Here is a 57,671-nt window from a genome sequence, read left to right as displayed (position 1 = left end):
AGACTCTAGTCGAGGCCCTCGAGTGGGCTTCATCTCAACTGCATAAAATCTCAGATACGCCAAAACTTGATGCCGAGGTGATATTACTGCATATCATTCATCAGCAACGCGGGTATCTCTATACCTGGCCTGATGAGCGATTAACATCGGATCAGGTGACGGCTTTTGGCGAGATGGTTGCCAGACGCCTCCTGGGTACACCTATTGCGCATATCGTCGGAGAACGTGAATTTTGGTCTCTGCCATTTATGGTCAACCCGACGACGTTAATCCCGAGACCGGATACCGAAATTTTAGTCGAAACGGCATTGAATCTACCACTGGCTGACAGTGCCCGGGTATTAGATTTAGGCACCGGAACCGGGGCTATTGCGCTCTCACTGGCCTATGAGAAGCCAGAGTGGCAGATCACTGCGGTCGATAAGATCATCGAAGCGGTGGCTCTGGCTAAGGCTAATCGAGCACACCTGAAGCTTCCACAGGTCGAGATTGTACAGAGTGACTGGTTCGACTCAGTTGCCTGTTATGATTTCAACTTAATCGTCTCTAATCCGCCCTACATAGATGAAACAGATGAACACCTGAGCCAGGGCGATGTCAGGTTCGAGCCTCAAAGCGCGTTGACGGCTGGAGAAGAGGGCTTTGCGGATCTCTATCATATCGCCTCATGTGCGAGAGATTATCTCGCTCCCGGCGGTTACCTGTTGCTCGAGCATGGTTATCAGCAAGCCATACAGCTCAGAAAGAAGATGATCGAGCTGGGATATGAAAATGTCGCCACAGTGCGGGACTTTGGCAGTAACGACCGCTGTACGTTGGGGCGTTGGCCAAGATAGCCAGCTTGGGTTGATCCCCAAGGTTGTCTCTTTAAGGTGAAGAGTGCCGCGGCATCGACTGGTGTTGCTTTTAGCTGAATGAATTCGAACGCCATTGGTATTTCTTATACCAATGGCGTTTTTGTTTGTCGCACGACAAAACTAGCTAGCCTTGGAATGAAGGTAGATTTACATTTCTTTTTTGGTTCATTGGTATTTGAGTGTGTGTTTGAAGGCCGTATCTTCAATATGGACTTATAGCCTGCGGCTCGCCTAATGTGTAGATACTTCTTCGGGACGCTGTGAAGCCATCCCTGGCCGCTTAACGAAAACGTCCCTGTTTTCGATACCCTCAGACGCATCCACACTTGCTGATTCACAAGAAAGTTTTCTCTTCGATTTAGGTTCTTTTGCTAACAAGAAATGCCCCGAAACGAACTATAAACCATTGCCAATCGTATAAATTTATCTAATCATAGGCATATATGATCAACCTTTTTTGGCCATGGTTTTATACGCCAGCCAGAATCTTCACTCTGACGTATTTGGTGCCAAGTTGATTTATTAATATTCACTTTAGGTACAGCATTGATGACGTGGTATCGGACTATCACCCCTTAGAATCAAAGGACGGAAATGAATGCGGATACTCAGTGTGCTATTAGTTATTTTTTCTGGAAGCCTTTCTTATTACGCTATTTCAAGCGAACCAGAGAAAAGTATTTTGATTTTTAGTGATTACGCTAAAGGCATTTTCTCATACAATTTTAAAACCAGCCAACTTGAGACTCTTTATCTCTCTGACAAAAATAATTATGTCATGAGCGTAGCGTCGTTAAACAGTCATCAGTTTATTTTCTCGGAATGTTCAATATTGGGGCGATGCAACATGAAAATTTTCAGTAGATTGCCATCGGACATAAAAGACGTTGGCTTAGGAGTCTTCCCATTCGTAGTTGGTAATGAGCTGTTTTTTAGCCAATATGATAAATTGAATAAACGGCAAAATCTTATAGCTACCCTACTTTCCGAGTCAAATGAATTGACTCATAGTCGGTTAGTTGATGTAGATGTGAATTTACAATATTTGGTTCCCTCTACTGATGGTTTGTACTATTTATCTAATAAGAACAACCTTCAATTCTATAGCTTCAATTCCCAGAAAGTCATCACTATCTCAGCCAACCTTGTGCCTGTGATGTTTTCAAAAGAGAAGGGGGGATTGATTTCGTACAACATGCAGATTGGAAACTACGCTTTACTAGAAAAAAACACCAGCAATGATAATCATATAGCTCGTGATTTGGACTTTTTCGACATTGGGACTCCGATTGTTATACCAAACGGTCAAAAGATTATTTTTCCAGCTAGAGTTAATCACTGGATTGTTTCGGAAACATCTCATATTTTTTCTCTAGATCTTCAAAGCGGAGATAAAGAAGTTCTGATCAAGCATAAACAACTAATATCTGGTTTTGTTCAATGAATGCTACGAGTTACGTAGTAGGTGCTGCTTGCCGTGTATAGTTTGTGCCGATTGTTTCTCTCATACAGTTAGAATGGATATTAGCAGCTTTCAAATAGTGAGGTGTATTGGCCTAGTTAAATTGGTCACTTAATTAGGGGCTAACCACAACAGCCTTCCTGGCATTTCCGGACTTAGCCATCCAATATCGATCTAAAAAACCACTAAGTCAGAAGAATAAATGAAAGATATTTGAAACTTGTTATCAGACAAGTAATCCAAACTGTGTTCGATTACACTTGTTAGCAGAGAAATTACCCTATAGTCTGAGACACTTACATAAGAGATGAATTGGATAATAGCTTTCAGCTTTGAGCGTGGATTGGCTAATCTGAAGGCCGTGTTGAAGGAGTAACATCTGTGGCGAGCAATATTATCAGACCCGGGTATGTCGGCGAGTTTAGCTGTATTGGCCCCGACTGCGAAGACTCCTGCTGTATCGACTGGTCGGTTCATGTCGATAAGCAGAGTTATCAAAAGATCATACTGCACCCACAGCTGAAGAGTCTGGCAGAAGGATCGATGCAGTTACTTAATAACAAGGATGATGACTGGGCTGTTATCCGGTTTGACGAGCAGGGAAGGTGCCCGTTTCTGCAAGAGAACATGCTGTGTAAGATCCATGCCCAGGCGGGAGAGGATGCGCTCAGTGACACCTGCAGGAGTTACCCCAGGATCTCCAGGGTGAGAGGGGATGATCGATTCGAAAGCCTTTCATTATCATGTCCTGAGGCCGCCAGAAAGATATTATTCGGTGTGGATGGGTTTATCTTTGAGAGCAACGAGACAGAACAGGATGTTCTGTCCAGGCCCGTGCCACAGTGGGCCGCTAAGGCTTATGACTATAGTATCGACTTGTTGCTCGATGACAATTTAAACTGGCAGGAGACACTGCTTGCCATAGGTTTGCTGATCAACTACGCCGGTAGCGTATCTAAACAGCAGGCTGCACCGGAGCTGCTGGACGATACGTTCGCGCAGCTGTCTCATATGGCCGCAGAGGGAGAGATTCGACTGGCGTTTCAATCACTCCCCTATATTCCTGAGCACCAGCTACATACCTTCCTTTCAGTGCACACCATGTGTTGTGACGAGCACCCCAGACGTTTCCGCCCAAGGTTTGGTGAGTTAAACGATGCCATTCTGGCCATGTCAGATGGAGAGGGTCAGCTGAATATGGAGAGCATTAATAGCGCCTGGAATGATATTGCCATCCCTGCACTGACATCACATGCGGACCTGTTTAGCCGTTATCTGCTCTACTATATCTATCATCTTCAATTCCCCATGACTGCGGACAATAACCCCCTGTCGGCGTTCAACTTGTTGGTGCTCGATTGCTTTATGTTGCGCTGCTATCTTGCCGTTATGGCTGCAAAGCACAATGGCTTGAATGAGCATGATATTGTTTTGTGCTTTCAGGTTTACCATGTGGTGCGCCAGCACAAGCCTAATTTTATAAAATCAGTCACAAGCATCATGGAACAATCCGCTTTTTCAGGCGTTGAAGCTGTAGTTAGCCTGCTGAAAACCAACGGTAGAGCTTAAGCCCCCAGATTCTTGACCATAAAGTATTTGCAGCCGGTTTTGGGGTAGGCTTCCTGGGTCCATTGGAGTGTGTAACCACGAGCTTCGTAGAAGGGGCGGGCCTGGAAGTTTAGGGTGTCGAGGATGGCGAAGATGCAGCCGCGCTCGATGGCAATGGCCTCGGCTTTGGCTAAGAGTTGACTGCCTATGTTCTGCCCTCTTAGTGTCTCACTCACCCATAGGTTGTCTATCTGCAACCAGTTGCCAAATGTCCGGGCCGAGAAGCCTGCCAATAACTCTCCTGTTTCGTCTTCGAGTTTGAGTCCCAGGGGGAGACGCTCTGAGACTTCCCAGTTCTGCCAGTTGAACTCGGCAATCTTATTTTCGACGGTGTTGGCAAACTCTTTACTGTTGTCGTGTGTGAAAGTCGGGGTCATTAGCTTTTCCATATTGATTAATCTTGTGCACAGCATAAACTAGGTTTGGTTATGTGATAAGTGCATATTAATCATGTTGAAATGAATATCGCGCATAGTAGGCTGCATCGTCTCGATTTGGTCAGGTTGCGAGTGCAGCTCATATTGGAACATATCGGAATGAAAATCATGCATAACAGGTTGCATCGTCTTGATCTTAATCTACTGAAATTGTTCAGTGCCCTCTATGTTCACCGAAATGTTTCCGTGGCGGCGGAGTCGATGAACCTGAGTCAGTCGGCGTTCAGTCATGCCCTGGCCAGGTTGCGAGTGCAACTCGATGATGAGCTGTTTATCCGTAGTCGGGCACAGATGATACCGACTCGCTATGCCGACAGCATTCATGAGCCGGTAGCTGAGGTGCTTTCGACCTTAGGGAGCTGCTTCGCCCCGCAGACTCATTTCATTCCCCACGAGAGCCGGCATGAATTTAATTTCGCCGTCACCGATTTTACAGCGCTGTTGATGATGCCCCGTCTGATGGCGCATCTGGAACGGCATGCACCTCTGGTGCGCATCAACCTGACCTCCCGTAGTGAGAAACTGCCTCTGGCCGCATTTGAGGCGGGAGAGCTGGACTTTGCCTTGGGATATTCTCATTTTGATGAGGTACAAACCCCATTGATTAATCAATGGATCTGGTGGGAAGACTGTTACTGCACGATAGCGAGCGATAAGCTTGAAAGAATGGATCTGAAGACCTTTCTCTCTCGTCGGCATATTTTGGTCTCGCCCTGGGGGGAGAAGATCGGAGTGGTGGATGAGCAGTTGAGTAAGCAGGGGTTGCAGCGAGATATCGCCTTGCAGCTGCCCAATGTGATGAATGCGCCATTTGTGGTGGCCGGATCGGAGCTGCTGCTCACCTTACCTAAATTTGCGGCGCAGGCACTGCAGGGAGCGTTGCCTGTCAAACGGTTCGATGTTCCCGTAGATATGCCTACCTATCAACTGAAACTGTTTACCTATAAGCCGAGTGAAAATACACCTGAGAATCTCTGGATGAGAGAGCAGCTTCAATCCCTGTTTAAATCTGAATAGCTTGCCGGATAGTGGCGACTTTTACTTGGAAGAGATGCTAGTGGTTTGTAGATATTTCAAACGTTTTCAGAGATTCTGATCATGATATTGGTGATGGAAGAGGGGATCGGGTACACTACCGCCTTTGTCAGCTAAATAAGAACTATTAATGGAAACTTTTTACAGCCTTTACCCGGTGATTAAGCATCTTCATTTGACTCTGGTTGCGGCTAGCGTCTTGTTTTTCCTGGTACGTTTCGTATTGCACCTGCGTCAATCTCCAATCATGGATAAGAAGCTGGTTAAAATTGCTCCCCATGTGATAGATACTTTCCTGTTGTTATCGGGTTTGACACTCTGCTTTATGATTAAGCAGTATCCTTTTGTCGATCCTTGGTTAAGTGAAAAGCTAGGGGCTGTAGTTGCCTATATCTTCCTTGCGACTATTTCGATGAAGGCACAAAGAGGCACTTTGTTCAAAGTCTTTGCTGCTCTAGGTGCGGTTGGCTGGATATTTTACGCTGCAAAATTGGCCATGTTTAAACAAGCGATGCTGTTGGGATAATGACAATTTTTACATTGAAAGAGACGATTCAACTTCCCGAGTCGGCATTTGAAATTACCGAACATTTGGGGTTCTCCAAAGTAGAGTCCGCTAAATGGGCTTGGCTTGAGATCGCCGGTGCGGTATTGAGCCATTATGTTGTGGATAGGCATGCGAGATTAGATGGCCTATTGCACTGGTTCTATCAAGATCTCGGTTTTTGTGCGCGAGAGTCTTATTTCAGTGTCGAGGCGGCAGATTTAGGGGCTTGTGTTACCACCCGTCAGGGAAACAGTACCACTTTGGCGACTGTGCTCATGTTACTGGCCAAACAGCTGGATCTTGACCTCGAGCCTCTTCTGCTTCCCGGAACCACCGTTCTTTGTAGTCGAATCGATGATGAGGTTCGTTACATCGATCCCTTGACCGGCGATCGACTTAACCGTCATCAACTGCATGCTTTGGTTCGGGGAGAGCTGGGTAATGGCGCGCCTTTTAAGCCTGGTTACTTAAAACCTGCCAGCCTAAAGCGTTTGATATCCAGAATGATACATGAGCTTAAAGCTGGCAGTATTGTCACTCATCAGTTTGAGCCTGCGATGGAGTGTTGTAACTTGTTATTGCAGTGGCACGAGGACGATCTGAATCTTAACCGTGAACGCGCCTTTATCGCGCAGCAGTTAGGTTGTATCAGCGTGGCGGCAGCCGACTTGAAACATTTTGTCGATAACAGCCCTCACGATCCTGTGATTGAGTTAGTTAAGATGCAATTGAAAGAGCTCAAAGAGGAACAAGAGATCTATCATTAGTCTCTTCTCGCGTTAGTTTCTTCTCGCATTAGTTAAAATGAGACAAGATGCGGCAAGGTGAGAAGTGGTTGAACATAGGCATGAGATAGCCGGACAGGTAATTCACATTCTTTCAATTATGAATGAAAACCCTATCCCGAACTCTTCGCGGTTTTACCACTTCAGCTTCTGTCGCAAACAGATGGCAATCAATTCGTTAAATTTCACCAGAAAACCAATTTAAATAAGATTAATTAAAACAGTAAGCGTTCTAACAGTAAAAAATAAAATAATAAAACACTAAAAACTATAATAATCATAACTATAAACAATCAACAAAATTGCCGGCTAGGGAGATAACACCGAATGAGTAGTACCGCTTTAGTGACGAATGATGCCACAGGTTTAGGCCTGCTGGCCGTGATTTTAGGTTTCGTATTTTATACCAGTCACAGCAAACATCCTTTCTGGAAGAAGTTTTACAAATTCATTCCTGCGTTATTGATGTGCTATTTCCTGCCGTCCTTGCTCAATACGTTTAACATTATCGACGGGCATACTTCTCAACTTTACTTCGTTGCATCTCGTTACCTGCTACCTGCGTGTCTGGTTCTGCTGATCTTAAGTGTCGATCTAAAGGCTATTCTCTCTTTGGGGCCAAAAGCGATCATCATGTTCCTGACCGGTACGGTTGGTATCGTGATCGGTGGGCCCATTGCTCTGCTCATTATCTCCAGCCTTAACCCCGAAATTATCGGTGGTCATGGACCCGAAGCCGTTTGGAGAGGAATGACCACGCTGGCAGGCAGCTGGATTGGCGGCGGTGCCAACCAGGCAGCCATGAAAGAAATTTATGAAGCGGGTGGTGACATCTTCTCTATCATGGTGACCGTCGATGTTATCGTGGCCAACATCTGGATGGCTGTGTTGCTGTTTATGGCATCTAAAGCCAAGCAGATAGATAAGAAGACCGGGGCCGATACGAGTGCTATCGAGAGACTCAAAGAAAAAGTTGAAAAGTACCACGCCGAGAATGCACGCATTCCGAGCTTAAATGACCTGATGATGATCGTGGCGGTGGGTTTCGGTGTCACAGGTTTAGCCCATGTTTTTGCCGATTTCCTTGGCCCATTCTTCGAGGCCAACTACCCATGGACGCGTGACTATAGCCTGACATCTAAGTTTTTCTGGTTAATCGTAACTGTGACCAGTATTGGTCTCGCCATGTCATTTAGCCCGGTTCGTCACCTTGAAGCTGCCGGCGCATCTAAGGTGGCATCTGCGTTCCTTTATATTCTGGTCGCAACCATCGGTTTGCATATGGATGTGTCAAAACTTGCCGATCCCGATAACCTTTGGTACTTCGCGATCGGTATAATATGGATGATGGTTCATGCGAGCTTTATGTTGATCGTGGCTAAGTTGATCAAGGCCCCGCTGTTCTACATGGCGGTAGGTAGCCAGGCCAACGTAGGTGGTGCCGCATCGGCGCCGGTAGTCGCTGCGGCATTCCATCCGGCTTTAGCACCTGTGGGTGTGTTACTGGCGGTATTGGGCTATGCTGTGGGAACTTATATGGCGTGGATGTGCGGACAGATTTTGCAGATCATCGCGACATAACTTTTAGATGCTAGGTACTAGGTGCCAGCTTGTAGCTTGTTATCTATACTCTGGATGTGTGGCTGCTAGTTTATGGTTAGGCCAGTAAGGTAGACGTTAAATCAAATTGATTCATGCCGATGCATCGCCTCGGCTCTTTAAGAGAGAAGTTTTAATGAGTAATAAAATCATAGGTCTGGGTTCAATCGAGATTGCAAACGATAAACCTTTTGTGTTGTTTGGCGGTATGAATGTACTCGAGTCGCGCGATTTAGCAATGAAGATTGCTGAAACTTACGCCGAAGTGACTCAAAAGCTTGGTATTCCTTATGTTTTTAAAGCGTCTTTCGATAAGGCTAACCGCTCTTCAGTAAATTCATACCGTGGTCCGGGAATGGAAGAGGGGTTGAAGATTTTCGAAGAGATAAAATCGACCTTTAATCTCCCTCTTATCACCGATGTTCATGAAGTACACCAGTGTGCCCCAGTGGCAGAAGTGGTCGATATTATCCAATTGCCGGCTTTCCTTGCTCGTCAAACGGATCTGGTTGTGGCAATGGCTAAGACCGACGCCATCATCAATGTTAAGAAGCCTCAGTTCTTAGCGCCTCATGAGATGCGTCATATCATTACTAAGTTCAATGAAGCCGGTAACGATAAGATCATCTTGTGTGAACGCGGCAGTAGCTTCGGTTATAACAACCTAGTGGTTGATATGTTAGGCATGGACGAGATGAAGCAGTCCGGTTACCCGGTGATCTTCGATGCGACTCACGCACTACAGCGCCCGGGCGGACGAAGCGACAGCGCTGGTGGTCGTCGTGCTCAGGCTACAGAACTTGCCCGTAGCGGTATGGCACTTGGCTTGGCTGGTCTGTTTATCGAAGCGCATCCTGATCCTGATAATGCTAAGTGTGATGGCCCGTGCGCACTGCCACTTCATCAGTTAGAGGCGTATCTGACTCAGATGAAGGCGGTCGATGACTTGGTTAAATCATTCGATGCGATTGATACCAGTAAGTAGCACCAGCTAATGCTCTATTTTCAAAGCCCCGGTTTATACCGGGGCTTTTTTGTTGCTTTTTAACAAGGATTAAGGTTGATTACAGAGTGCATCTGTATCCTGCCGCGACATTAAAAATGTTGCGCCCGCTTTTTGTCGAAAAGTCAGGAGTGCTTAATTATAAAAAGTAGAGGGTGATGAACTATGGCAAATGAACAGGCAGCTCCGGGGAAACTCGGACGAATGTTAGATGGAATTGAAAGGGTCGGTAACAAACTCCCCGATCCTGCAATGCTGTTTCTTATTTTACTCTTTGCGGTGTGGGGGCTATCGGCACTGCTGTCTGGTGTCAGTTTTGAGGCCATAGATCCCAGAACCAGTTCCCCCATAGAAGTTAAAAACTTGCTGAGTGCTGAGGCGCTGACTCACTTTCTAACCAGCATGGTTAGTACCTTCATGGCCTTTGCACCACTGGGCGTGGTATTAGTCGCTATGTTAGGTGTAGGTGTCGCTGAGCATTCTGGCTTTATTAATACCGCACTTAAGAAGATGCTCAAAGTCACCCCGCTTAAATTTTTAACGCCTGCAGTAGTTTTGGTAGGGATTATCTCTCATACCGCTACAGATGCAGGTTATGTGGTGGTTATTCCGCTTGCAGGGGTGATTTTCTTTACCGTAGGCCGTCATCCGTTAGCGGGTATTGCAGCTGCTTTCGCCGGTGTATCTGGTGGTTTCTGTGCTAATTTTATTCCGTCGGGTATCGATCCGCTACTGCAAAGCTTTACTCAGTCGGCAGCGCAAATTGTTGACCCGGATATTCAGATTAACCCGTTGAACAACTGGTTCTTCGCCGCAAGTTCCTGCATTCCTATCGTGTTAATTATCTGGTATCTGACCGATAAGGTACTGGAGCCCAGGTTGAACCGTACTCATAAGGTTAATACCGAAGAGGTCGATGTGCCTTCTATGGAAGAAAGCACACCTAAAGAGGAGAAAGCATTTCGTGTTGCCACCTTTATTATGCTGACTGCTGTTATCGGCTTCTTCTCGCTCACTGTCTCTGAAACCTCAACACTACGTGACGCTAATGGCTCGCTCACCAGTTTCAGCGCCCCCTTAATGCAGTCAATCGTGCCGCTGATCTTCATCTTCTTTGTGATCCCCGGGATGATTTATGGTTATATGACCGGCACCTTTAAAAACTCGATTGATGTCGTTCAAGCCATGTCTAAGTCGATGAGTGGAATGTCTCACTATATCGTGATGGCATTTTTCTGTGCTCAATTTGTGGCGGCGTTTTCAGCATCAAACTTAGGAGCGCTAATTGCGGTTGAAGGGGCAAGTGGTCTTCAGGCGATGAATTTGTCAGCTGAAGTGACCATAGTTGGGTTGATCATCTTAGTCGCCTTCGTGAACCTGTTTGTCGGTTCATCATCGGCTAAGTGGGCCTTAATTGGTCCGGTGCTGGTGCCTATGTTAATGCAATTGAATATCAGCCCGGATCTGTCACAAGCGGCTTACCGTGTCGGTGATTCCAGTTCCAACATTATTACCCCGTTAATGCCGTACTTCCCACTTGTCGTTGTCTATTGTCAGCGCTACGTGAAAGATATCGGTATAGGTACCCTCATCTCAATGATGTTACCTTTTAGTCTTTGTTTGCTTGCATTGTGGAGTAGTTGGTTACTGATTTACTGGTCGATTGGTATGCCACTAGGCTTGGGGGCCAGTTACACTTACTAAGTGTTGAACCAATTGTCAGCTATCATCAGATAGCGATATCAGATTAAAGCCCCGACTTGTTCGGGGCTCACTATTACTTTGACTGATAATGAGTATATTTAATTTTCCTCTGCTTTGGGTCGTTTGACATAAGAGGATAGGATACGCTTAACAGCTATTTCAGCTGTCAGAAGTGTTCATTCTTTATGTGGATCTTGTTTACCTTTCTCGCCGCGTCCATGCAGGCTTGGCGTAATGCCTTTCAGAGCCAACTGAGCAGAGAGGTGAAAGTCGCCGGTGTCACCCTGGCGCGTTTTCTCTGGGCCGGCCCCATAGCAGGGCTATACCTGTTGATACTCTATCTATGGCGACCGGTGGAGTTACCCGAGTTCTCATCTGCCTTCTCGCTTTATGTGCTCGGGGCTTCGGCAATGCAGATTGTAGCTACGGCCTTGATGGTGAAGTTATTTAAACTGAAAAACTTTGCCGTTGGCGCCGGGCTTGCCAAGAGTGAGGCCTTAGTGGCTGCGGTATTGGGGGTTCTCTTTTTCGGTACTCAGCTTTCGTTGCTGGGCTGGCTCGGTGTGATTATCGGCGGCATCGCAGTCTTCCTGATGAGCAGCCGTAAGGGATTAAAGGATATCTCCTTACAGACCGCGTCAATCGGGCTGGCTTGCGGCAGCGCATTTGCGCTGACATCACTGTGGGTGCGTGAGGCGAGCCTGAATTTAGACCTGCCTTTTCCTCACCGGGCGGCCTGGGTTTTACTATTTGTGATAACGATTCAAACCATCGTGCTGCTGGCATATCTCTATGCTTCTGATAAGCAGACCTTAACGGCACTCTGGCAGCGCCCCAAGCTGACCCTGCTGACCAGTATCACCAGCTGTTTGGGTTCCATAGGCTGGTTTAGTGCCATGTCCCTGCAGGCCGTGCCCTATGTCAAAACATTGGGACAGATAGAGGTATTTTTCACTTTGCTGATTGCCATGTTCTGGCTAAAGCAGAAGGTCAAAATTAAAGAGGTATTTGCCTTAGTCTTGATAGCTGTTGCAGCCATATTGGTGATGTGGGGTTAATCACTTTTCTACTGGCTGAAACCTGTCTGGTAAAGCTATACGAAGCAAGGTTTCATCTAGAACAACCTAGGCCCTGCAGCTTCTGCTGCTTACCTTCTTAGTTGCAATAATAACCATATGCGCGATAAATGTCCCCAATGTCGCACCAGCTAGCAGGTCCCCCAGATAGTGATAGTTTTGTCCCAATTGTCCGATAAATACGGCACACATGGTGGCAATCCAGAGTGGTCGATACCGTGGCAGGTGATACCAGAAGGTCGTCGCCAGTGCAAAGGTGAACAGGGCGTGACCCGATGGAAATGAGTTGTAGGCGAGCCCCTCGGCAAAAGGGTGAAACCCTTCGATACGGTCGCTTATCCAGGAGGGGTTATTGTTAACCCAGGTCTGAGGCCAAGTGCGGCCAAACAGGGCTTTTGCACTAACGCGCAGTATGGACGCCAGGATAAAGGTTGCCGCCAGGTTTATCGCTAACCATCTATATTGGTGACGTAGCTTAGGGACGATACAAAGCGCGACCGTAATAGCAGCCAAGATCTCTAAAAACAGGGGAGTATTACTCATCAATTTGATCAATGAGTTGGCAAATGAATGTTGATAAATAATGTCTGCCAGCCCTCGATCGATAAAATTTACGCTGACAAGTATGGCGATAAACATGGTGGCGTAAAATATCGCACTTCTTTTGAATGAATAAAGAAAAGCTGGGGTACGGGCTGTCGGCATCTTGATTCGTATTAACTTCTGGGGAAGTGAGGGGGTAATCTAACTCGGATAAAAAATTGCTGCAACTGACGATGCAGGGAACCGCAAACAATCTGGACTTCCGTTTGCCAGGATACGCCCTATTTGGAGGCGATAGCTAAAATTGAGGCCGCTAAGTTAAATTGCTAATTTAAGCTTCTATGTTAGCTATTATACCTACGGGTATTACTTAAGCTTTCGGGCTCTCATCGCTATTGCAATGCAAATAGCGGCGCCACCCCAAGTGATGGTAAGGGCCAGCACCAACATGATTATTGCTCCGGTACTCATAGTTCTTCCTTGTGATTGGATGCGAAGTTTATCAATATTGAGATAAACAACATGATGGCAATGAGCCCCCAACCTAAGAGTAGCTGGTCTGCTATCGGGTAATCACCATAACCATTATTGACAGTGTTGACTAAGTTCCTAACGAGAATGATGCCCAACATTGCCGGGCTGATAAAGCGTAAACAGAGCTCAAACCATATGCCTATGGTGAATTCCGAGAGTCGATTGGTGTAGTCTCTTACATCGGCAATTTTAAATAGCCAGGTAAGGATGATGAGTTCAATGAAGCAGCTGAATAGCAGGGCGATATTATTAATAAAGTAGTCGATAAGGTCGAGCAGTAGCAGCCCGCCATTGGTGGCAAACGCCATGGAGATGATAAAGCCGGTACCGCATACTATCGCAGCCGCTTTTTTGCGGGGCAGGTGAAGCTTATCCATAATGGCTGAGGTCACGGCTTCAAGGATAGAGATATGGGAACTCAGACCTGCAACCACCAATGCGAAGAAAAATAGTGGCCCGAGTATATAAGGTGCCGGGAGTAGATTAATGGCTGCGGGGATCGTTACAAATGCCAGCCCAACGCCGGATGTGACCACCTCAGTCAAAGGTTTAGCCTGCTCTTGTGCCATATAGCCAAGCACTCCGAATATCATGATCCCGCCCATGATAGAGAAACCACAGTTGATTAGCACTGTCATGAACGCATTATTGTTGATATCCGACTTTTCAGGGAGATAGCTCGAATATGCGAGCATAATGGCGAAACCTACACTTAAGGTGAAGAAGATCTGCCCATAGGCTGCAGACCAGACCTTAGTGTCCAATATTTTGCTAAAATCAGGCTGAAAAAGATAGTTGAGGCCTTCGAGCGCACCGGGAAGAAATACAATTCTGCCTATCAAGACTAATACCATGATGAACAGTAGGGGCATCATAATTTTACTCGCGCGCTCTATTCCCCCCCTCACGCCGGTAAAAATGGCTAAGGAGGTAATGGCCCAAGCGATGGCCATCGGCAGGGCGATATGTGGTTGGAAAACTCCTAAGCTGGTGGGGGAGTTATCGCCAAGTTGCAGGTATTCATTGAAGAAGAAAGCGTTGGTGTCGGTTCCCCAACTCTGTGTAAATGAGAAGCCTAAGAAGGAGATAGTCCAGCCGATAATGGCCACGTAATACACAGCTATGACTGCAGCGATGAGAACCTGAAACCAGCCGAGCCACTCCAGCCTGAGTCCATAATGTATGCCTAATCTGGAGAATACTTTGGGCGCGGCTCCACGCAGTTTATGTCCGAGACTAAACTCCATTATCATAAAAGGGATACCGGCAGATATCATGGCAAAGAGGTAAGGGATGAAGAAGGCCCCCCCACCATTTTCATAGGCCATATAGGGGAATCGCCAGATATTACCTAACCCGATAGCAGAACCAACAGCTGCGAGAATAAAGCCTATACGTGAGTTCCACTGCTCTCTTTGCATATGATTTTTCCATAGTTTTCAATCTACTTTCTCTTCTCATAATAGTAGACGAAAAATGAAGTGATGCACTCTGTCACTAAGTACTCACTCAATGTTCACTCAATAGAGCGGGGGAGTGGGAAATGCAATGTGGTTAAAAGGGGCGGGGGGGAGATAAAAAATACTGCTTAGGTATTCTTTATCGCCCACAGCTGTTGGCATTGATGAGATCAACTCATTTGAGGTAATCAGATTCCATTTTTTTTACCTGTTCGAGCAGACTTAAATTTACCTTTGTCGATAATTGATGGTGCCTTGCTCTTTGCACCACATAACCATTAATCGACTCAATCTCTGTCTTTCTCTTGTTCAGGACATCTTGATGCATTGATGAGAAGTTGGCCGCTGTCAGCCCTATAACCTCGTATACCCGGTTAATGAGCGCTGACTTATCGAGTTCGATACCATCGGCTGAAGCGACCTCTGCTAACTCTGTAACCGTTGCAGAGATTTGGTTGCAATATTGCTCTTCGGCTAATTTTCCATTGCTACAGTTATGTATCGCAGTGAGAGGGTTGATGGCCGCATTGATGGCGAGTTTGTGCCAGAGCGAAGGTAAAATCGGCTCACACCATTGGCTGTTTGGAATGGCGCTCAACAAGCGTGTTCTTAACTCTTGGCTTAGCTGAGGACCTGTGAGATGTCCTAACTGAGTACTTCCCGAGCCGGTTTGTTCTATGTGCCAGCGTTCGTGCTTAAGCGCCGCCTGAGAGGTGGTTCCTAAACTTAACCCTTGCCCATGGAGAAGCTCAGGTACCTCGAGATGAGGGCCCATACCGTTATGAAGCAATATGATGTGACATTTTGGGGATAGCTTATCTATGATAGATCTTATTGCGTCACTTACTTGATAGGCTTTGACACAGACGATGAGGAGTCGAACCTGTTCAAGTAGTGGGGACACACTCTTAGGCGAGGCCAGTATGGCTGTCGATTTGGTTACCTGGCCATCTAAAGCGGTAAAGGTGACTATCTTTTGCCGTTCATTTTCTCTGGCGATGAGTAGGGGGGCATTCCCGTCGGTGAGTAGTTGTTGGTAGATGAGCTGACCTACGGCGCCGGCGCCCAGAATCGCAATCTTTTTTTCATCGACTAGTTGTTGACCCATGGATGCACTCTATTGTTTCAATCAAATTAGTTTATTCGGATTCAGTGAGCTTAGCTGCACGGAAATAACGAAGGTAGCTCCAATGGCACAGATAGAACAGCATGACTCCGGCCATATCGGCAATGAAGTCGCCGACCGATGCGCTGCGATAAGGCAGCGTGGACTGAACCAGTTCAATGAAAACAGCATAACCGGCAAGAGTAATAGCCAGATATTGCCATCTGGGCTTGAACGCTAAGTGGGTCAGGTAAGAGAGACAGAAGAAACTACCAAGGTGCCCAACTTTGTCCATATGAGGGATCAGTTGAGGGTAGTTGGGCCTGGAAAAAACCAGGTAACTGATGACTATCAGGGCTATGGCCAGCGCCAGTTTAAATATGTTTCGTCTTGATATCACTATGTCGATGGAAGTTTTGTTGTTTGTGCCATCATAGAAAAATGGTGGCAGATTGTCACCAAGAATATCATCCATAATTTGCAGTTAAGCAAAGATGTACTCTCGTTGATAAGGCTTCATATTTACTCCAGATACGGTAAACTAACCCCACAAAAAATACTGTAATAGGACACTAAAATGCCTTCAATGGATATTGTTTCTGAAGTCGATGAAGTTGAGCTGCGAAATGCCGTAGAAAACTCAGTACGTGAACTGAAGAGTCGTTTCGATTTTCGTGGTAAGGAAGCGAGCATCGAGTATAAAGACCATGTGGTCACGCTATCGGCTGAAGATGATTTTCAGTGTCAGCAATTAGTCGACATACTACGCATGCAGATGAGTAAGCGTAGTGTCGATCCGGCTTCCATGGATGTCGATGAAAAGGCGCTGCATAGTGGCAAGACTTTCTCTTTAAAGGTGCGCTTTAAAGAGGGCATTGAAACCCTGATCGCTAAAAAGTTAGTCAAGATGATTAAAGACAGTAAGCTGAAGGTTCAATCATCTATTCAGGGTGATTCGGTGCGTGTTACCGGTAAGAAGCGCGACGATCTGCAAGCCGTCATGGCATTGGCTCGTGAGTCTGAATTAGGTCAGCCATTCCAGTTCAATAACTTCCGTGATTGACTCTTAGTCGCTAGCCTGTAACGTTAAAGCCCTCATTATGAGGGCTTTTTTGTTTTATAGGTGTTTACCGAAAAGGTTAAGTCTGCCGCTCGGCCGAGCTATGGGACTCGTCATTTTTTGTTTGTAGCTCCTGCTTTAATCTCTCATCATGTCGCGTTCGCCTGTCTACCAAGAGCACTAACCATAGAACGGGTAAGCCGATAATACTGGCGCCAATGAAGAAGTTCACATAACCGTAGGCATCGACGTAGGCACCCGAGAAGCCCGCGATAAATTTAGGGAAAAGTAACATTATAGAGGAGAGTAGCGCGTATTGCGTGGCACTGTAGCCACTGCTGGTCAGACTCGAAAGGTAGGCAATAAAGGCCGCAGTTGCGATACCTGCACTGAAGTTATCGATGGAGATGACGACCGTTAACAGGGGGACGTTGTATCCCACCACCGCTTGGTAGGCAAACAATAGGTTCGTGACGGCGACAAGCAGGGCACCGACAAAGAGTATCTTCATCGTACCGTAGCGAGCCAGCAGCACGCCACCAAATCCAGCCCCGACTAAGGTCATAATCAGGCCATAAATCTTGCTGATGGCGGCAATTTCCGCTTTGGCAAAACCCATGTCGACGTAAAAGACATTGGCCATGATCCCCATGACGATATCAGATATGCGATAACAGGAGATGAGCAGTAAGATCAATATGGCGTTGCGACCATAACGTTTAAAGAAGTCCATGAAAGGCAATACACTGGCGGTATATAACCAAGATAGCGTACCAGCCACAGGTTTAGGGTAACGAAGGCTCAGATCCTGTTTTAGCTTTTGCTCCAGCTCATCGGCTTGTTTATTCTCGACTTCAGGCTCTTTGCTTAAGAGAGTGGTGAGAATACCTACCGACATGAGTCCGGCCATGATGAGGTAAGCCGTCTGCCAGGAGACTAGGTTGTATTCGTTATTCCCCGGGTCAACCCAGGCGGCAATCGTCAAGGCCCCTGCAGTGGCGAAAATCATGGCACTACGATAACCAACTTGATAGGCGGCCGCTAATGCAGCCTGCATCTTCTCCGGAGCGGATTCGATACGAAAAGCATCGATAACGATATCTTGTGTGGCCGAGGCAAAGGCGACCATTAAGGCAAACAGGGCAAGGCGTTCCAGATCTTGCAGCGGATCGCTAAAAGACATGCCTAAAATGGCTGCGACGAGCAGCATCTGTGCAAATAGCATCCATCCTCGTCGCCGTCCGAGTAAGCGAGTCAAAATAGGTAACGAGAGTCTATCGACCAGAGGTGACCAGGCCCATTTGAAGCCATAGGCGAGGGCTATCCAGCTGAAATAACCTATTGCGGTTCTGTCGATGCCCGCCTCTCTAAGCCAGAATGAGAGGGTCGAAAAAACCAGCATTAAGGGTAAGCCTGCCGAAAAACCAAGAAATAACAGAACCAAGACTCGCTTATGACAGTATATGGAGAGCGCATCTTTCATGCGGGAATAATTTGAGCCTAACGCTGGTGACATAGATACATTTCAAGAGGGTCATTAATGCTAGCTTAAGGGGGGGAGTCGTTTGGTTCAAGATAAAAATAAAAAAGCCCAGACAAGTTTGTCTGAGCTTTTACTGCCGTAAAACATAAAGTAAGAATAAAACAATCATATAAATGATTTCAGTTTTATACCCGTTAAGAGTTAGGTCTATTCCCTATGCATCCCTTAGGTATTTGGCCGCCTATGCTCAGATAATCACAGCATTCATCAATCTGCTTACGCAGGTATTGATTACCACGTATCATCCAATCCGGCCATTTATCAAAGGCATGTAACAAGTGCCAGAACACTCTCTCCATATCTGTTTGCGCATCACCTTGATGATTGAACTGTTGCCACTCTTCAAGGACGTCCCATAAATATAGCTGGACTTCATTAAAAGCGAGCTGATCGCTCAGAAACGCTTTTCCATACTCGGCCAGCTGGGGCGCTTTTTTATCGATGAACTCATCTGGGGTCATCGGTTCGCCTCCTTAATTACTGCCTAGTTAGTATAGGACGATAAATAAGTGCTTGGGGGATATTCTGTTAAAAATATTGAACTATTACTTTCGGGGAAGTAGCGTCGCTTTCTTTAAGATGATCTCATCTATAGGAAAGTCGGGCCAGTCCAGTTTTGAGTTATGTTCTGTTGCAACGCCAGCCATGGCCGCAAGTACCTCTTCCCCCTCGGCTACTTCGCCAAAAACCGCATAGCCCCAGCGTCTGGAGGAGGGATCAAGTCGTTCATTATCACCTACATTGAAGTAGAATTGGCTGGTGGCCGAATGAGGCTCGTTATCACGGGCCATGGCGATAGTGCCGAATGAATTTGATAGACCATTTCCCGATTCGTTAACTATAGGTGCATCGTATGGCTTCTCCTCCTGTTTGAGATTTAATCCACCTCCCTGAACAACGAAGTCGGCGATAACCCGGTGAAACAAGGTATTATCATAGTGTCCCTTCACAACATAGGTCAGAAAGTTATCAACTGTGATGGGGGCTCGCGTTCTGTCTAATTCGACAACTATCTTTCCCATGCTGGTGTCGAGTTGTACTTGCGGGTAAAGGGTATCGGGCTGAATGTCGACGGCAACCGCTGCCTGGCTTAAACAGAGTATGAGTAGAGCATTAATCCAACGGATCATGGGGCTTCCTTGTTCTTGTTGTATCTATAGTCTTATGCGAGTTTTTATTGATTGGTATTACTGTTGAATAAACTGGTTCAGTTCAGGATCATTAATAATATCGCCGCTCAATTGACCGAGAAGTTTATTTATCTCAAGTTCTAAGGTCGCAAAATCGGCACTAAACGGGCCCGATAGTGTTCCGCGAGCCGTGTAACGTTTAGTGAGCTCTTGGGTACTGTTTTTAGCGATCACATTGATGATGATGTTGCTCTTAGCCTCGAATCCGAAGGTGCTCTCATTGACGTCAGTCAGTAACTGCTCCAGTTGAAACTGTATATGTTGAACCGCACTGGGGTCTACCTGATAACCCGCTTGAGTGAAGCCCTTACGAAAGACGGCGTCTATCTGCCTTCTTGGTGCTTCAGAAGGGCTGACAAGTTTGGCCGCATCGCCTTCGTTGTTGAAGCGCACAATAAAATTGGCTGAGCGCGTATCTATCGTCTCTATGGCCAGATTCTGTCGCGACTGAGTTTGAGGCTGTACATGCGGAACTTGAGGCTCCAGGGCTATGTGACTTGGCGTTTGAGTCGCGCAACCACAAAGTGTGATAGCGGCGGTTAATAATAAAAAGAGACGTTTCATTTTCTGGATTATCTTTATTCAAAATTGCGGAATGTGGTGGCATCAGCATACCAGAATTGCCATTCGATGCCATCGTCTTTGCCTGTGCCACCCAGACCCCTGTATCTCTCCCAGTTTCTTATACCGATTGGTGTTAATGTCTTAGTTAGAGATCCTTCACGCTATTTCAGAATTATGCTTTAAATTTTACTTTCATCACGTTAGGCATCGCGTTAGAGTAAAATTTGATAAATGCTCTGGGGGCTAACGATGACGGCAAGCGGTTCAAAGGTGATAAATATCGAGAGTCAGACCGCTCCCGAGTGCTTGATGTCGAGTCATGGAGCCCCACTCTTTGGTCATTTTGATGGCCCGGTGACCTCCTTGGGTCTTGAGCAATTCAATTATTTTAATGAAATGGATAAACCCGCCTCGAGGCTGAGTCGCTACTTTAACTATAAGCAGTTTCAATTTATTAATATCGTCACTCCCCGTTTCGTCATTGGTGTTGCCATTGCCGATATTCGTTATGTGGGCAGTGCATTTTGTTATCTCTATGACATCAGTAAAAATCGGCTCAGCGAAACGACCTGGTTGAAGCCATTGGGCAGAGGGTATGAATTGACGCCCTCTCCCATGTCAGGCGTTGCCAAGATGGCTAGCAGGAAAGCTAAAGTCTCCTTTACGATATCTGAAGGTGTGTGGCATGTGTCCATTGCGACGGCCAATATTAAGGCTGAGATCGATCTTGATGCCCCGGTATTGAGCTTACCTATGGCCATGTGTAACCCGACCGGTTATAGCGGCTGGACTTATACGCAGAAGCATAACGGGCTCAAGCCTTCCGGGGAGCTCACCATCGACGGTGAACCTCAGCCTTTGAACAATGCATTAGCCGGCTATGATTTTTCCGCAGGGTATATGCGCCGAGAGACGAGTTGGCGCTGGGCCAGTATCAATGCTCATACCCATGATGGTGTCCTGGGACTTAATTTAGCTGCAGGGGTCAATGAAACCGGCGGTAATGAGAATGTCTTTTGGGTTAACGGTGAACGGCATCTGTTAGGGCCGGTGCACTTCAATTTTCAACGGGCAAGCGGAGTTGAGAGTCACAGGCAGGCCCAGACTTCATGGCGTATCTATTCGGATAATGGTCAGGTTGAATTGAGTTTTAATCCCGTCAACTGCCGGCAAGAGAAGCTTAACTTATTGCTGCTAAAGAGTAATTTCAGACAATATCTGGGGTTCTATTCCGGCTATATTATCGATAATTTTGGTAACAAGCATCTACTCGATAATGTACTGGGACTCACCGAAGACCATTTCGCTCGCTGGTGATTGAGAAGTCCGGATTATCCCGATTTCCCCCTGCTTCTATGACCAACATAAACCTTCCCTATTTTCGACCATGCCGTTTATCTTAAGACCTTTGCCACCTCATTTCGTCACCGGATATTCTGCATTTTTTACCATCTCAGCTTTGTTCAGCTTAGGTACAGCTTCTTTCTCTACAGTTGTGCGGTACGACTGTTGCTCAGTTGTTTTGAAATTGGTTGTGAGTTAACGAGTGTATCGTTTTGTTTCTGGCAGTCTAATGGTATTAGATAGCTGGCTCGAATGAAAGTTAAGGTATTATAAATTAAGGGAATATCATGAAAAGATTGTTGTTGGTGATCGGCAGTTTATTAAGCGTGGGCGCTTACGCCGGTGATTCAAATCATATCGTGGGAGGCAGTATTGGTTATGGTGTACAGGATTTTGAATTCGAATCCGGGCAGGAAACCGGCGGCGAGGACAGTTTCGCCATCGATGCGTATTACCGCTATATGTTTAATGAACACTTCGGTATCGAAACCGGACTATTTGGTGGTACGGGTGGTGTAGCGTCGGTGTTTACCGGTTTGTTTGGCGGAGTTGATAACATCAGCTATAAAGGCATACGAGGCGCATTTTATGGCCAGGTTCCACTCTCAGAGAGTAACCACCTCTATGCAAAGCTTGGTGCCAGTGCTAATCGGCTCAGTTACGATGTTTCACGTGCGTTTAGCAGTGACGTGATCAAGAGTGTCGAAAGCAGCGGTAGCGACTTTTATGGCGCCGTGGGGTGGGGGATACGGTTTCAATCTGGAATAGGCATGAATATCGAGTATCAATATGTGCCGGTTCAAGAGCTGAAGGTACAGAATTTTAATATTGGTATGAGTTACCGCTTCTGAATATAAGCGCTTGAGTGCTCTACCTTTGCACCGTCATTCTGAACTGGTTTCAGAATCCAGACTTTAGCACTTTATTCATGGCTACTTTAGTGACGGCAGGCAGGAGGAGTAACTACCTTCCTGCCTTGTTGTTTCTTTAACTTTTCTAAATTTTTTATTTTCGACCCTATCGTTTTACGCCGCCATAGAGTGAGCTTTGTGGATTAGGCGTGTCGGACGAGCTTTCCCCGTTTTCATGGGGCTCGGCTTTCTTACTTATCTTCTGCGCCTGCAAAATAACAAACTTACCGTTAGAGGCGACTGTGGTGCAGTTTTTAAAGATACGCTGCAGTTTCACGTGATAAGCCAGGTGGCGGTTACCCACGACATGCAAGATGCCGCCATTTTTAAGTGCTCGCCAGGACTGGAGAAACATCTGCCAGGCGATGTGGTCTGTGATCGCTTCACCTTGATGAAAAGGAGGATTACAGAGGATCAGTTCGGGGCGAATACCTTCATTGAGATGAGTTAAACAATCATCCCAGCCAAAGGTGGCTTGCTCGCCGACAAGACCCAGTGTATCTAATTTATTCAATGCCCAGTTCTGTCTCGCCGATTCAACCGCCATCTCTGAATCGTCCACAAAATGAATATAGGCCTGCGGAAAGAGTTGCTTGGCATTGAGCCCCAATACGCCATTTCCGCAGCCCAGGTCGATAATCGATTTGAAGTCACCCTTAGGCATGTTGTCGAGCATGATGCGGGCACCAATATCGAGCTTGCCGGAAGCAAAAACATTGCTGAGATTGGTGATATTGAGGTTTAAGTCAGGAATCGACCATTGGCTTTCTGTCGGGAGGGCGCGTACTTTGCCGTCGGCAGTACAGGTGATAACACGGGTTTTTTTCCAGGTCAGACTGGCGCTCGCCGGGCCCAGATTTTTAGCAAAAAGCTCAAGTAAAGATTTGTTGATCGATTTGGCTTTAGCGCCTATCAATACCTGAGTACCTTCTGGCAGGACCTGAGATAAACGGTTGAGCTGGTGGGCAAAATAGCTGAGGTTCTTTGGTAATTTCATCAATACCAACTCTATGGCACCGGGTATATTTTCACGACTGTTTAGCCACTGAATATTATCTGAGCTGAGTGTGTTATTTTCTAAGTTTTGTACAGTGCCTAATTGACTGGTTTTAGCGTCGGTTTCGACGGCTAATGGCCATTGTGATTCCATCGAACGCAGGCATGCTGTCAGTGCTCCGAAATTATCATTGATGATAGCCGTAGCAACAGGCACTTGTTCAGTCTCTTTAAGGTGTTTAATCAGGTGTTCATCGGCCGCATCCCAAGCCTGTAAATTCGATTCCTGATTTTTAGGATAACGAGTTAATTCTAGCTCGATACCTTCGACTGAAAATTGTGTTGTCATATGCCAAACTGCACCAATAAAATAAGGGCACGTATTATCGCAGATTTAGGCTGCAAGGTACATATGACTATTGCTTGTGGCTGGTATAGAGCTTATCGGGTTGAGGGATTGGAGAATGAGATGAAACAACAAGGTTTGGGATTAGGTGCTCCTCAAGACTCAGGTGTTAACGCCCCAGAGGCACCGATTAAACTTATTCGGGGCTACCTTAACGAAGCACAACAGACAGCCTTATTGGAGGAAGCGAGTGCTTACCCTCTGTCCAGCCCCATTATCAAGATCTATGGGAAGCAACATGCCATCCCAAGAGCGCAAGTTTGGTTCGGTAATGAAGGTTGTGACTATCTCTATTCAGGCCTGTTCATTGAAGCGTTGCCATGGCCGAAATATGCACGTCTGCTACAACAAAAATTGAAGCGTGACTTTGGTTTAAATGCTAATGGCGTCCTGGTCAACCGTTATGCTGATGGCAGTGATTCTATAGGCTGGCATAGTGATGACGAGCCCGAGATAGCTAATGGCAGTGATATTGCTTCTGTGACGCTGGGGGCGACACGTGACTTCTTTATTCGTCATAAATCAAGTCATCATAAGATTAATATTTCGCTGGAGAGTGGCGATCTCTTGCTGATGCAATGGCCGATGCAGAAGGAATGGGAACATAGCCTGCCTAAGCGAATGAAGGTTATGGAGCCCAGGCTTAATTTTACCTTTAGGACCTTAGTTAAAGATTTCCATAAAGAGATCACAATGGACTGAAAATATGTGCCAATATTAGGTTAGGTGACTTATCTACTTTTATGTAATTCAGATCTCAATGTTAACCAAATAAATATTCTAAGCTCAATCTGATAGAAGTAAGTATTGAAGGTCATTCTGTTCGTTTTTAGCATAAGGAGTATCAAATGAAGAAGCTGTTTATTACCACCGTAATAGGGCCGATCTCACCGGGTATAATCAAGTCTTTAGCTGAAGTGACTCGTAGTTTTGCTGGTGAGTGGTTAACGAGTAAAGTGATAAAAGTGGATGGCCATTTTTCGGCCATGATGAAAGTAGCTATCGCTCCGGAAGCTGAAGCTGAGTTGAAAGCAAAATTTGAGTCAGAGTTTACCGCGCTGCGCTTTTTCTTCGACGATGTTGTCACTGCGGCCGAAACGGTATCCACGGCGTTACATCTGACCCTCGATTGTGGTGACCGTGCCGGTTTGACCCGGGATATTGTCGATGTACTCTCTAATTTAGATTTAGTTATTGAACATATGGAGTTTAATCGGGTACATGTGTCCACGATAGGGCAAACCGTTTTCTCTTCTACCTTGAATCTTGCAATACCGGAAGGGATAAGTACCGAGAGTGTTGTTGAGTTGCTGGAAGGCGTGAGTGAGGATGCAAGGGTCTCAATTTTATAAAGGTAACGGTCTTATAAAGGGTCATAGCCTTATAGTCGTCACTGCTTAGCCTCTTGAACACAGGGGGAGCAAGAGAAATGAACACCGGGACTTAAATATAGGAGCTTGAACATCGGGCCTGAACATAGGGGAAGAGTGGGGGGAGTTGACCTTTCTCCCCCTAAGCAGTAATCTGCCGCCATAGCATTTATGTATCACTGAGAATATCGTTATGTCAGTAGAACAGATCATTACCGAAAAACTCACCGCGGCTCTGTCTCCATCTCACTTAGAGGTGATTAACGAGAGTCATAATCACCATGTGCCACCGAATTCAGAGACACACTTTAAGGTGATCATTACCTGTGGCTCATTTGAGGGCAAACGTTTATTAGCACGTCACCGTGCGGTAAATGAGGCTTTAGTGACTGAGTTTGCGAATGGTTTACACGCACTATCTATGCATACTTTTACGCCGACAGAATGGGCAGAAGAAGGCGACCTACCAGCCTCGCCGAAGTGTAAGGGCTGATAGTACTGCTAGTAATAATAGTACTGATGTAACAAGGGCCATAGCGTTTATCGCCATGGCCTTTTCTATTTTTGGATCTCGTCCAGAGATGAGGTGAATCTTTATTTGGCGTTTAACTTTTTACTCATCACTCACTTCTAACCACTCGCTTCGTATTTTCGATTCTCCATTATTTATTCTTTGCACTTATTCAGAGCCCTTATTTCGCTCACCCTGACAAACACGCATCGATTAGCACTGGTTGAGAGCGGCGATAAACAACATATACCTGATAACTGAACAGTATGAAAAGTAGTACAAAGTATGTGCTAGTATGCAGCTAAACAGTGTAAATACATAAGAAGACGGATGTGCGTTGCTGATACCATTATCATCAACGCCACAACACTTGGAGACTAGATATGCCCTTACTTGATAGTTTTACTGTTGACCATACCCGCATGCAGGCCCCGGCGGTTCGAATTGCGAAAACCATGAAAACCCCAAAGGGTGACGTCATTACGGTTTTCGATCTGCGTTTTTGTGTACCTAATAAAGAGATATTAAGTGAAAGAGGCATTCATACTCTGGAACACCTTTATGCCGGGTTTATGCGTGATCATTTAAATGGTGATTCTGTCGAAATTATCGATATCTCCCCAATGGGCTGTCGTACCGGCTTTTATATGAGTCTGATTGGTACTCCGGCAGAAGCTGATGTCGCCCAAGCCTGGCTTGCTTCTATGAACGATGTATTAAAAGTCGCAGAACAAGCTCAGATCCCCGAATTAAACGAATATCAGTGCGGAACATTTGATATGCATTCGTTAGATCAGGCTCAGAGTATCGCTCGTTCAATTATCGCTGCAGGGATCACTGTTAATAAGAATGATGAGTTGAAATTGAGTGACGAGATACTGAACGGTTTATAAGCAAGATAATACCTAAATAGATAAAAAAAGCGGCTTTGCCGCTTTTTTTATACAGAAATTCTGTTTGAAATAATCAGCCAAAAAAATCATGAGATTAGTAGGTTAGACCTATTTTATGTGCTTAAGTCACAATTGCGCTGTTCAAATAGTAGCCAGTCGAGATGCTTAAGTTGGTCAATTAGTGAGCGGTTAAACTTAAGTTAAAAATTGTTTAAAATTTATCTATTTAAGGGGAATCATCTCTTTTAAATGCCTGATAACCTTGCTAGGTCAGGGGCTGAATTGCTTTAGTAGCACCTGAATCAAATATAAATACTAAAGTGTGATCTTAGGCTGATTCTAAAAAACTTCATTATCCACTTAAAACACTCACATTTTTCATGGCGATGCCGTGATATTTGCGGTAAAATGCGCGCGAACAGCGTGATTGCGGTCGCATTTCTGTAATAAATCTGCGCTAGCTCAATGAGATGGGTTTTGATGAAGACTTGTCATATTTAGCAGGAACGCGTCGCATTTTCTTTCCTTCATAACGTAGTGCTTGTGGATATGATTACAATAAAGAAAGGATTGGACCTGCCCATAGCAGGCGGACCAGAGCAAGTTATCCATAATGGCTCAGCCATTAAACGTGTAGCTACTTTGGGTGAAGAGTATATTGGCTTACGTCCTACCATGAAAATTAAGGTGGGTGATAAAGTTAAAAAAGGTCAGGTTATCTTTGAAGATAAAAAGAACCTTGGTGTTAAATATACTGCTTTAGCCAGTGGCACAATTTTAGAAGTTAACCGGGGCGCCCAACGTGTACTTCAGTCTGTCGTCATCGCTATGGAAGGGGAAGAGAGTGTTTCCTTTGCTAAGTATGATGCCGCACAACTAGACACGCTAGACTCTCAACAAGTTCGTGACAACCTGATTGAATCGGGTCTGTGGACGGCGTTGAGAACTCGTCCTTTCAGTAAAGCCCCAGCCGTAGATTCTACCGCTGCCGGCATCTTCGTTACCGCGATAGATACTCAACCTCTTGCAGCCGACCCGGAAGTGGTTATCGGTGAGCATAAAGAAGATTTTGCCAACGGACTTAAGGTCCTGTCGAGATTGACTGAAGGTAAAGTTTATCTGTGTAAAGCGCCTGGAACCGATATTCCTGCAGCTAACGCACAGGTAGAAGAGTTTGCAGGAGCACATCCAGCAGGTCTGGCCGGTACACATATTCATTTCCTATTACCAGCTTCAGTTAACAGAACTGTTTGGCATATAGGTTATCAAGATGTGATTGCGGTTGGTCAGCTATTTACTACCGGTGAGCTCAATACTCAACGTGTGATAGCAATTACCGGCCCAAAGGCGGCTAAACCACGACTCGTACGTACTCAGCTTGGCGCTTCTACCGCAGAGATCTCTGCCGGTGAATTTACCGATGGTGAAGTACGTGTGATCTCTGGTTCGGTTCTTAGTGGTCGTACTGCTTCGGGTCCCCATGCCTACCTGGGCCGCTTCCATCAGCAAGTGTCTTTACTCGAAGAAGGTAGAGAGATGGAGTTTATCGGTTGGGCTATGCCTGGACCGAATAAGTTCTCAATCACTCGCGCTTTCCTTGGTCACTTCTCACCTTCTCGTCTGTTTAATATGACGACGAGCACCGGTGGTTCAGACCGAGCCATGGTACCGATTGGTAACTATGAGCGTGTAATGCCACTCGACATTCTTCCAACTATGTTGCTTCGTGACTTAGTCTCTGGTGACACCGATGGTGCCGTTACTCTGGGTGCATTGGAGTTGGATGAGGAAGATTTGGCGCTGTGTACTGTCGTATGTCCCGGTAAGTATGATTATGCAACTTATCTGCGTGACTGTTTAGATACGATCGTGAGGGAAGGCTAATGGGCTTGAAACAGTTATTCGAAAATATTGAACCGCAGTTTGAAAAAGGCGGTAAATATGAGAAGTTTTATGCGCTCTTCGAAGCTGCATATACGGTGTTTTATACGCCGGGTCAGGTGAACAAAGGGGCAACCCATGTTCGTGATAACCTCGACCTGAAGCGTATGATGATCATGGTTTGGGCCTGCGTATTTCCTGCGATGTTCGTGGGTATGTATAACGTTGGGTTACAGGCTCAGGTTGCTTTAGCGAGTGGCTTTGCTTCACCAGATGTTTGGCAGGTCAGCCTGTTCAGCATGTTTGGTACTGAGTTGAGTGCAAGCTCTACCTGGCCAACACTCATGTGGTACGGCGCCTGCTTCTTCCTGCCTATCTATGCGGTTTCATTCGCAGTCGGTGGTATTTGGGAAGTCTTGTTTGCCTCTGTACGCGGTCATGAAGTTAACGAAGGTTTCTTTGTTACCTCCATTCTTTTTGCGCTAACACTACCACCTAACATTCCATTATGGATGGTTGCCTTAGGTATCACCTTCGGTGTGGTTGTAGCCAAGGAGATATTCGGTGGAACAGGGCGTAACTTCCTCAACCCAGCACTTGCCGGTCGTGCTTTCCTATTCTTCGCTTACCCTCTGAGTATGTCTGGTGACACCTCTTGGGTAGTTGCCGATGGATTCACTGGCGCTACAGCACTTAGCCAAGCGGCTCAAGGTACACTTGAGTTTGGCTTTAACCAAGATTGGTGGGATAACTTCCTGGGCTTCATTCCAGGTTCGGTCGGTGAAGTCTCGACCCTGGCACTTCTATTGGGTGGCGCAGTCATCGTTTATGCCCGTATCGCTTCATGGCGCATTATCGCAGGTGTGATGGTCGGTATGATTGCCGTCTCTATGCTCCTCAATGCAATTGGTAGTGATACTAACCCTATGTTTGCTATGCCTTGGTACTGGCACTTGGTACTCGGTGGTTTTGCCTTCGGTATGATGTTTATGGCAACCGACCCTGTATCGGCTTCGTTTACCAACCAGGCGAAATGGAGTTACGGGATCTTGATTGGTGCAATGGCTGTGTTTATTCGCGTCATTAACCCTGCATTCCCTGAAGGTATGATGTTGGCCATCTTATTCGCCAACCTGTTTGCACCGCTGTTTGACCATTTTGTGGTTCAGGCAAATATCAAGCGGAGGATCGCTCGTGGCTAGTAATAAAGATTCGTTCGGCAGAACTCTCTTTGTGGTTGTCGGTTTATGCTTTATCTGTTCGGTTTTTGTATCAACCGCAGCGGTATTGCTACGACCAATTCAGATAGAGAATAAATTGCTCGATAAGCAGAAGTATATTCTTGAAGCTGCAGGCCTTATCGATACTAAAAAGGCAAAGGTAGATAAAGCTGAAGTACTTGAGACTTACGCTAAGTTCGTTGAAGCTAAACTGGTTGACCTGAAAACAGGTGAATGGGTTGAAGGTGATGCAGATACATTCGATGCCGATAAGGCTGCGCGTGACCTGAAAAACTCATTCAAACCACAAAATGATGTCGCTTCGGTAAAACGTGTAGCGAATACAGCTGTTGTCTATGTGGTTAATGATGAGCAAGGTAAACCTAAGACGCTGATCTTACCTATTAAAGGTTACGGCCTTTGGTCGACCATGTATGCATTCCTGGCTGTTGAGCCTGATATTAATACCATTAAAAGTCTGGTTTATTACTCATTTACCGGTTCGGGTGAAACACCTGGCCTGGGTGGTGAAGTACAAAACCCTCAGTGGATGGCGAAATGGCATGGTAAGAAGCTCTATAACGAGCAAGGGGAGTTAGCGATTAAAGTCACTAAGCTTCCGGCTGTTGCTGCTTCTGTTCATGGTGTCGATACCTTGTCTGGTGCAACCTTGACGGGTAACGGTGTTCAAAACTCATTAGATTTTTGGTTAGGTGAGGAAGGTTTTGCTCGCTTTATCGAGAAAGTTCGTAAAGGAGGGCTGAGCTAATGGCTAACGCTAAAGAACTTAAGGAGGTCCTGTCGGGGCCAATAGTGAGTAACAACCCGATTGCCTTGCAGGTATTGGGTGTATGTAGTGCACTTGCTGTAACCAGTAAGTTGGAAACTGCATTGGTTATGACGATTGCATTAACTGCCGTTTGTGCTTTCTCTAACTTGTTTATCTCAATGCTACGTAACCATATCCCCAGCAGTGTGCGTATTATCGTACAGATGACTGTGATTGCATCTTTGGTAATTGTGGTAGACCAGGTGCTACAGGCTTATGCCTACGATGTGGCTAAGCAGCTTTCGGTATTTGTTGGTTTGATTATCACTAACTGTATCGTAATGGGGCGCGCCGAAGCTTATGCGATGAAAACGCCGCCCATGATGAGCTTTATGGATGGTATAGGTAACGGTATCGGCTACGGTGCTATCTTGCTGTCAGTTGGTTTTGTCCGTGAACTCTTTGGTAATGGTTCGCTATTTGGTGTCGAGATCTTAAGCAAGATTTCAGATGGTGGCTGGTATCAGCCAAACGGTCTGTTATTGCTACCACCGAGTGCGTTCTTCTTAATCGGTACGTTGATCTGGATCATCCGTACTATTAAGCCAGAGCAAGTTGAAGCAAAAGGGTAAGCGCGATGGAACATTATATTAGTTTGCTAATTCGCTCTATTTTCATCGAGAATATGGCACTCTCTTTCTTCCTGGGGATGTGTACATTCCTGGCGGTTTCAAAGAAAGTGACCACAGCGATGGGATTGGGTATTGCAGTAGTTGTGGTACTGGCGATTTCAGTTCCGGTTAACCAGATCATCTATCAGGGGCTGTTAGCGCCTGGTGCGTTGACTTGGGCTGGTCTTCCGGAAGCCGATTTGAGTTTCTTGAAGTTTATCACCTTCATCGGTGTGATCGCTGCACTCGTACAGATCCTTGAGATGGTGTTGGATAAGTTCTTCCCACCACTATACAACGCTCTGGGGATCTTCCTTCCACTTATCACCGTAAACTGCGCAATCTTTGGTGCGGTATCTTTCATGGTTGAACGTGATTACAACCTGGTAGAAAGTATGGTGTTTGGTGTGGGTTCAGGGCTTGGTTTTGCATTAGCTATCGTCTTGTTAGCTGGTATCCGTGAAAAGCTGAAATATGCTGATGTGCCTGATGGACTACGTGGCTTAGGTATTACCTTTGTTACTGCGGGTTTGATGGCGCTTGGATTCATGTCGTTTTCTGGTGTGTCCCTATAACAGGGGCCCATTGGGTTCCTATTTCGGACTTTTAAGGATAAGTTAATGGATATTCTTAAATCTACTCCTCTCGAGGTTTACCTCGGTGTGAGTATGTTTACCGCTATTGTCTTAGGTTTGGTGCTAATCATTTTATTTGCCAAGTCAAAGTTAGTGAACAGTGGTGACATTACAATTGGTATTAATGATGATCCTGAAAAAGGGATCAGCATACCTGCTGGTGGTAAGTTACTTGGTGCACTCGCTGAGCAGGGTATTTTTATACCGAGCGCCTGTGGCGGCGGTGGTACTTGCGGTCAGTGTAAAGTACATGTTAAATCAGGCGGCGGTGATATTCTGCCAACTGAGATGGACCATATCAATAAAGGTGAGGCTCGTGAGGGCTGTCGTTTATCTTGCCAGGTAAACGTGAAAACCGATATGGAAATTGAACTCGAAGAGGAGATCTTCGGTGTTAAGAAGTGGGAATGTACCGTTATCTCTAACGATAACAAGGCCACTTTCATTAAAGAGCTTAAGCTTCAAATCCCTGATGGTGACTCGGTACCTTTCCGTGCCGGTGGTTACATTCAAATTGAAGCGCCTGTTCATCACGTTAAATATGCAGATTATGATATTCCTGCAGAATACCGTGGCGATTGGGAACACTTTGGTTTCTTCAACTTAGAATCTAAAGTTGATGATGAGACAATCCGTGCATATTCAATGGCGAACTATCCTGAAGAGGAAGGTATCATCCTGTTGAACGTGCGTATTGCGACGCCTCCGCCACGTAACCTAACACTGCCTTGCGGTAAGATGTCTTCGTACATCTTTAGCCTTAAAGAGGGTGACAAGGTGACAATCTCGGGTCCATTTGGTGAGTTCTTCGCTAAAGAGACTGATAATGAGATGGTATTTGTCGGTGGTGGTGCAGGTATGGCGCCGATGCGTTCTCATATCTTCGACCAACTTAAGCGTCTTAAGACTAACCGCAAGATGAGCTTCTGGTATGGCGCCCGTTCTAAGCGTGAAATGTTCTATGTTGAAGATTTCGATGGCTTAGCGGCTGATAACGAGAACTTCGATTGGCATGTGGCACTTTCTGATCCTCAGCCTGAGGACAACTGGGAAGGCAAGACTGGTTTCATTCATAATGTACTTTATGAAAGTTACCTGCGCGACCATGAAGCGCCGGAAGATTGTGAGTTCTACATGTGTGGTCCTCCAATGATGAACGCCGCAGTTATCGGTATGCTTAAAGACTTAGGTGTCGAAGATGAAAACATCCTGCTGGATGACTTCGGTGGCTAATTACTTCTTATAAAGCTAGAATCTGCTGAAGTCGTTGTCATCTGATTTGAACCGGGAAAAGTGGGCATAGATAATTCGTCATGTGCACTTTTCTTCTTCGAAACAGACGACATAAGTAGAATAGTGATTAAGGATCCAGGTCAAAATGAAAAAGACCTTAGTAAACTGGTTAGCTCTTATTGGGCTAGCCTTTTTTGTTTCAGCCTGTACTCAACCAGCTGAACTTGTGTCGCTCTCGGGTAATACCATGGGCACGACGTATCACATCAAAGTTGTTCCTAATGAGCAACTGCCTGAGGTTAACCTGTTACAAGCCGAGATCGATCTGGCACTGGAAAAGGTCAATGATCAGATGTCGACTTACAGGCCCGACTCCGAGTTGTCTCGCTTTAACAATATGGGCCATGAAGAGACGGTGACGGTATCGAAAGATACGGCATTTGTTATCGCCGAGGGGATACATCTGTATAAGGTTACAGGTGGTGCGCTTGATATCACCTTGGGACCGCTGGTCAATCTATGGGGCTTCGGGCCCGACAAACGTCCGACAGCATTGCCCTCTCAGGCAGTCATTTCCGCTGCGAAAGCCAAGACCGGCATCGAATATCTGCACCTCGATGGTAACAAGCTTAGCAAGACCAATCCTGACTTGTATGTGGATCTCTCATCGATTGCCAAGGGCTTCGGTGTCGATGTTGTTGCATCTCTGCTCGATAAGTATCAGGTATCGGGTTACTTGGTCGAGGTGGGCGGTGAGTTGAGTGTATTTGGCCAGAAGATTGATGGCTCTCCCTGGCGCGTCGCCATCGAACAACCCGATGTTGATGATCGTGAGATACAGCAGGTGATCGAACCGGGCGATATGGCGGTTGCAACATCTGGTGATTACCGTAATTATTATGAGGAGGAGGGACGTCAATTCTCTCACCTTATCGATCCTCGTGACGGTTACCCTATCGATCACAGATTAGCGTCGGTTACCGTCTTACATAAACAGTCTATGGTAGCCGATGGTTACGCTACCGCTATGATGGTGATGGGGTCGCAGGCGTCACTGGAGCTTGCCGAGCAAGAGAGTCTTGCGATCATGTTGATCGAGAAGCAGGATGATGGCTTTAACGTTTTCTATAGTGATGCCTTTAAGCCATTTTTAGGTAAGTAACGTGTTCGATAGTGATTTGATGGTATAATATTCTAATCACGCTATTGTTGGAGTGCATAATGAGTACATTTATAGCGGCATTTGTAGTGTTACTGCTGTTCTTTTTATTAATGTCGATCGGTTATTTGGTTAAACGCACAGCCGTTGCAGGTAGTTGCGGTGGGTTAGGCGCACTCGGAATTGAGAAGGCGTGTGATTGCGATGACCCATGTGAAAACCGCAAGGCTAAGATGGCCGAAGCGGAACGATTAGAAAAGCTTAATAAGAATCGCATTCTTTAGTTAACTTAGATTCACCATAATTGAGCACCTTAACTAACACTTCTAGTAAAAGGTGCTTTTTTATGCCCGAAAATCAACGACCCCCGAAGATGTTTGACTATACTTTTTCTATGATTTGTCGATGAATGAGGATAGCCGATGAGTTTTGACATGGAAGTTATATTAGATTCAGTTGTTCATTTGACGGAACAACGTCAGCTAGAGTCACTTACCGCCAGCCTTATCTCCACCGTTAGACAGTTTATCGCCCCCATAGATGTACAGATACTCGATACCTCTCTATCAGATGATGACAGGGAAGAGGTTATTCTTCCCGAACATTTACTCAATGATGCCGGTGGATTAAAGAAAAGCTTAGCTTGTTTTACTCATTGTGTGTCGATGCGTCAAACTTACTACTGTCGCGATACTATTCCGGCACAAGTTGCCATACCTATCATTTTAAATAACTGTATTGTTAAGGTGCTATGGGTAAAAATTACCTGTCTTTCCGATCAAAATATTAATTTGTTAAATGGCTTCGCTAAGGTTTATGAAAATTTTCTCACCATCGTTATCGAATGTGAAACAGATGTGCTGACCGGCTTACTGAATAGAAAGGCGTTCGAGAGCAGGTTGAAGCTGGCGAGTGAAACCAGCTATCAAAATTCCGGGCTCGATGATCAGAGATTGAGTTATTGGCTCTGTATTTTTGATATCGACAAGTTTAAATTGATCAATGATACTTTCGGTCATCTCTATGGCGATGAAATCCTGTTGGATTTAGTCACGGTTATGCGAAACGTATTCAGTGAGAGTGACGGAATGTTCAGATTTGGGGGCGACGAGTTTGTGCTCTTGATTGCTCCCGATACTAAACAGAGGGTGCGTGCTAAGTGCGAGCGATTCTGTAACGAGTTGTATGAGTTTCATGATCAAAATATCCAGGTCACACTCTCTATGGGGATGACTGAGGTATTGCCTGGTGAGCAAGCCAGTGGTTTATTGGAAAAGGCCGATCAGGCTCTCTATTACGTCAAGGAAAATGGTCGTAACCGAATTGAGATATTTGAAGAGCTGGTATCTCAGGAGTTAATTTCCCTTAAGAAGTTTGAGGACGATATCGAAATCTTTTGAGTATTCTTGAACTAACTGAGCTTAAGATGATCTACGAACAGTTCTAATCTCAGTCTGCTGCCAACTACTTGCTAACCCTAAGCATGATCCTTAGGGCTCCTTTCTGTTTTTATGTGCTTTCACTTGAGTACTGTTTAAATATACAGTATCTTGTTTGACAGGTACTATTTTTGAATTTAGTTTAGTGAAAAAAATCATTCATATCGATATGGATTGTTATTTTGCCGCGGTGGAGATGCGTGACTTCCCTGAGTTAAGGGGGAAACCCATCGCCGTGGGAGGAAGAAGCGACAGGCGAGGTGTCATCAGTACCTGTAACTATGAAGCCAGGAAATTTGGTGTTCGCTCAGCCATGGCCTCGGGCTATGCCCTGAAACTCTGCCCCGATTTGATATTGGTGCCGGGACGCATGTCCGTTTACAAGGAGGTGTCGGCACAGATCAGGGAAGTTTTTTCTCACTACACCGACTTGATAGAGCCGCTCTCACTCGATGAAGCCTATCTCGATGTCACCGACTGCACCCAGTGTCAGGGTTCGGCAACATTAATCGCTGAGGCCATTCGACAAGAGATATTTGAACTTACGGGGTTAACCGCCTCAGCCGGAATCGCCCCCATTAAGTTTCTCGCAAAGATAGCTTCAGATCTTAATAAACCTAACGGACAGTATGTGATAACGCCCAATATGATCCCGGCATTCGTAAAGGATCTGCCGCTTATCAAGATCCCCGGAGTGGGCAAGGTTACTGGCAAAAAACTTGAAGATATCGGTTTAATCACCTGTAGCGATCTGCAGGCTTATCCTGAAGCGGCGTTAATTGAGCGATTTGGGAAATTTGGTTCCGTATTGATTGAACGTGCACAAGGTATCGATACTCGTAATATCTCTCCCCACAGGGAACGAAAGTCCGTGGGCGTAGAGACCACGCTGGCTAAGGATATCTATAGCTTAGAGCAGTGTCAGGGGGTAATGCCCCAGTTGATCCAGGAGTTAGCGACTCGAATAAAGCGTAGCGCCAAAGATCGCACCATCCATAAGCAGGTCGTTAAGCTTAAGTTTAATGATTTTAAACAGACGACCATAGAGCATCGAAGCGATGAGGTGTCGGTAAAGTTGTTTTATGATCTACTTTCACAGGCGTTAGAGCGGCAGCAGGGGCGAGGCATTCGATTACTTGGCGTTTCCGTAGGCTTAGCGAGTCAGTCTGATATTAAAACAGCCGAAGAGAATGAAGTGAGAGAGTCGCAGATGGACCTTGGGTTTTAAGAAGTAACCAGGCCCTAGGTTCTGGAACCTAGGGCCTGATAAACTTAACCTTTCTCTGGAATACGTTCCAGTACGGCTAACAGTAGCTTGTAGTATTGATCAACGGTTTCAATCAAGACTTTTTCATCCGGACTGTGTGGGTAACGAATGGTTGGGCCAATCGATACCATATCCATCTCAGGGTAGGGTTTCTTAAACAGACCACACTCGAGTCCGGCATGAATCACCATGATCACAGGCTCTTTGTTGTAGATGCTGTCGTAGGTCTCGCGTACCAATGCCATTACCGGTGAGCTGTTGTCTGGCTTCCAGCCTGGATATGCGCCGCTAAACTGGATTTCAGCACCGGCTAGGTTGGTGAGTGAAGTTAAAACAGTTTCAATTTCCTGGCGACCAGAATCGATAAGAGAGCGAATTAAGCAAAGAACTTCAACACTTTCTGCTTCTGTGCTAATCACACCTACATTTAATGATGTTTCAGTAACGCCTTCAACCTCATCACTCATGCGGATAACGCCATTTGGACACGCATTAAGTAGGTCGATAAGCATATTCTGAGCATCTTCGCTCATCACTTGTTTAGCAGCCGGGGCTTCGAGTAGCTCCAGCACCATGTCCGGATCGGCAATAGCAAGCTCTTCTCTTACTAACGCCTGAAACTCTTTCGCCAGGGCATCAAGTTTTGTGATGTTTTCAGCTGGCAGCATAAAGCTTACCGAGGCTTCACGTGGGATAGCATTTCGCAGAGAGCCACCAGTGAAGTTCGTTAACTCTAAGGCTAATTCGTCTGCATGGTTAAACAGGAAGCGAGCTAATAGTTTATTCGCGTTACCGCGACCCAAGTGAATGTTTACCCCTGAATGGCCACCTTTCAAGCCTGAAAGGGTTAAGGTGTAGGTTGAGTGACTTTGCTCAGGAGCTTGCCAAACCATAGGCACGCTAATCTGTCCGTCAACACCACCGGCGCAACCCATGTAGATCTCGCCTTCCTGCTCAGAGTCTGTGTTGATCAGAATATCTGCATTCAGGTAACCGGCTTCCAGTCCAAATGCACCCGTCATGCCCGCTTCTTCATCTATTGTCAGCAGGACTTCCAGTGGGCCGTGAGGAATATCGTCTGAACCTAAAATGGCTAATGCAGACGCCATGCCGATACCATTATCGGCACCTAAGGTTGTTCCGGTCGCTTTTACCCATTCACCATCGATAAAAGGTTCAATCGCGTCTTTCTCGAAATCATGCGTTTTATCAGAGTTCTTCTGCGGCACCATATCGATATGAGCCTGCAGGGCAACAACCTTACGGTTTTCCATACCCGGTGTAGCAGGCTTCTTAATGATGAGGTTACCGACTTTATCTTCAACCAGTTCGAGTTGTTTATCTTTGGCCCAGGCTTGAATATGTTCGCTCAAAGCCTGCTCATGTTTAGATGGATGGGGAATTGCACAAATTTGTTCGAACCACTGCCACAGGGCTTGAGGTTGTAATTGACTTAATGCTGTCACTGATGACTCCTCTTTTAAAGTCGATGAGGCTAAAAATGGCCATAGTTTACCACAGTGTTTGGGGGACTTTCGGAGATGAGTGTTTCCTGTGAGTGTCTGCCGGTAATTTAAGTGTCAGCGAAAGTTGCCATTGTGATCCTTTCAAGGCAAAGAAGCTCGACAAAAGAGCTTGGCATTGAAGTGGATTTAGGGGCATATTGTCTGCCCAAACTAGATAATTTTAACTTCGGCAACTATTTAGAAAAGTAGGTTCGGGGTTATCAATATTCGATTCGGTACTCACTGCCCGCAATGATATCGATTTGATCTCACAAGCAAAAGGATGGTTTATGGCTCAGGTTAATTTTGTTGATGTACAAGATGATGATGCAATTTTTGAAGGTAGCGGCTGGGATGCACTCGTTGTCGTCGCTGCCGATATAACCCAAACTTGCTTCGATGAGATTTCACTGTTGGCAGACCATGGCGCTAAGGTAGATAAGCGCGTCGGTCACTCTCCTACTTTACTGTTTGCCCCCGGGTTAGCCGGTGGGCGACTCATCATATCTCCTGTGAAAAACAGTAATGATGATTTTGAAGATGTCAGAGTCTTTGCAGATGCGGCCAGAGCCGGTATCAGGCTAGCTAAGGACGCCGGCGCAACTCGTCCGTTACTGCTGGTGGCTAAAAATGGTGATCTCAGGTATCAATTTGCTTCCGAAGTCGCCGCGCTCTCTTGCGGTCAGGAGTTATGGCAGGCGCTTGAACTTCGCGAAGCTAAAGGGGACAACCCGGAATTTGAGGCTATCGGTTTGCTTAACTCATCTAAAGCATCACAGAGCCTGAACGCCATCGAGGCGGGGCGGACTCTGGCGCGGGATCTTTGTGGCACCGAGCCCGAGCGAATGTCAGCGCCGGCATTTGCCGACTACTGTGTTGCGGCTTACCGGGACTCGGGACTCAAGGTCGGTGTGATCGAAGATAGAGATGTCTTGGAGCGAGATTATCCCTTGTTAAGCGCTGTCGGACGCTCATCTTTTGCGGTGTCGAGACATCAACCACGTGTCGTGAAATTAGAGTATGTGGGAGAGGGGTCTATCGAACGCACCTATTTCTTTGCCGGTAAAGGTGTGGTTTATGATACCGGTGGTGCTGATATTAAAGTTGCTGGTGGTATGGCAGGGATGAGCCGCGATAAAGGTGGCGCCGCAGCCGTTGCCGGCCTGATGAAAACCTTATCTCTGCTTAAGCCTAAAGGTATTCGAGTGGTCGCCGAACTTGGCTTAGTAAGAAACAGCATTGGCAGCGAAGCCTTTGTGACCGATGAGATAATTACCAGTCATGCCGGTGTCAGAGTCAGAATAGGTAATACGGATGCGGAAGGACGTTTAGTGTTAGCGGATCTCCTGTCCCATCTCAGAATGCAGGCTGAAAAAGCGATAAAGCCTGAACTCTTTTCTGTCGCCACGCTTACCGGCCACGTGGTCCGCTGTTATGGTGGTTATACTGCGACGGTCGAGAATGCTGTCGCTAAGCAAGCCGGTATTGCAGCGAGCATCGCAAATGAGGGGCAAGCCTGGGGGGAACCTATCGAGCAATCGGTACTGCGCCGGGAGGATTTTGCTAAGATTATCGATCCATCGGGGGCCGCCGATATACTCTCCTCGAATAATGCTCCCTCTTCAGTTACCGCGAGAGGACATCAATATCCGGCGGCGTTTCTTCTGCAAGCCTCAGGTTTAAGTCTCCATGGAAGTGCATCAAAAACACCACTGGCCTATACCCATGTCGATATAGCGGGTAGTGCGACCGAAGGTCACCCACAATACGGAAAGCCGACAGCGACTCCTTTAGTGGGCCTGTATAAACATATCACCAGAGGATAAAGCTCCATTAAGCTGCAAGTGACACAACGTGTCACTTGCAGTGACTAGTTTGCAAAGTATGATGTCATTTTCCTTCTCTAATATGCTGCCCCAGTTTTTATCTTGGTTGTTTTTCATCGTTTATCTGAAACTTTTCTGTAACTTCTCCACCAATGCGCACTACATTTCGACTAAAAAGTACTGAATTGGTGGTTAACTTACGCAAAAATAGCGTATTTCAGATATAAATCAAAAAAAGCTTGTAATAAAATTACATTTAACTATAATTGATTTCGTTGGTTAGGCACTGAGCCTTCCATCATTAAGTCTATCCAGGATGGATAACTCTCCAAGGAATCGAGCGACAGGTTGACTCTACGGCTTTTTAGCTGCTTTGTTTTACAAGTTAAGCCAAATTTGAGTAGAGTAATTTTATTACAACTTTGTTTAGGAGTATTGACTATGTCTTATACCGGAAATCAGCACGTTTATTGGCAAAACACTTGGTTCTGTACCGATGCTTTGCGTGGCGGCTTATTTGCAATGAACACTAAGGGTTAATCCTTTAGGGTTTACAGGGCTGACTACCCCTTTAAGTAGTTTCCATCATCCATCAACCTTAATCCCTTTTGGGATGTTTAGACTCAAGTTGCATCTTGATCATCTGATCGATATGCCAGTGTAACTGCTAGCGTGGTAACTCTTTCCTTTAGGAACACTTGAAATTAGTCTTTGCCCGCTCTTTGAGCGGGCTTTTTTTTGTCTGCTTATCGCCTGTAGCCAGCCAAAACCACCTTATCAGTTGGTCGATCTCTTTAGACGCGTTTACTTGAAGGTGATCGGCGCTCGCCCTCTGTCTCTATTTAATCAGTATCGTGTCCCGTGTTCATCTATGGTCGTTATAAAATTACAGGATTGGGTGAATTTAGATTAAATCTCAGATAAAACTTGTAATAAAATTACATCAGGGGTATAGTTATCTCGTTGGTTAGGCAATGACGCCTTCCACCTCTAGGTCTATCCAGGATGGATACTTCTCCAGGGAATTGAGCGACAAGTTGACTCTGCGGCGTGATAGCTACTGTGTTATGTAAGCTAAGCCAAGTTTAACTTGAGTATTTTTTTTACAACTTTGTTAGGAGTATCTACTATGTCTTATACCGGAATTCAGAATGTTTATTGGCAAAACACTTGGTTTTGTACTGATGCATTACGTGGCGGTCTATACGCCATTAGCTTCAAGGGCTAACCACCCCTCAAGCTAGTTACCATCTATCGACCCTTATCCCACTGGGATGTTTAGACTCAAGTAACATCTTGATCTTAAGATTGAAATGTTAGTATAACTGTTAGCGCGGTAACTCATTCCATTAGGAACACTTGATTTAGTCTCGGCCCGCTCTTTGAGCGGGCTTTTTTTTGTTTATTTCCCCTCCCAGGCAAAATAACTAAATAACCCATGTAACTTCACGTCATAAAACTCAGTTCAGAAAATCGATATACAGCTGGCGGCGTCATATCTAAAGAGGTGAGGTCTTTTGAGATTGAGGGTTACAGCTTATGGAATGCCTCTATGTATGAGGAAGACGATAGAGATGTTGTCAGTCTTTTCAGACTAAAGAGCACCGCCATAAATGGCGTTAACGTGGATCAACGAAAACTATATTAGGTGTTGTAAAATTACAGAAAGGGGCGTTTTTGTACTGTTTTTAAAATAAATCTTGTAATAAAATTACATTTGAGTATAATTGGTCTCGTTGGTTAGGCAATGAAGCCTTCCACCTCTAGGTCTATCCAGGATGGATAACTCTCCATGGAATCGAGCGACAAGTTGACTCTAAGGCTTTTTAGCTGCTTTGTTTAGTAAGCTTGGCCCAGTTTGACTAGAGTAATTTTATTACAACTTTGTTAGGAGTCTTGACTATGTCTTATACCGGAAATCAGCACGTTTATTGGCAAAACACTTGGTTCTGTACCGATGCTTTGCGTGGCGGGTTGTACGCTATGAACTTTAAGGGCTAACTAGCCCCTAAGTGGTTACCTTAGTCTGCATAACTCTGACCCCTTGGGTTATGAAGACTGAAGATAACACTTCCCTCGAGGAACACTTAAAAATTAGTATCGGCCCGCTCACTGAGCGGGCTTTTTTTGTCTGCTGTTTAAGTATAAAAATCTGATTCTTGTCAGAGATCCTCATTTCTATAGCGCTAGCCTCACTAGAGTAAACCCCCTATAATCGTCGGAAAATACAAATAGACATAGGGTAACCTTTTCTATCTTATTTACATTTGTCTTGTACCTACACCTTATAAGCTCAGATCTGAGCATGACAATAGACCCTACTTACAACTATAAAAAATAAAAGGAACGCAGTTCCATGTTAGAAAAATTATTTAAATTAAAAGAAAACCAAACATCGTTAAAGCAAGAGGTAGTGGCGGGATTAACTACCTTCTTAACCATGGCTTACATTATCTTTGTTAACCCCATGATGCTGGCCGATGCCGGAATGGATCATGGTGCTGTTTTTGTTGCGACCTGTTTGGCTGCCGCTATCGGGTGTTTGATTATGGGGATAGTGGCTAACTATCCCATTGCACTCGCACCAGGTATGGGCTTGAATGCATTTTTTACCTATACGGTCGTCGGGGAGATGGGCTACAGCTGGGAAACGGCGCTCGGAGCGGTTTTCCTGTCGGGTATCTGCTTTCTGTTCCTGTCTCTGGTTAAGATCAGAGAGTGGATAGTAAATAGTATTCCTATGTCGCTTCGTTTGGGTATTGCGGCCGGTATAGGCCTGTTCCTTGCTTTAATCGGACTGAAGAGTGCCGGGATTGTCGTTGCCAGTCCGGCAACACTGGTGACCATGGGAGATGTCACCGCCTTTCCAGCTGTGATGGCCGTTTTGGGCTTCTTTATGATCATTGCGATGGTGCACCGTGGCATGAAATCTGCCGTTATTGTAAGTATTCTTTCAATAACAGTATTGGGAGTCCTGTTTGGCGATGTTCAATATCAGGGGGTGATGTCGACCCCCCCCTCTATCATGCCCACCTTTATGAAGATGGATCTCTCCAGTGTGCTGGAGGTGAGTATGCTCTCGGTTGTATTTGCCTTCCTGTTTGTCGATCTGTTCGATACCTCCGGGACACTGGTTGCCGTGGCGCAGCGGGGAGGTTTTCTGGATGATAAGGGACGGCTTCCCAGATTGAACCGTGCATTGACGGCTGACAGCACGGCGACGATTGCCGGCGCTATGCTTGGCACATCAACAACGACCAGTTATATCGAAAGTACTGCGGGTGTGAGTGCGGGAGGCCGTACAGGTCTAACTGCCGTAGTGGTGGGCATTCTGTTTTTGTGCTCCCTGTTTTTTTCGCCACTTGCGGGAATGGTTCCTGCCTACGCTACCGCGGGAACCTTGTTTTACGTGGCTATCTTGATGATGTCAGGGCTGGTACACGTTGAGTGGGAAGATTTGACTGAGGCGGCACCCGTCGTTGTGGTCTGCATTCTGATGCCACTTACATTCTCGATTGCCACTGGTATTGCGATGGGCTTTATCTCCTATGCGGTAATTAAACTCTTGAGTGGACGATACAGAGACCTGAGTGTCGGTGTAGTCGTGTTAGCGGCGCTGTTTATTGCTAAGTTTATCTATGGCTAAGAGTCGTTAGTTATTGATGAGGCCATACAGTGTATGGCCTTTTTTTATGGGAAAAACTCACAATTGTACTGTTTTAGCGTTTCTTTTTTCTGGTCGACTACCAATTAGCCTCAAGATTGGGTATAACGCTAAGTTCGGCTTTATTTACTATTTTTAAAATGAACTTAAGTGAGATTGGTTACCGCCGCGTAGTGGTAAAATTGGGAACAAGTGTACTGACATCCGGCAGTCGACAGTTGGATAAGGCGCATATGGTTGAGTTGGCGAGGCAGATGGCAGCGTTAATGAAGGCCGGAGTAGAGGTCGTACTGTGTACATCGGGGGCAATCGCCGCCGGCCGTGAACATCTGGGCTACCCCGAACTCCCCGATACCGTAGCCAATAAACAGCTCCTTGCCGCTGTGGGGCAGAGCCAACTCATTTTAGCCTGGGCACAACTGTTCAGTATTTATGGCCTGCATGTGGGTCAACTGCTATTAACCCGGGCCGATCTTCATGACAGAGAGCGCTACCTGAATGCGCGAGACTCTCTCAATGCGCTGTTGGCTCAGGGCATCATCCCTATCATCAATGAAAATGATGCCGTCGCCACCAATGAGATAAAAGTCGGTGATAACGATAACCTTTCTGCCCGAGCCGCATTGCTCTGTGATGCAGACCTGCTGATCCTGTTAACCGACCAGAGGGGACTTTTCGATGCCGATCCTCGCTCGAACCCTGATGCAAAACTCATTAAGCAAGTGGTCAATATCGACGACAGTCTACGCCTCCTCGCCGGTGGCGCCGTCTCAGGTCTGGGAACCGGAGGCATGGCAACTAAGCTAGAGGCGGCTGATATTGCGAGGCGTGCCGGTGTCGAAGTGATTATTGCATCCGGGCACCATCCCAGGGTGATACAAGATGCCGTTTGCAAGGAGTCAGTTGGTACTCACTTTACGGCGCTGGAAAATCCATTGGAGAGCCGTAAACAGTGGATCTTAGCCGGTCAGGCAACCAGAGGTAAGTTGATATTGGATCAAGGTGCCCTAAATGCCGTGACTCAAAAGGGGAGGAGTTTGCTCTCTAAGGGCATAGTCAGAGTCGAAGGCAAGTTTGAGCGAGGTGCAACGCTGCATCTTGTCGATAGTGATGGAAGGGAGTTTGCGCGGGGCATGAGTCGCTACAGTGCCAAAGATCTGCATCTGATAGCGGGTAAGCACTCGGATGATATCGAGTCGCTGCTTGGCTACGATTATGGTGATGCCGTGGTTCATCGTAATGATATGGTCGTTCTTTAGAATTGAAGTTTACAGGTCCTGACATTCAGGTCCTTTGAAAAATGAAGGTGATGTGACGTGATTGAGAATAATGCAGCTTATCTGCAAACACTGGGACAACAGGCTAAACAAGCAAGCTATGCCTTAGCTGGATTGACCGGCCAACAGAAACAGGCGTTATTGAGCGCCATTGCCGGCAGCTTGACAAAAAATAGTGCCACCATCCTGGCTGCTAACGCAAAAGATGTTGTAGCTGCGCGCAGCAATGGCCTCAATGATGCCATGATCGATCGTTTACTGCTCGATGAGTCACGCCTGCAAGGCGTGATTGGTGATATAGATAATGTGATTAATCTCACCGATCCGGTAGGTACAGAGCTGGAGAGCCAGGTATTAGACAATGGCCTGCGCCTGTCACGTCGTCGTGTGCCCCTGGGAGTGATCGGTGTTATCTATGAGGCACGCCCCAATGTGACCGTCGATATTGCCGTACTGGCACTGAAAACCGGTAACGCCGTTATCCTGCGAGGGGGTAAAGAGACACTGCAATCTAATCTTGCCCTGAGCGAAGCGATTCGAGCAGCCGTCGTTGAGCAAGGCTTGCCGGCAGATAGTGTACAACTGATTCAAAGTCCTGACAGAGCCTTAGTGAGCGGCCTGCTTAAACTCGACCAGTTCGTCGATATGATAGTGCCGCGAGGTGGGCAAAACTTGCAGCGTCTGTGCGCCGAGCAGGCGACCATACCGGTTATTTTAGGTGGCATAGGTATATGCCATCTCTACGCGGATAAAGATGCGGATATCGCTAAGTCGATTGCAGTCATTGCCAATGCCAAGGTTCAGCGTCCAACTGTCTGTAATGCGCTCGATACTGTCTTAGTTCACGAGGCAATCGCGGATCAGTTATTGCCTCAGCTCTATACTCACCTTGCAGCATCAGGCGTCACTTTTTATGGTTGCCAGAGCGCACAAGCTATCGCCGATAAACTGGGCGTTGCCATATCAATAGCGACCGAAGAGACCTATGGCCAAGAGTGGTTATCACTCACCTTAGGCGTTAAGGTTGTCAGCGACATCGACACCGCTATCGACCATATCAGAACCTATTCGAGTGGGCATTCTGAAGGGATCTTAACCGACAGCATTCACGCATCGGCTCACTTCGTGAATGAAGTGGACTCGGCGGCCGTGTATGTCAATGCCAGCACGCGTTTCACCGATGGTGGTCAATTTGGCCTTGGGGCCGAAGTCGCGGTGAGCACTCAAAAGTTACATGCACGAGGACCCATGGGGCTAGAGGCGCTGACCACCTATAAGTGGATTGGCGTTGGGGAATATACCGCAAGAAGCTAATCGCTCGCCACCATTGCCCTGTATATTCAGGGCAGTTTTTGTTAATAAGGTTTTCTCATGTCTATATACCTTGATTTTGTTGCGGCAGCATTCAGCTTTGCTATTCCCTACCTACGTGCGGGGGCCGTCGTACTATTGCTGGGAGCGAGTTTTAGTTCGGTTGCTGAAATTCATCACCCGGAAGCCGCTTGGTCATCAGATGCCATCAAGATAAAGCAGGTGTCACCGGCGCTATATTTGGTGAAGTCTTATAAAGAGATCAAACTATATCAAGATAAACCTGCAATGACTTTTGATTCAAACTCATTTATCTATGTCGATAAACACAATGCCTATCTTATCGATACTCCGTGGAGTGAATCGGATATGCCGGATCTGATGAGTTGGTTGAAGATTCAAAAGCTGCTGCTTAAGGGAACGATAGTCACCCACTATCACCAAGATAGGGCCGGAGGCTTGGGTTATCTCGATAAACATGGCTTCGCTACTTACGCATCGGATATGACTAATCAGTTATTAGTTAAGGATAAGCAGCCAATGTCAAACCATAGCTTTTCAGGGGATAAATTCGAACTGCTTAAAGGCCAAATAGAGACGTACTATCCGGGTTCAGGTCATAGTATGGATAACTTGGTTGTCTGGTTACCAAAGGAAAACATATTGATCGGTGGCTGCTTATTGAAGTCAAACGAAACGAATAACCTTGGCTGGACAGGAGACGCTGACTTAGCCAACTGGTATCACTCTGCGAGTAAGGTAAAAGCAGATTTTCCGCAAGCGAAGTTCATCTTCCCTGGTCATGGTGATGGGGCGGAAGGGCAATCGATATTGGAACATACCATGGCTCTCACCAAAGGGGTTGCCAGCTTGAAATGAAGCTGGCATAGCATCTACACCTGATATTTCACTCTCTTCGACTTTACTTTGTTGGTGGGAGTGATAGCTTTCTAAGGTTGTTTTAACTTTTTAATCATTTCCGCTGCCGACTCCATTGCTTCCTGAACCGGGCGAGCGGGAGAAATTTTAGTCGACTTAAATATTCCCGGACATGCGATGCGCCAGGAGTTGATGACATTCGAAACGCTTGTGACATCACCGGCCTCTACCAGAGTCACTCCCCACAGATCGGGTGTCGTATCAAATCTTAGCACCTCAACGTCTTGTGGTGGAAATAACTCCGCCGCAGTCAGTTTTTCAGCCGCCTTCAGTCTGGCTAAGGCATCGGTTTCTTCATTCAACTCCCAATAGATTAAAAACAACATTTTCTCGCCTCCGTTAATGATTTCGCGGCCAGCCAGCTTTAATGTAAGAGCTGCACAGGCTAAGACTCAAAAGTATAGTCGCTGAGGTGGGCGTTTGGAGTTAGGATTTAGGAGTTCAGGGGAGAGCACCTCAACCCCTCTGCTGTCGTTATCCCGAACTTTCATTGCAATCTCTCACTTCCCTTATTCCTGTTGACCTGTTGACCTGTTGACCTGTTGACCTGTTGACCTGTTGACCTGTTGACCTGTTGACCTGTTGACCTGTTGACCTGTTGACCTGTTGACCTGTTGACCTGTTGACCTGTTGACCTGTTGAGCTCCAACCCTTCACAAATTAAGTTCTATTTAATTGTTAAGCATGACAATGGCTTTGTGTTGATGTAAGAGGGTGATGGTTGTCCCGCCCGGTAAATGTTAATTTGATCACTATTCGATTACTATTCATCACTCGCGCGTTGCCTTCTTGTGTTGGCAATAACAAAAATAATAATCCAATCAAGGAGAAGAACCGTGAAGAGAGTCGGAATTCTACTGTTGTGCATCTTGCTGCCTGTTGCATCGGCGTTTGCTGAGCAAGCTAAGTCTGAGCAGGCTAAGTCTGAGCAGGCTAAACCTGAACAAGCTACAACACTATCTGTCGATCTGTTGTGGCAACTGAAGCGTATCGGTAGTCCAATTGTTTCGTCATCGGGTGAGTATATTATTGCGCCTGTAACCCAATATGATGTTCCTGAAGACAAAGGTGCGACGCAACTGTGGCTGTTTGCTAAAGATGGTTCTAACCAGCGGCCAATAACTGCTGAAGGTCTGCTGGTCAGTGAGCCGGTTTTCTCGCCTGATAGTAAGACATTAGCTTTTGTGAGCAAGCGTGATAAAGACGAAGCCGGGCAAGTGTATCTGTTGCCGATGGATAGCCCAGGTGAAGCGCAGCGACTCACCAATGTACCGGGTGGTGTTAAAGGCGTGAAATGGGTCGGTGAACATGTTTACTTTATTAGCCGTGTTTTCCCCGGTAAAAACTGGGACGAAATGGCGGAGCAGTTAAGAGCCAATGAAGACGATAAAGTTTCTGCACGTCAATGGAACGCGCTGCCCTATTCCAGTTTTGATCACTGGATTGAGGAGGACCGCCAAGCGCACGTTTTCCGTATTCCTGCAAAGGGTGGTGAGGTTGAAGCCATCACACAACCGATGAATAAACAGTTACCCCGTTCATCTCAAAGTGCTGCGAACTACGATATCTCAGCCGATGAACGTCTGATTGCGTTTAATAGCAATGGTTGGGAAAACCAGGTCGATCCTAAAGTTGATATCTTTATGGCAAAGATTGGCAGCGATAAAGTGGAAAACTTAACCCAAAAGAATGAAGCTCCAGACACTAACCCGACCTTTAGTCCTGATGGTAAAACGTTAGCGTTTACCCGTCAGCTTATTCATGGTTTTTATGCCGATACTGCTAACTTGGTGTTATTCGATGTAAAGAAACGCACTGAACGTGAAATTACAACTGACTGGGATCGCTCTGTTACTCGCTTTAGTTGGACCGCCGATAGTAAAGGCTTCTACGCCGCTATAGATGACGCTGCAACCCGCCGCATTTATCATATCGATGCCAAAAGTAGCAAAATCAAACCTATCACCAAACAAACCAACTTCGGCAAGCCTTCTATTGCACAAGACGGCACGTTAGTGGCGGCAAACGATAGCTTTTTATACCCAGCTCGCGTAGTAAAAATTAATCCCAATAACGGTAAAACTATACGTTTAGATAGTTTCAATGACGATATTCTTGCCGATGTAGATATGGGAACCTATGAGTCGGTAACCTATAAAGGTTATAACGATGAAGATGTACAGATGTGGGTGCATTACCCGCCAGGGTTCGATAGCAGCAAAAAGTACCCGTTGATGATGCTGATCCACGGTGGTCCACATGGCGCTATTTCTGATGGCTTCCATTACCGCTGGAATGCACAGACATTTGCCTCTTGGGGATATGTAACTGCGTGGCCTAATTTCCACGGCTCAAATAGTTTCGGTCAAGATTATACCGACAGCATTAACCCCGATTGGAAAAATAAGTCATTGGAAGATGTCTTTAAAGCCACCGAGTGGTTTACGCAAAAAGAGTGGATCGATAACGATCGCTTAGTGGCTGGTGGCGCAAGTTATGGCGGGTACCTAACCTCAATTATCTTAGGTCAGGAGCATCCGTTTAACGCCCTGTTTATCCATGCCGCGGTTTATAACATGTACTCGCAGATGGCAGCGGACTTCTCAGTACACAGCACTCGATTTGGCAGCTATTGGGAAAAGCCTGAAATTTATAAAGCTATCTCACCCCATTACGGTGCTAAAAATTTCAATACTCCAACCTTAGTGGTTCATGGGCAGCTGGATTACCGTGTTCCTGTTGGTCAAGGCTTCGAGTTATTCCGCACCTTGCAAACTCGCGGTGTAGAATCTCGCATGATCTACTTCCCCGATGAAAACCATTGGATCATGAAGCCAAATAATTCAATTTATTGGTATAACCAAGTGGAAGACTGGATGAACAAGTATGCTGAGCCTGGTGGGAAGTAGCCTAAGCTACAGCACGTTAAGTACAGTTCGCTAGATTGATATTTGATAAATGCCGCACTAACCAGAGTGCGGCATTTTTATATTTGAAGCTAGAAGCTAGAAACGAGTTTTAGATGACTTGTAAACCCAAATCGAAGAGATAAACACTCAAGTGTAGGTGCGGCTGAGGACGTCGGTGGCATGGATGCCACCGTCGAGCTTACATGGATGTACTTGCAGCGTGCCGAAGAAGTATCTGCACATTCAGCGAGCCGCAGGCTATAGATTCATTTGAAGCCATGCCAGCCTATATCGAACAAAAAACCATAAAGTTAAATGATTAAGCTAGAGATACTTGAAACTTGTTATCTGACAAGTTAATGCCCTTTTGGTGAAATTTGCTAAGCATTGGCGCAACTCGCTATCAAGTCTGAAAAGTTCCATCAATCTAACCCGCTCAACTTAGTTAATCGATTGAAATACAATTAAAAAACAAACTTGGCTTAGCTTTTGCTGTATCTGTATATATTCCAAGGGAATCCAATGACAGGATGGCACAAATGAACAAGCTAATAAAAAAATGTCTTACAGCGACCCTGAGTAGTTTTCTGGTGATCTCAGCGGCTTTTTCAACATTGGCTATCACCTCGGCCCAAGCCGACTCGGACAGAACCTTAAGCCAACTCTATAACTATAGTGGTCAGGAAGTGGTACTCGATATTGATGTCGGTTCGGCGGAGATTTTTGCAACCGATGAACAAGAGATCAGAGTCGAAGTGGTTGTGAGCCAGACCGAGACCAGCTGGTTCACGCTCTGGGGAAGCGCGGATATCGGTGGAGTCGAGTTGGATGTCGACCAGAGTACTAAAAAGGTCACCCTCAAATTGAACGAGCAGGATGATATTAAGCAGGAGTGGAAAATTTACCTTCCTCGTCAGGCGGCAGTGAACCTCAATGTTGGTGTCGGCAGTATAGAGATATCTGACATGGAGAACGATATCGACATAGATTTAGGTGTAGGCCATGCTCAGGTGAAACATAACATCATCTACGCTGCGACTTCTCTTGAATCAGGCGTCGGAGAGGTATCGGTACGAGATCTGGGAGAGAGGGTCGCGGTCGAACGTAACTTTGTCAGGCAAGCTTATTACAATGAAGAGGGCACAGGCTTTGGCCAATTAAACGTGAATGTCGGAGTCGGCCAGATAGAGGTTGAACACTATTGATACCGGCAGTTATATCATGAGAATAAAAAACCCACGCAATGTGGGCTTCTTATTGGATTCAGAGCTTGTCTATATTGATTCGCCGGAGGTGTGAATTTTTGAACGCAGCTTATTCAGATGAGGTAATAACTGCTGTAGGGCAAGTGCAATCAGGATCAGGAACAGTCCTACATAGGTAGATTTCGCTATCTCCTCCTGCAATATCCAGGCGATAAAGCCGATAGACATGACCGGAGACATAAACACCATAGTGCTGATGCTGGCGGTGCGGTCGGCCTTTTTCAGAGCCACTAACCAAAGCACGAAGGTGACGCCCATCTCGAACAGACCCACATAGATGCCGGCAGCGAAGGCCTGAGCGTTCCAACTTGGCAGCTCTTGCGTGAATAACAGGGTGCCTAAGATAAACGGGAAGCCGACCAGGAAGCTCAGTAGCAGGCTAACGACAGGATCGCCCTTGTCTTTAGTATTGATGATCCAATAGAGCGACCAGAGTAATGTGCTGGTCAGAGCCAGCATGACTCCGGTGCCACTCTCAAATGAAAACCCTGTCAGATTGCCATTTGTAGCGATGATAAATACCCCAAAATACGCGACTATTGCTGCCGTCATATCACTTTTTCTCAGCTTCTGAGCTAACAGGGGAACCGAGAGCAGCGGCAGTAAGATGGCCCAGGTGTAATTGAGCGAGAGTGCCTGTTGAGCTGGTAACAGGTCGTAAGCTTTAAACAGCACCAGATAGTAAAGGAATGGATTCAGTAATCCCGTCTGCAGGTAAAACAGAGGGCGTTGAGAAAACTGACTCTTTATCAGGCTGAGTTTACGCTGGACCGTAAGAATAATACCTAAGGCAAATATTGAGGTTATGACGGCGACGAACACCAACTGCAGTGGAGTTAAGTGTGCTAACGCCAATTTAAAGGCGGTGGCGACAGTAGACCAAAGGCAGATAGCGCCGATGCCGTAGAGGTAGGCCTGATTGGATTGTTTCATTTTTTACTCTTACAAAAGCGAACATATAGAGACAACTCGGTGACGACTTTATGACTAGTTTTCAGCTAAGAAAACCGTCACCCTCATGATTGTATCCATTATACGGTATCCTCTTTGCCAATTGTGAGTTCGCGATCAAATAATTCATCTATGTCACTATTTTTACCAATTCCCCCTTGTATTCGTTACCAACGACCCAATATAGGGTGTTAAGGAAAGATATCGGGAAACGCTGGACTCGAAGCTTAAGCTAAAATTAAGGCTTGAAAATGGTTTGGTCCGTCCCCATATCTCCAATCAGATAACAAATTTAGCTTTTATATAGAAAAGATTTCAGGAGCACCACATGGGTAAAATTATTGGTATCGATTTAGGCACAACCAACTCTTGCGTAGCCGTATTAGATGGCGACACACCACGCGTATTGGAGAATGCCGAAGGCGATCGTACTACCCCTTCAATCATTGCCTACACTGGTGAAGAGATCTTAGTGGGTCAACCTGCAAAGCGTCAGGCTGTTACAAACCCAACAAATACTTTCTTCGCAATTAAGCGTCTTATCGGTCGTCGTTTTAAAGATGACGAAGTTCAGCGTGATGTTGACATCATGCCGTTCAAGATCATCGGTGCCGACAATGGCGATGCATGGGTTGAAGCTCATGGTAAGAAGATGGCTCCGCCACAAGTTTCAGCTGAAACTTTGAAGAAGATGAAGAAAACTGCCGAAGATTTCTTAGGCGAAGAAGTGACAGAAGCGGTAATTACCGTTCCTGCATACTTCAACGATTCACAGCGTCAAGCGACTAAAGATGCTGGCCGTATCGCTGGTCTTGAAGTTAAGCGTATCATCAACGAGCCAACAGCGGCTGCACTTGCTTACGGTATCGATAAGAAGCAAGGTGACAACATCGTTGCTGTATACGACTTAGGTGGTGGTACTTTCGATATCTCAATCATCGAAATCGACAGTGTTGACGGCGAGCAGACTTTCGAAGTGCTTGCGACTAACGGTGACACTCACTTAGGCGGTGAAGATTTTGATAACCGTCTAATTAACTACCTGGCAGACGAGTTCAAGAAAGAGCAATCTCTTGACCTACGCAACGATCCGCTAGCGATGCAGCGTCTGAAAGAAGCTGCAGAGAAAGCAAAAATTGAGCTTTCAAGCGCATCACAAACTGAAGTTAACCTGCCTTACATCACCGCCGATGCAACAGGTCCTAAACACTTAGTGGTTAAGATCACTCGAGCAAAACTTGAGTCATTAGTTGAAGACCTTATTACACGTACGCTTGAGCCGCTAAAAGTTGCTCTTGCAGATGCAGACCTATCAGTTTCTGATATCAACGAAGTGATTCTTGTTGGTGGTCAGACACGTATGCCTAAAGTACGTACCGAGGTTTCTGAGTTCTTCGGTAAAGAACTACGTCAAGATGTTAACCCTGATGAAGCGGTTGCCATTGGTGCAGCAGTTCAAGCCGGTGTACTTTCTGGTGATGTAAAAGACGTACTTCTACTAGACGTTACACCTCTGTCTCTTGGTATTGAGACTATGGGTAGCGTAATGACTAAGCTTATCGAGAAGAACACCACTATCCCGACGAAAGCTTCACAAACATTCTCGACTGCTGACGATAACCAGAGTGCTGTGACTATTCACGTACTTCAGGGTGAGCGTAAGCAATCAAGCGGTAACAAGTCTCTGGGTCAATTTAACCTGGAAGGTATCGAAGCAGCTCCTCGTGGGATGCCACAGATTGAAGTGGCTTTCGATATCGATGCCGATGGTATCTTGCATGTTTCTGCAACCGATAAGAAAACAGGTAAAGCACAGAATATCACCATTAAAGCCTCTTCTGGTCTGAGTGAAGAAGAAGTAGAAGCTATGGTTCGTGATGCTGAAGCACACGCTGACGAAGACGCTAAGTTCGAAGAGCTGGTCACTGCACGTAACCAAGCAGATGGCATGGTTCATGCGACTAAGAAGCAGATCGAAGAAGCCGGTGAAGCACTACCAAGCGATGAGAAAGAGAAGATTGAAACTGCAATGGCTGCAGTCGATACCGCAGTTAAGGGTAACGACAAAGAAGCAATTGAGAAGTCAACTCAAGAGCTAATGGAAGCGTCTTCGAAGTTGATGGAAATTGCCCAAGCTAAGGCGCAAGCTGAGCAGGGACAGCAGGCTCCAGAAGGTGAAGCACAAGCGGCTAAGCCTGATGAAGATGTTGTTGATGCTGAGTTTGAAGAAGTGAAAGATGACAAGAAATAATATAGGCTAACCCCTAAATTATTTTATGCGGGCGTTATGAGTTTTACTCTAACGCCCGTTGTTTCAAGTTTAGTTGCAACTTTAGCTGGAATTTCAGCTACAACTTCAGCACAGAAAGCGTGAGATTATGTCAAAGCGAGATTATTACGAAGTATTAAGCGTCAGCCGTGACGCCAGCGAACGTGAAATTAAAAAGGCTTACAAACGTTTAGCCATGAAATTTCACCCTGATCGTAACCCAGGTGATAAGCAGGCGGAAGCCAACTTTAAAGAGGTGAAAGAAGCCTACGAAATCCTGACGGACGCGGATAAAAAAGCGGCCTATGATCAGTTTGGTCATGCTGGTGTCGATCCTAACCGCGGTGGCGGTGGTTTTGGTGGCAATGCCGATTTCGGTGATGTCTTTGGCGATGTCTTCGGTGATATCTTCGGTGGTGGACGCCGTGGTGGCGGTCAACGTCAAGCTGCCCGTGGTAGCGACTTGCGTTATAACCTTGAGCTGTCTCTCGAAGAGGCGGTTAAAGGTTTAACTAAAGAGCTGCGTATTCCTACACTGGCAGCGTGTGATTCCTGTGATGGTAGCGGTGCTAAGAAAGGCACATCGCCGACTACCTGTGGAACTTGTCATGGCCAAGGCCAGGTTCAGATGCGTCAGGGTTTCTTTGCTGTTCAGCAGGCCTGTCCGACGTGTCATGGTCGCGGTAAGATCATTAAAGATCCGTGCAACAAGTGTCATGGTGAAGGTCGCGTTGAGAAGAGCAAAACCTTATCTGTTAAGATCCCAGCTGGTGTCGATAACGGCGATCGTATCCGCCTCTCTGGTGAAGGTGAAGCGGGCGAGTTCGGGGCACCTCCAGGCGATCTGTATGTACAGGTAAGCGTGCGCGAACATACTATTTTCGTACGTGATGGTAATAATCTGTATTGCGAAGTGCCTATTTCGTTCAGTAAAGCTGCTCTTGGCGGTGAAATTGAAGTACCTACCTTAGATGGTAAGGTTAACCTTAAGATCCCTGCTGAGACACAAACGGGTCGTATGTTCCGTATGCGAGGTAAGGGCGTTAAGTCTGTACGTAGCCATGCGGTCGGTGACTTGCTGTGTAAGGTTGTGATGGAGACGCCTGTTAAGCTAAACGAGCGTCAAAAAGAACTACTGCGTGAATTCGATGAGACCTTAACCGGTTCATCATCTAAGAAACATAGCCCTAAGGCTGAAGGTTTCTTCGATGGCGTGAAGAAGTTCTTTCAGGACCTGAATAGCTAACTCTAGCTCTCAGAAATAAGTCAAACTTCAGAAATTAAGTTGTCAAAGCCCTGCTATGCAGGGCTTTTTTGTATACGGATATACTTATCCCCGAACGCCATGGATGGCGTAAGAGGGGGTTTGTGTTCAATGCTGAGCTACGAGCTACGACACTCTCCATGTAGGAGCGGCTTTAGCCGCGAATGTTTAGCTGAAACGCTATCTTTTTCTCAGCTTTTATCGTCTAATTTAGATCTTAAGCTCGTGACTTTCTCAGGCTTGCCTTTAGCTACAAGCTCTTAGCTCATATAAAGGATTATTATCCATGAAAACCTTACTTATCCTATTCACTACTCTCATCCTTTTGAGTGGCTGTGCCACGCATCAATCGCCTACGGGGCGAAACCAGGTGTTGCTCTTCTCCTCTCAAGAGCTAGAACAGATGGGCACTAGCTCATTTGCTCAGATAAAAAAACAGGAAAAAATAAGTCAGGATGCGGCGACAAATCGCTATGTCGATTGTGTCGCTAGTCGGATCACCGCTGTGCTGCCCAACTCCGGGTTACCTTGGGATGTTGTTGTGTTTGAATCCGAGCAGGTCAACGCATTTGCCTTACCCGGAGGGCACATCGGCGTTTATACCGGTTTGCTACACGTTGCAGAGAATGAGCATCAATTAGCGACGGTTATAGGCCATGAAGTGGCACATGTTCTCGCCAAACACAGTAATGAGCAGGTTTCTCGTGCGCAGCTCTCGGGCATAGGCATGCAAATTGCCGATGCCGCACTCGGTGCGGGTGGGATCAGCAACAAAGAGCTGTATATGGCGGCTTTGGGCTTAGGGGCACAAGTTGGGTTTATTTTACCCTACGGAAGAAAGCAGGAGAGTGAAGCGGATATCATGGGCGTGGAATTAATGGCACGCGCAGGCTTCGATCCCAGTCAAAGTATCGCATTATGGCAAAATATGGCAAAACACGGTGGAGAGCAGGGGCCAGAGTTGTTGTCGACGCATCCATCTCATGGACATCGAATCGATGATTTAGCTCAGATGCAACAGCAAGTGATGCCTTTATATCAGGCCAGTAAACCTGCGGCTGAGAACAGTTGCCAATTTACGAAATAATCTATTAGTTATAAAGAATCTTCGCCGGGAATATGGTAAAGTGTCGCGCGAATTTAATTGAATCATTGAGAGTAGAATTATTATGTCTGACAAGTTCACTACTATTGAAGAGCAAGCAAGTTACGGTGTAGGCCGTCAACTAGGCGAGCAATTAGCTGCCAACTCATTCGAAGGTATCAATATCTCAGCTGTACAGCTAGGTCTTTCAGATGCATTTGATGGCATAGAAAGCCAAGTCGCTATGCAAGATCTTCAAGTTGCTTTTACTGAGATCAGTCAGCGTATTCAGAAAGTTCAAGAAGCTGCTGCAGAAGCTGCGTCAGCTGAAGGTGAAACTTTCCTTGCAGAAAATGCCAAGCGTGATGGAGTTCAGACTCTGGAATCTGGCCTACAGTATGAAGTTATCACTGAAGGTAGTGGTGATAAGCCTGGTCTTGATTCAACAGTTCGTACTCATTACCACGGTACTTTCATCAATGGTGATGTATTCGATAGCTCTGTTATTCGTGATCAGCCTGCTGAATTCCCAGTATCGGGTGTTATCGCTGGTTGGACTGAAGCATTACAGCTTATGCCTGTAGGTACTA

52 protein-coding genes (2 of these 52 cut by a window edge) are annotated in these 57,671 nt (G+C 46.1%); 38 read left to right on the top strand and 14 right to left on the bottom strand.

The genetic code is table 11. The features are described 5' to 3' along the window. The 3 genes from prmC to fliB all read left to right on the top strand — a co-directional run. Positions 1–836, top strand: the 3' portion of a protein-coding gene (prmC, locus tag SSED_RS18055) for a peptide chain release factor N(5)-glutamine methyltransferase (RefSeq protein WP_012143792.1). 7 nt of this gene lie to the left of the window's left edge; only the last 836 of its 843 coding nucleotides appear in the window; its start codon lies beyond the left edge, outside the window; the stop codon is at positions 834–836. A 619-nt stretch (positions 837–1,455) separates the two neighbouring features. Continuing rightward, positions 1,456–2,301: a hypothetical protein gene (locus tag SSED_RS18050; RefSeq protein WP_041421786.1), complete on the top strand. Its 846-nt coding sequence runs from the start codon at positions 1,456–1,458 to the stop codon at positions 2,299–2,301. A gap of 399 nt (positions 2,302–2,700) precedes the next feature. Beyond that, positions 2,701–3,888 carry a flagellin lysine-N-methylase gene (fliB, locus tag SSED_RS18045; RefSeq protein ID WP_012143790.1) on the top strand — a complete coding sequence of 396 codons (1,188 nt, stop codon included), beginning with the start codon at positions 2,701–2,703 and terminating at the stop codon, positions 3,886–3,888. On the opposite strand, the gene SSED_RS18040 is transcribed toward fliB, so the two are convergent. Then, positions 3,885–4,304 (bottom strand): GNAT family N-acetyltransferase, encoded by a 420-nt coding sequence (locus tag SSED_RS18040; protein WP_041421785.1) that lies wholly within the window; start codon positions 4,302–4,304, stop codon positions 3,885–3,887. The two genes, fliB and SSED_RS18040, sit on opposite strands and share 4 nt — an antisense overlap. A 159-nt stretch (positions 4,305–4,463) precedes the next feature. Here SSED_RS18040 and SSED_RS18035 point away from each other — a divergent pair, with 159 nt between their 5' ends. From SSED_RS18035 to SSED_RS18005, 7 genes are all read left to right on the top strand, one after another. Beyond that, positions 4,464–5,381, top strand: coding sequence for a LysR family transcriptional regulator (locus SSED_RS18035; RefSeq protein WP_041421784.1), 918 nt, complete (start codon positions 4,464–4,466; stop codon positions 5,379–5,381). 148 nt (positions 5,382–5,529) lie between these two features. Then, on the top strand, positions 5,530–5,925 hold the full coding sequence (locus SSED_RS18030) for a SirB2 family protein (RefSeq protein WP_012143787.1): 396 nt from the start codon (positions 5,530–5,532) through the stop codon (positions 5,923–5,925). Further along, on the top strand, positions 5,925–6,713 hold the full coding sequence (locus SSED_RS18025; protein ID WP_012143786.1) for a transglutaminase family protein: 789 nt from the start codon (positions 5,925–5,927) through the stop codon (positions 6,711–6,713). The genes SSED_RS18030 and SSED_RS18025 overlap by 1 nt, the downstream gene beginning before the upstream one ends. A 345-nt stretch (positions 6,714–7,058) precedes the next feature. Then, on the top strand, positions 7,059–8,312 hold the full coding sequence (locus SSED_RS18020; protein WP_012143785.1) for a DUF819 family protein: 1,254 nt from the start codon (positions 7,059–7,061) through the stop codon (positions 8,310–8,312). A 154-nt stretch (positions 8,313–8,466) separates the two neighbouring features. Beyond that, entirely contained in the window at positions 8,467–9,315 is an 849-nt protein-coding gene (gene kdsA, locus SSED_RS18015) for a 3-deoxy-8-phosphooctulonate synthase (RefSeq protein ID WP_012143784.1), read from the top strand. A 183-nt stretch (positions 9,316–9,498) separates the two neighbouring features. Beyond that, a complete protein-coding gene (locus SSED_RS18010; RefSeq protein WP_012143783.1) occupies positions 9,499–11,037 on the top strand; it encodes an AbgT family transporter in 1,539 nt (512 codons plus the stop codon). A gap of 185 nt (positions 11,038–11,222) precedes the next feature. Further along, positions 11,223–12,095: a DMT family transporter gene (locus SSED_RS18005; RefSeq protein ID WP_012143782.1), complete on the top strand. Its 873-nt coding sequence runs from the start codon at positions 11,223–11,225 to the stop codon at positions 12,093–12,095. 66 nt (positions 12,096–12,161) lie between these two features. Here SSED_RS18005 and SSED_RS18000 read toward each other — a convergent pair whose 3' ends face one another. The 5 genes from SSED_RS18000 to SSED_RS17985 form a co-directional block, all read right to left on the bottom strand. After that, a complete protein-coding gene (locus tag SSED_RS18000; protein WP_012143781.1) occupies positions 12,162–12,818 on the bottom strand; it encodes a phosphatase PAP2 family protein in 657 nt (218 codons plus the stop codon). Between the two features lie 204 nt (positions 12,819–13,022). Then, complete coding sequence (locus SSED_RS24665; protein WP_150104360.1) at positions 13,023–13,127, bottom strand: MetS family NSS transporter small subunit; 105 nt, start codon at positions 13,125–13,127, stop codon at positions 13,023–13,025. Beyond that, a complete protein-coding gene (locus tag SSED_RS17995) occupies positions 13,124–14,611 on the bottom strand; it encodes a sodium-dependent transporter (RefSeq protein WP_012143780.1) in 1,488 nt (495 codons plus the stop codon). The genes SSED_RS24665 and SSED_RS17995 overlap by 4 nt, the downstream gene beginning before the upstream one ends. Before the next feature lie 214 nt (positions 14,612–14,825). Beyond that, positions 14,826–15,758 (bottom strand): ketopantoate reductase family protein, encoded by a 933-nt coding sequence (locus tag SSED_RS17990; protein ID WP_012143779.1) that lies wholly within the window; start codon positions 15,756–15,758, stop codon positions 14,826–14,828. Positions 15,759–15,789: 31 nt separating this feature from the next. Beyond that, a complete protein-coding gene (locus tag SSED_RS17985) occupies positions 15,790–16,230 on the bottom strand; it encodes a VanZ family protein (RefSeq protein ID WP_012143778.1) in 441 nt (146 codons plus the stop codon). A gap of 102 nt (positions 16,231–16,332) precedes the next feature. Here SSED_RS17985 and SSED_RS17980 point away from each other — a divergent pair, with 102 nt between their 5' ends. Then, entirely contained in the window at positions 16,333–16,818 is a 486-nt protein-coding gene (locus SSED_RS17980) for a YajQ family cyclic di-GMP-binding protein (protein WP_012143777.1), read from the top strand. Positions 16,819–16,894: 76 nt separating this feature from the next. On the opposite strand, the gene SSED_RS17975 is transcribed toward SSED_RS17980, so the two are convergent. The 4 genes from SSED_RS17975 to SSED_RS17960 all read right to left on the bottom strand — a co-directional run bounded on the left by SSED_RS17975 (position 16,895) and on the right by SSED_RS17960 (position 20,112). Further along, positions 16,895–18,331, bottom strand: coding sequence for an AmpG family muropeptide MFS transporter (locus SSED_RS17975; RefSeq protein ID WP_012143776.1), 1,437 nt, complete (start codon positions 18,329–18,331; stop codon positions 16,895–16,897). Between the two features lie 161 nt (positions 18,332–18,492). Beyond that, a complete protein-coding gene (locus tag SSED_RS17970; protein WP_012143775.1) occupies positions 18,493–18,819 on the bottom strand; it encodes a hypothetical protein in 327 nt (108 codons plus the stop codon). Between the two features lie 84 nt (positions 18,820–18,903). Continuing rightward, positions 18,904–19,488 (bottom strand): peptidylprolyl isomerase, encoded by a 585-nt coding sequence (locus SSED_RS17965; RefSeq protein WP_012143774.1) that lies wholly within the window; start codon positions 19,486–19,488, stop codon positions 18,904–18,906. Positions 19,489–19,545: 57 nt separating this feature from the next. Continuing rightward, positions 19,546–20,112, bottom strand: coding sequence for a YajG family lipoprotein (locus SSED_RS17960; protein WP_012143773.1), 567 nt, complete (start codon positions 20,110–20,112; stop codon positions 19,546–19,548). Between the two features lie 249 nt (positions 20,113–20,361). Here SSED_RS17960 and SSED_RS17955 point away from each other — a divergent pair, with 249 nt between their 5' ends. Next, positions 20,362–21,429 (top strand): DUF2804 domain-containing protein, encoded by a 1,068-nt coding sequence (locus SSED_RS17955; protein WP_012143772.1) that lies wholly within the window; start codon positions 20,362–20,364, stop codon positions 21,427–21,429. A 314-nt stretch (positions 21,430–21,743) separates the two neighbouring features. Then, complete coding sequence (locus tag SSED_RS17950) at positions 21,744–22,307, top strand: porin family protein (RefSeq protein ID WP_012143771.1); 564 nt, start codon at positions 21,744–21,746, stop codon at positions 22,305–22,307. Positions 22,308–22,473: 166 nt separating this feature from the next. Here SSED_RS17950 and SSED_RS17945 read toward each other — a convergent pair whose 3' ends face one another. Next, a complete protein-coding gene (locus tag SSED_RS17945) occupies positions 22,474–23,712 on the bottom strand; it encodes a methyltransferase (RefSeq protein WP_012143770.1) in 1,239 nt (412 codons plus the stop codon). 120 nt (positions 23,713–23,832) lie between these two features. On the opposite strand from SSED_RS17945, the gene SSED_RS17940 reads away from it, so the two are divergent. The 14 genes from SSED_RS17940 to dinB all read left to right on the top strand — a co-directional run bounded on the left by SSED_RS17940 (position 23,833) and on the right by dinB (position 36,778). Then, entirely contained in the window at positions 23,833–24,471 is a 639-nt protein-coding gene (locus SSED_RS17940) for an alpha-ketoglutarate-dependent dioxygenase AlkB family protein (RefSeq protein WP_041421782.1), read from the top strand. A gap of 146 nt (positions 24,472–24,617) precedes the next feature. Beyond that, the gene (locus SSED_RS17935; RefSeq protein ID WP_012143768.1) at positions 24,618–25,121 is read left to right on the top strand and encodes an ACT domain-containing protein; all 504 of its coding nucleotides are present in this window, start codon (positions 24,618–24,620) and stop codon (positions 25,119–25,121) included. A gap of 211 nt (positions 25,122–25,332) precedes the next feature. Next, positions 25,333–25,632, top strand: a complete 300-nt coding sequence (locus tag SSED_RS17930; RefSeq protein WP_012143767.1) for a BolA family protein — start codon at positions 25,333–25,335, stop codon at positions 25,630–25,632. Positions 25,633–26,033: 401 nt separating this feature from the next. Continuing rightward, entirely contained in the window at positions 26,034–26,543 is a 510-nt protein-coding gene (luxS, locus tag SSED_RS17925) for an S-ribosylhomocysteine lyase (protein WP_012143766.1), read from the top strand. A gap of 549 nt (positions 26,544–27,092) precedes the next feature. Then, a complete protein-coding gene (locus tag SSED_RS17920) occupies positions 27,093–28,427 on the top strand; it encodes a Na(+)-translocating NADH-quinone reductase subunit A (RefSeq protein WP_012143765.1) in 1,335 nt (444 codons plus the stop codon). Beyond that, positions 28,427–29,626: an NADH:ubiquinone reductase (Na(+)-transporting) subunit B gene (locus tag SSED_RS17915; protein WP_012143764.1), complete on the top strand. Its 1,200-nt coding sequence runs from the start codon at positions 28,427–28,429 to the stop codon at positions 29,624–29,626. The genes SSED_RS17920 and SSED_RS17915 overlap by 1 nt, the downstream gene beginning before the upstream one ends. Further along, positions 29,619–30,413 carry a Na(+)-translocating NADH-quinone reductase subunit C gene (locus SSED_RS17910; protein ID WP_012143763.1) on the top strand — a complete coding sequence of 265 codons (795 nt, stop codon included), beginning with the start codon at positions 29,619–29,621 and terminating at the stop codon, positions 30,411–30,413. The genes SSED_RS17915 and SSED_RS17910 overlap by 8 nt, the downstream gene beginning before the upstream one ends. Then, positions 30,413–31,045 carry an NADH:ubiquinone reductase (Na(+)-transporting) subunit D gene (locus tag SSED_RS17905; protein WP_012143762.1) on the top strand — a complete coding sequence of 211 codons (633 nt, stop codon included), beginning with the start codon at positions 30,413–30,415 and terminating at the stop codon, positions 31,043–31,045. Before SSED_RS17910 ends, SSED_RS17905 begins: the two co-directional genes overlap by 1 nt. 5 nt (positions 31,046–31,050) lie before the next feature. Then, on the top strand, positions 31,051–31,659 hold the full coding sequence (gene nqrE / locus SSED_RS17900) for an NADH:ubiquinone reductase (Na(+)-transporting) subunit E (RefSeq protein WP_012143761.1): 609 nt from the start codon (positions 31,051–31,053) through the stop codon (positions 31,657–31,659). Positions 31,660–31,704: 45 nt separating this feature from the next. Further along, positions 31,705–32,952, top strand: coding sequence for an NADH:ubiquinone reductase (Na(+)-transporting) subunit F (nqrF, locus tag SSED_RS17895; protein ID WP_012143760.1), 1,248 nt, complete (start codon positions 31,705–31,707; stop codon positions 32,950–32,952). Between the two features lie 145 nt (positions 32,953–33,097). Continuing rightward, positions 33,098–34,114: an FAD:protein FMN transferase gene (locus SSED_RS17890; protein WP_012143759.1), complete on the top strand. Its 1,017-nt coding sequence runs from the start codon at positions 33,098–33,100 to the stop codon at positions 34,112–34,114. 59 nt (positions 34,115–34,173) lie between these two features. Next, entirely contained in the window at positions 34,174–34,395 is a 222-nt protein-coding gene (nqrM, locus tag SSED_RS17885) for a (Na+)-NQR maturation NqrM (protein ID WP_012143758.1), read from the top strand. Positions 34,396–34,533: 138 nt separating this feature from the next. Continuing rightward, entirely contained in the window at positions 34,534–35,511 is a 978-nt protein-coding gene (locus SSED_RS17880) for a GGDEF domain-containing protein (RefSeq protein ID WP_012143757.1), read from the top strand. A gap of 184 nt (positions 35,512–35,695) precedes the next feature. After that, entirely contained in the window at positions 35,696–36,778 is a 1,083-nt protein-coding gene (dinB, locus tag SSED_RS17875) for a DNA polymerase IV (RefSeq protein ID WP_012143756.1), read from the top strand. A gap of 44 nt (positions 36,779–36,822) precedes the next feature. On the opposite strand, the gene SSED_RS17870 is transcribed toward dinB, so the two are convergent. After that, complete coding sequence (locus tag SSED_RS17870; RefSeq protein ID WP_012143755.1) at positions 36,823–38,283, bottom strand: aminoacyl-histidine dipeptidase; 1,461 nt, start codon at positions 38,281–38,283, stop codon at positions 36,823–36,825. 329 nt (positions 38,284–38,612) lie between these two features. Here SSED_RS17870 and SSED_RS17865 point away from each other — a divergent pair, with 329 nt between their 5' ends. The 5 genes from SSED_RS17865 to bla all read left to right on the top strand — a co-directional run bounded on the left by SSED_RS17865 (position 38,613) and on the right by bla (position 47,279). Further along, positions 38,613–40,148, top strand: a complete 1,536-nt coding sequence (locus SSED_RS17865) for a M17 family metallopeptidase (protein WP_012143754.1) — start codon at positions 38,613–38,615, stop codon at positions 40,146–40,148. A 2,356-nt stretch (positions 40,149–42,504) separates the two neighbouring features. Beyond that, positions 42,505–43,794, top strand: a complete 1,290-nt coding sequence (locus SSED_RS17860) for an NCS2 family permease (RefSeq protein ID WP_012143751.1) — start codon at positions 42,505–42,507, stop codon at positions 43,792–43,794. A 158-nt stretch (positions 43,795–43,952) separates the two neighbouring features. Continuing rightward, positions 43,953–45,071, top strand: a complete 1,119-nt coding sequence (gene proB, locus SSED_RS17855; protein WP_012143750.1) for a glutamate 5-kinase — start codon at positions 43,953–43,955, stop codon at positions 45,069–45,071. Between the two features lie 57 nt (positions 45,072–45,128). Next, entirely contained in the window at positions 45,129–46,403 is a 1,275-nt protein-coding gene (locus SSED_RS17850; RefSeq protein ID WP_012143749.1) for a glutamate-5-semialdehyde dehydrogenase, read from the top strand. A gap of 57 nt (positions 46,404–46,460) precedes the next feature. After that, entirely contained in the window at positions 46,461–47,279 is an 819-nt protein-coding gene (gene bla / locus SSED_RS17845) for a subclass B1 metallo-beta-lactamase (RefSeq protein WP_012143748.1), read from the top strand. A gap of 71 nt (positions 47,280–47,350) precedes the next feature. Here bla and SSED_RS17840 read toward each other — a convergent pair whose 3' ends face one another. Then, on the bottom strand, positions 47,351–47,665 hold the full coding sequence (locus SSED_RS17840; protein WP_012143747.1) for a DUF3303 family protein: 315 nt from the start codon (positions 47,663–47,665) through the stop codon (positions 47,351–47,353). A gap of 510 nt (positions 47,666–48,175) precedes the next feature. On the opposite strand from SSED_RS17840, the gene SSED_RS17835 reads away from it, so the two are divergent. After that, positions 48,176–50,248: a S9 family peptidase gene (locus SSED_RS17835; protein ID WP_012143746.1), complete on the top strand. Its 2,073-nt coding sequence runs from the start codon at positions 48,176–48,178 to the stop codon at positions 50,246–50,248. 539 nt (positions 50,249–50,787) lie between these two features. Continuing rightward, on the top strand, positions 50,788–51,453 hold the full coding sequence (locus tag SSED_RS17830) for a hypothetical protein (RefSeq protein ID WP_012143745.1): 666 nt from the start codon (positions 50,788–50,790) through the stop codon (positions 51,451–51,453). Between the two features lie 69 nt (positions 51,454–51,522). Here the strand turns inward: SSED_RS17830 and SSED_RS17825 are convergent, their stop codons facing one another. After that, positions 51,523–52,446 (bottom strand): DMT family transporter, encoded by a 924-nt coding sequence (locus tag SSED_RS17825; protein WP_012143744.1) that lies wholly within the window; start codon positions 52,444–52,446, stop codon positions 51,523–51,525. A gap of 346 nt (positions 52,447–52,792) precedes the next feature. Here SSED_RS17825 and dnaK point away from each other — a divergent pair, with 346 nt between their 5' ends. The 4 genes from dnaK to bamJ form a co-directional block, all read left to right on the top strand. Further along, entirely contained in the window at positions 52,793–54,715 is a 1,923-nt protein-coding gene (gene dnaK, locus SSED_RS17820) for a molecular chaperone DnaK (protein ID WP_012143743.1), read from the top strand. 127 nt (positions 54,716–54,842) lie between these two features. Continuing rightward, positions 54,843–55,979, top strand: a complete 1,137-nt coding sequence (gene dnaJ / locus SSED_RS17815; protein ID WP_012143742.1) for a molecular chaperone DnaJ — start codon at positions 54,843–54,845, stop codon at positions 55,977–55,979. Positions 55,980–56,283: 304 nt separating this feature from the next. Beyond that, a complete protein-coding gene (locus SSED_RS17810) occupies positions 56,284–57,084 on the top strand; it encodes a M48 family metallopeptidase (RefSeq protein ID WP_012143741.1) in 801 nt (266 codons plus the stop codon). A gap of 82 nt (positions 57,085–57,166) precedes the next feature. Beyond that, a protein-coding gene (gene bamJ, locus SSED_RS17805) for a BamJ family beta-barrel-assembly machinery protein (RefSeq protein WP_012143740.1) crosses the window boundary here: on the top strand, positions 57,167–57,671 show its 5' portion. 113 nt of this gene lie beyond the right edge of the window; only the first 505 of its 618 coding nucleotides appear in the window; the start codon lies at positions 57,167–57,169; its stop codon lies beyond the right edge, outside the window.

The sequence above is a fragment of the Shewanella sediminis HAW-EB3 genome (assembly GCF_000018025.1).
Lineage (GTDB): Bacteria > Pseudomonadota > Gammaproteobacteria > Enterobacterales > Shewanellaceae > Shewanella > Shewanella sediminis.
Note: the sequence above shows the minus strand (reverse complement) of the source record. Positions and strands in the feature narration are given on the sequence as shown.

Excerpts from the sequence above, each read along its gene's own strand:
- kdsA (WP_012143784.1), top strand. The coding sequence starts at position 8,467 with ATGAGTAATAAAATCATAGGTCTGGGTTCAATCGAGATTGCAAACGAT.
- SSED_RS18030 (WP_012143787.1), top strand. The coding sequence starts at position 5,530 with ATGGAAACTTTTTACAGCCTTTACCCGGTGATTAAGCATCTTCATTTG.
- SSED_RS17940 (WP_041421782.1), top strand. The coding sequence starts at position 23,833 with ATGAAACAACAAGGTTTGGGATTAGGTGCTCCTCAAGACTCAGGTGTT.
- SSED_RS17860 (WP_012143751.1), top strand. The coding sequence starts at position 42,505 with ATGTTAGAAAAATTATTTAAATTAAAAGAAAACCAAACATCGTTAAAG.
- SSED_RS17915 (WP_012143764.1), top strand. The coding sequence starts at position 28,427 with ATGGGCTTGAAACAGTTATTCGAAAATATTGAACCGCAGTTTGAAAAA.
- SSED_RS17810 (WP_012143741.1), top strand. The coding sequence starts at position 56,284 with ATGAAAACCTTACTTATCCTATTCACTACTCTCATCCTTTTGAGTGGC.
- SSED_RS17970 (WP_012143775.1), bottom strand. The coding sequence starts at position 18,819 with ATGACCCCAGATGAGTTCATCGATAAAAAAGCGCCCCAGCTGGCCGAG.
- SSED_RS17840 (WP_012143747.1), bottom strand. The coding sequence starts at position 47,665 with ATGTTGTTTTTAATCTATTGGGAGTTGAATGAAGAAACCGATGCCTTA.
- SSED_RS17825 (WP_012143744.1), bottom strand. The coding sequence starts at position 52,446 with ATGAAACAATCCAATCAGGCCTACCTCTACGGCATCGGCGCTATCTGC.
- nqrE (WP_012143761.1), top strand. The coding sequence starts at position 31,051 with ATGGAACATTATATTAGTTTGCTAATTCGCTCTATTTTCATCGAGAAT.
- SSED_RS18010 (WP_012143783.1), top strand. The coding sequence starts at position 9,499 with ATGGCAAATGAACAGGCAGCTCCGGGGAAACTCGGACGAATGTTAGAT.
- SSED_RS18040 (WP_041421785.1), bottom strand. The coding sequence starts at position 4,304 with ATGACCCCGACTTTCACACACGACAACAGTAAAGAGTTTGCCAACACC.
- SSED_RS17830 (WP_012143745.1), top strand. The coding sequence starts at position 50,788 with ATGAACAAGCTAATAAAAAAATGTCTTACAGCGACCCTGAGTAGTTTT.
- SSED_RS17865 (WP_012143754.1), top strand. The coding sequence starts at position 38,613 with ATGGCTCAGGTTAATTTTGTTGATGTACAAGATGATGATGCAATTTTT.
- SSED_RS17995 (WP_012143780.1), bottom strand. The coding sequence starts at position 14,611 with ATGCAAAGAGAGCAGTGGAACTCACGTATAGGCTTTATTCTCGCAGCT.
- SSED_RS17935 (WP_012143768.1), top strand. The coding sequence starts at position 24,618 with ATGAAGAAGCTGTTTATTACCACCGTAATAGGGCCGATCTCACCGGGT.
- SSED_RS17955 (WP_012143772.1), top strand. The coding sequence starts at position 20,362 with ATGACGGCAAGCGGTTCAAAGGTGATAAATATCGAGAGTCAGACCGCT.
- SSED_RS18050 (WP_041421786.1), top strand. The coding sequence starts at position 1,456 with ATGCGGATACTCAGTGTGCTATTAGTTATTTTTTCTGGAAGCCTTTCT.
- SSED_RS17880 (WP_012143757.1), top strand. The coding sequence starts at position 34,534 with ATGAGTTTTGACATGGAAGTTATATTAGATTCAGTTGTTCATTTGACG.
- SSED_RS17890 (WP_012143759.1), top strand. The coding sequence starts at position 33,098 with ATGAAAAAGACCTTAGTAAACTGGTTAGCTCTTATTGGGCTAGCCTTT.
- SSED_RS18005 (WP_012143782.1), top strand. The coding sequence starts at position 11,223 with ATGTGGATCTTGTTTACCTTTCTCGCCGCGTCCATGCAGGCTTGGCGT.
- SSED_RS17985 (WP_012143778.1), bottom strand. The coding sequence starts at position 16,230 with ATGGATGATATTCTTGGTGACAATCTGCCACCATTTTTCTATGATGGC.
- bla (WP_012143748.1), top strand. The coding sequence starts at position 46,461 with ATGTCTATATACCTTGATTTTGTTGCGGCAGCATTCAGCTTTGCTATT.
- proB (WP_012143750.1), top strand. The coding sequence starts at position 43,953 with ATGAACTTAAGTGAGATTGGTTACCGCCGCGTAGTGGTAAAATTGGGA.
- nqrM (WP_012143758.1), top strand. The coding sequence starts at position 34,174 with ATGAGTACATTTATAGCGGCATTTGTAGTGTTACTGCTGTTCTTTTTA.
- SSED_RS17945 (WP_012143770.1), bottom strand. The coding sequence starts at position 23,712 with ATGACAACACAATTTTCAGTCGAAGGTATCGAGCTAGAATTAACTCGT.
- SSED_RS17920 (WP_012143765.1), top strand. The coding sequence starts at position 27,093 with ATGATTACAATAAAGAAAGGATTGGACCTGCCCATAGCAGGCGGACCA.
- nqrF (WP_012143760.1), top strand. The coding sequence starts at position 31,705 with ATGGATATTCTTAAATCTACTCCTCTCGAGGTTTACCTCGGTGTGAGT.
- SSED_RS18025 (WP_012143786.1), top strand. The coding sequence starts at position 5,925 with ATGACAATTTTTACATTGAAAGAGACGATTCAACTTCCCGAGTCGGCA.
- SSED_RS17950 (WP_012143771.1), top strand. The coding sequence starts at position 21,744 with ATGAAAAGATTGTTGTTGGTGATCGGCAGTTTATTAAGCGTGGGCGCT.
- SSED_RS18000 (WP_012143781.1), bottom strand. The coding sequence starts at position 12,818 with ATGCCGACAGCCCGTACCCCAGCTTTTCTTTATTCATTCAAAAGAAGT.
- SSED_RS18020 (WP_012143785.1), top strand. The coding sequence starts at position 7,059 with ATGAGTAGTACCGCTTTAGTGACGAATGATGCCACAGGTTTAGGCCTG.
- SSED_RS17975 (WP_012143776.1), bottom strand. The coding sequence starts at position 18,331 with ATGTCACCAGCGTTAGGCTCAAATTATTCCCGCATGAAAGATGCGCTC.
- dnaK (WP_012143743.1), top strand. The coding sequence starts at position 52,793 with ATGGGTAAAATTATTGGTATCGATTTAGGCACAACCAACTCTTGCGTA.
- luxS (WP_012143766.1), top strand. The coding sequence starts at position 26,034 with ATGCCCTTACTTGATAGTTTTACTGTTGACCATACCCGCATGCAGGCC.
- SSED_RS17990 (WP_012143779.1), bottom strand. The coding sequence starts at position 15,758 with ATGGGTCAACAACTAGTCGATGAAAAAAAGATTGCGATTCTGGGCGCC.
- SSED_RS17960 (WP_012143773.1), bottom strand. The coding sequence starts at position 20,112 with ATGAAACGTCTCTTTTTATTATTAACCGCCGCTATCACACTTTGTGGT.
- SSED_RS24665 (WP_150104360.1), bottom strand. The coding sequence starts at position 13,127 with ATGAGTACCGGAGCAATAATCATGTTGGTGCTGGCCCTTACCATCACT.
- dnaJ (WP_012143742.1), top strand. The coding sequence starts at position 54,843 with ATGTCAAAGCGAGATTATTACGAAGTATTAAGCGTCAGCCGTGACGCC.
- SSED_RS17905 (WP_012143762.1), top strand. The coding sequence starts at position 30,413 with ATGGCTAACGCTAAAGAACTTAAGGAGGTCCTGTCGGGGCCAATAGTG.
- SSED_RS17980 (WP_012143777.1), top strand. The coding sequence starts at position 16,333 with ATGCCTTCAATGGATATTGTTTCTGAAGTCGATGAAGTTGAGCTGCGA.
- SSED_RS18035 (WP_041421784.1), top strand. The coding sequence starts at position 4,464 with ATGAAAATCATGCATAACAGGTTGCATCGTCTTGATCTTAATCTACTG.
- SSED_RS17965 (WP_012143774.1), bottom strand. The coding sequence starts at position 19,488 with ATGATCCGTTGGATTAATGCTCTACTCATACTCTGTTTAAGCCAGGCA.
- SSED_RS17930 (WP_012143767.1), top strand. The coding sequence starts at position 25,333 with ATGTCAGTAGAACAGATCATTACCGAAAAACTCACCGCGGCTCTGTCT.